Genomic DNA, 57,671 nt, shown 5'->3' with positions numbered 1-57,671 from the left:
CAGGGATTTCGTATTGGTCGTAAGTTTCTGTATTCATGAAGTAAGCTGTGTCATCCATTTTGTACAAGTATTGAGCTGGGACAGTCTCGATGATGGCTTGTTCAAATTTTTCCTCTGGACGGTAGCTTGTGTCAAATGTAGAACCAGTACGGACATCACGCAATTTCATACGCATGATGGTGTTTCCTTTACCTGGTTTGTGGTGGCTAGCTTCCAAAACGCGGATCAATTTTCCGTCAGCTGTTTCAAAGGTCATACCAGCTTTTAATTTACTTGCTTCAATCATGTTTTTACCTCTTTAATAAAATAATTTACTCTTTATTGTACCATAAAAGACAACATTACTCAAATGTCAGAAGGAGCTTAATTAGTTGACTGGTACGATATTTCCATCTTCGTCCTTGGTGACGAGAACGTATTTTCCATCGACTTCGATATAAAAATTCTTGCTGGCAGTTTGCCCAGTGTTTTGAGCCGGTGTTTGATTTTGAACTTGTTGGCTTAGTTGACCACCGAGAGTTTGGCCAAGATTCATACCCATAAACATGTTCATCCCATTGCCATTTCCTTCATTGGCAGCTGCAGCGATGAGAGCTTCGTTACGAGCACGGCGTTCTTCGATTTCAATCGTGTTGTACTTCATTGCCACGAGCTCACTATCAAGCTTGCGAACGATATCAAGACTTTCTTGATCGTAGCTGAGGTCTTCAAGCAAGATATTAGTCGCTTCAATCCCGTAGAGACCTGTCCAAACCTTGTTAACCTCTTGTTTAGCGAGTTCGTTAAAGGTGTCTTGATTGGCATTGAGGCTATAGATATCAACCTTGTTCTCATTGGTATATTTGGCGATGGCAATCGCGATTTTCGGTGCGATATTTTGACGGAGCGTTCCTTGAGCTACATCTTGGAGAGTAAATGGCTGTCTGTCAGTAATTTGACGGCTAACAGAACTCACGTAGAAGAGGACGGGATCTGCGATTTTTACATCAAACAAGCCATAGAAACGGATGTTGAGCAGTTGTTGGTAACGTTCACTGAAGTATTCGACCGCATTTTGTGTGCCGAACTTATTGCCCGCGATGGGTTGCATGCGGATAAAGATGATTTCCTGTTGGGTGATGACTTGTCCACCAAAAGAGAAACGGTTTTTAAAGTTTTCCCAAGTGCCTTTTAAACCACCTTTTTCAAGGAGCCAGGCGTTATCACCAGCTTGCCATTCGTGGCTACCAGCTTCGAGGACTTCACCAAGGAAGGTACCGTTGTTTACCAAAACAGCGGTATAACCTTGAGGAACGATAACCACACTGCCATCTGACAAGAGACCTGTATTTTGATTGCTGTGACGAGAACGTCCATCTGGGTCTTTTGTGAGTAATTGACCCTTGATGGCCAAGGCGTCGCCAGAGACATTATCTGGAAGGACAATGGCTTCCTTGAATTTACTATCATTAAAACTATTTAAGCCTGCTGATAAGGCTGCACGTATAAATCCCATAATTCCTCCTAATTATAAAGCTCGTCTTCATCCACAACATCATAGGTATCGAGTACCCATTGGTTTGGACTGCGAGAGAGATTGGCACCACAGTAGTCGCACTCGCTAACTGCAGAGATTTTCAATGGGGCGCCACAGTTTGGACAGTGGTCGCTCACAACTTCGTCTGGATTGACTGCTTGCGTTTGGCTACCGTGTTGACGGATAAAGTTCAATTGATACACGGTGAAGAGATCTTTTTTAGGGTCTCCTTCAATGACACGGCGAGTCTCATCGTCAATGACATAGTCACGCAAGGTAGATGATAGAATCACCACTAAGGTATCGTTTCCGTCAGGATTTTCAATGAACTCCTTGATGCGAACATTTTCGATACAAACTTTCTCTAAAACATTGGTTGTTTTAGCTCGAATATGGTCCTCAAGTTGGGCACTGTGTTGGGAGTAGAGACTGGTACTTTCTAAAGCGCGGACAGAGTTCCAATTTTTTTCAGTCCAGGCAACCTGCAATTTAAGGTAGACTTCCTTAACCCAAGATGTGAAAGCTTCCGCGTCAAAGTTCGGATCTCCGTATTTCACACGGCTAATGGCCAGTGTGTTGTGTTCAACTCGACGATGGAGCGTTTGATAATCATTACTAGTGTAGGTTGAACTCGAATCTCCAGACTTATTCTGCAAGGATTTGACGATAACAACTAGTATGATTCCTCCGACTAATATGAACATAAAACCTAGATAGGGAGAGCTAGTAGAACTGTCAGAGGATGATCCGTATCCAGAGCGGTAGTAGTGGTAGGATGAGCCGCCAGAACGACTTCCACCTCCACTTGAGCGGCTACTACTTCTGGAGCTACTGCGGCTGCTTCCTCCACTTCTGGAATGTCCGACACCCGCATCAACGATTTGAGGCACGGATAGAAAAACAAGTAATAAACAGGTCATTAAAAGAGCGTAAATCTTTTTCATGTGTCTCCTAACTATATGATTGAAAAGGTAGCTGGCTAGACTACTGGGTGACTACTAGCGAATTACTCACTCTCTTTCAACTTCGCCAATTCTTGTGCAAGCAGTTTAAGGGCGACTTGTGGGTTAGCTTGTCCTTTGGTTGCCTTCATAAGGAATCCTGTGAAGGCCTTGTCTGCGTTGCGTTTGCCTGACTTGAAGTCGGCAACGGCAACTTCGTTATCCGCAAAGACTTGGTGAATGATCGGAATCAGAACATCTGGATCAGAGATTTGCACTAAGCCTGCTTTTTCCACGTATTCACGCGCACCACCGCCATTTTTAGCTAGGTGGACAAAGACTTTTTTAGCAATCTTAGATGAGATAGTGCCGTCTTCGATGATGGCAATCATTTCTACCAAGTTTTCTGGAGTCAATTCGATTTGTTCGAGTGTTTTTCCTTCAGCGTTCAAGAATTGAGCGACTTCCCCTTGGAGCCAATTTGAGACTTGCTTAGCATCGCCACCGAGGGCAACAGCTTTTTCAAAGAAGTCAGAAGTAACTTTGTTGGCAGTCAACTGGCTAGCATCGTAGTCTGACAAGCCAAGGTCAGCCACGTAACGGGCACGGCGCTCTTTTGGAAACTCTGGCAACTCTGTACGCATTTCTTCGATCCACTCATCTGAGATTTCAAAGAGGGGTAGGTCTGGTTCTGGGAAGTAGCGGTAGTCTGCAGCACCTTCTTTGACACGCATGAGGATGGTTGCCTTGTTAGCTTCATCGTAACGGCGTGTTTCTTGGCGGATTTGACCACCTGAGCGAAGGATTTCAGCTTGACGTTGGACTTCGTATTCAAGACCCTTACGAACATTGGAGAAGGAGTTGAGATTTTTCAACTCAGTCTTGGTACCGAATTTCTCTTGACCATAAGGACGAAGCGAGATGTTGGCATCCACACGCATAGAACCTTCTTCCATCTTAACGTCAGAAATGCCAGCGTATTGGATAACTTCCTTGAGGGCTGTCAGATAAGCGTAGGCTTCCTCTGGAGAACGCATGTCCGCTTCAGATACAATCTCAATCAAAGGCACCCCTTGGCGGTTGAGGTCAACATAGGAGTAGCCATCTGTACCGTGGGTGTTTTTACCAGCATCTTCCTCTAGGTGAGCGCGTTCGATACCGATTTTCTTAGTTGTACCATCTTCTAGTTCCACTTCAATCCATCCATTGTAGCCGATTGGCTCATCAAACTGAGAAATTTGGTAGGCTTTTGGATTATCAGGATAGAAGTAGTTCTTGCGGTCAAAGTGCATCTTTTTATGGATGTCCATGTTAAGAGCAAGAGCTGCCTTGATACCAGCATCGACAACACCTTTATTGAGAACCGGAAGCACTCCTGGGAAAGACCAGTCAATCACGTTGGTGTTGGCATTTTGGTCATTTCCAAAGTGGGCAGATGTAGGTGAGAAGATTTTTGAATTGGTGTTGAGCTCTACGTGGACTTCAAGTCCAATGACTGTTTCAAAGTTCATTAGTTGTCACCTCCAAAAATCACAGGTTGTTGTTTGTGGTAGTCTGTTGTTGCTTCAAAGGCAGCAGCAGCTTGGTAAATGGTCTCTTCTGAGTATTTAGGACCGATCAATTGCAGACCGACAGGTAGACCTTGAGAGAATCCAGCAGGAATTGAAATTCCTGGGAGACCCGCTAAGTTGACAGGAATGGTCAAAAGGTCAGCCAAGTACATGGCAACGGGGTCGTGGTTGAGTGAGTTCAAATCATAGGCAACGCTTGGTGCAGTTGGTCCCAAAATCAAGTCGTAATCCTCAAAGACGTTTTCGAAATCTTGGATAATGAGGGTACGGACCTGACCAGCTTTCTTGTAGTAGGCATCGTAGTAACCTGATGAAAGGCTGAAAGTACCTAGCATGATACGGCGTTTCACTTCTTCACCGAAACCTTGGCTACGGCTGTTTACATAGATTTCATCAAGATTAGTTGCATCTTCTGCACGGTAGCCATAACGGATACCATCAAAGCGTTGCAAGTTTGATGAAGCTTCTGAAGAAGCGATGATGTAGTAAACGGCAACTCCGTATTTAGAGTGAGGGAGGCTGACTTCTTCAACGATAGCACCAAGTTTTTCAAAGTGTTTGGCTGCGTTGAGGATGGTTTCTTTAACTTCTGGGTCAATTCCTTCACCGAGGTATTCCTTAGGCAAAGCGATTTTCATTCCCTTGATATCTTGCCCGATTTTTGAAGTAAAGTCAGCAATGCGGACAGGAGCAGAAGTCGAGTCTTTGGCATCTTCGCTGGCAATCGCGTTGAGCAAGAGGGCATTTTCCTTAACAGTTGGTGCGAAAGGTCCGATTTGGTCTAGTGAACTACCAAAGGCAATGAGACCGAAACGTGAAACCGTTCCGTAGGTTGGTTTGAGACCAACGATCCCGTTGAAGGCAGCTGGTTGGCGGATGGAACCACCAGTATCAGAACCAAGTGACAAGCGGACTTGCCCAGAAGCTACAGCTGCAGCAGAACCACTTGATGAACCACCAGGAACCTTGGTCTGGTCCCAAGCGTTTTTAGTGGCACCGTAGTAAGAAGTCTCACCTGATCCACCCATGGCAAATTCGTCCATGTTGGTTTTCCCAACGACAATCATGCCCTTGGCTTTAGCGTTAGTAACAGCAGTCGCATCAAAAATAGGCTCGTAGTTGTAGAGCATTTTTGAGGCTGTAGTTGTGAGGATACCGTCGGTAGAGATATTATCTTTGACAGCAAGCGGAATTCCTGAAAGGACATTATCCGCGTCAATTCCTGCTTGGTCAATGGCTTTGGCTTGGGCAAGAGCTTGCTCCTCAGCGATGGTGACAAAAGCGTTGATAGATGTCTCGCGAGACTTAATATCTTCAAGTGTAGCTTGGGTCAATTCAGTTGCTGAAATCTCCTTAGAGACAAGGAGATTGTGCAACTCTTCAATAGTTTTATGATTAAAAGTCATTAGGCATTCCCTCCATCGTCTAGGATAGCTGGTACCTTGATATAGTAGTTTTCTTTTTCAGGTACGTTTTTAAACAAGCGATCACGGTCTGTTCCTTCTTCGGCCACATCAGGGCGGAGTACAGTCTTGCGGTCAGCCATGGTCGTAGTAGGTGCGACACCAGTTGTGTCGACTTCGCCTAGCAACTCAACCATATCTACAATCTTAGACAAGGTGGTCGCAAAGGCAGCAGTTTCTTCTTCAGAGAATCTTAATTTTGAAAGATTGGCAACGTGTGTTACCTCTTCTTGCGTAATTTTCATCTTGCATCCTTTCGTGAAATGATGATTTTTAGTCTGTTCTATTTTACCATATTTTCCTATAAATAAGGGAGCCAAACTGAAAAGAAATAGAAATTGAAAAATCGCTTTTAATTCGCTATAATGGTAAAACTAGAGAATAAAAAAAATAAGAGTTAGGATAGAAACATGTTCCATCAATTTATCACCAGAACTCAGACGGTCCCTCCTCCCATTCCGCTTTTTTGGTATGGGGTTATGATGCTTCTTTTAGTGCTTTGTATTTATGGGGCGTTTGCTTATCACAAGAATCCACGCTTTGTCTACTTGTTTAAGGGGATTCAGATCCTCCAGTTATTAGTACTTTATAGTTGGTATGTTGGTTTTGGCATTCCCTTTTCTAATAGCCTTCCATTTTACCATTGCCGTTTGGCGATGTTTGCGGTGGTTTTCTTGCCAGATAAATGGCGGAGCAAGCAATATTTTGCCCTCTTAGGAGCTAGTGGAGCGGTCTTTGCACTGGTTTACCCTGTTTTTGACCCCTATGACTTCCCCCATATCACCAGTTTTTCATTTTTGATTGGGCACTATGCTCTTTTGGTCAACTCCTTGGTCTACTTGATGAATCACTATGACAAGAACTTGCTCAAGAAATATATGATTGTAGCCTATACCTTTATCCTCAATCTCTTTCTAGTTGGGGTTAATCAGGTGACGGGTGGAAATTATGGCCTCTTAAGAGATACACCATTTATCTCGAATGCTCCTCTATGGATAAAGTACCTCCTTGTGTCGGTTATTCTTTCTCTTGCCTTGCTTCTCTTTGATGAAGTATTTAAGAAACGGTGGAAAAAGAGAAATCAGGTGAAATCTATGCTCTAACTTGCCTTTTCATCGAATGAGCAATTGAAAAACTCCCTAAAATCCGCTATAATAGGTAGGTTGAAAGGGTTAGAATATTCCAATGTAAAAATATAAAATAAAATATAGCATTCACCATTATCCAAAAAGAAAAGAAAGAGAAGAAGATGACTTTACAAGAAGAAATTAAGAAACGCCGTACCTTTGCCATCATCTCCCACCCGGACGCGGGGAAAACAACCATCACTGAGCAGTTGCTCTACTTTGGGGGCGAGATTCGTGAGGCTGGTACTGTAAAAGGGAAGAAAACAGGGACTTTTGCCAAGTCTGACTGGATGGATATCGAGAAACAACGTGGGATTTCGGTTACTTCATCTGTTATGCAGTTTGACTATGATGGCAAGCGCGTGAATATCCTCGATACACCAGGGCATGAGGACTTCTCAGAAGATACTTATCGGACCTTGATGGCGGTGGATGCTGCGGTTATGGTCGTGGACTCTGCCAAGGGTATCGAGGCCCAAACCAAGAAATTGTTTGAGGTTGTCAAGCACCGTGGCATTCCAGTCTTTACCTTTATGAACAAGCTGGACCGTGACGGTCGTGAGCCACTGGACCTCTTGCAAGAATTGGAAGAAGTCTTGGGCATAGCTAGCTATCCAATGAACTGGCCAATCGGGATGGGGAAAGCCTTTGAAGGGCTCTATGACCTCTATAACCAACGCTTGGAACTCTATAAAGGAGATGAGCGTTTTGCCAGTCTAGAAGATGGTGATAAACTCTTTGCTAGCAATCCATTCTACGAGCAAGTCAAAGATGATATTGAACTTCTAAATGAAGCTGGAAATGAGTTTTCAGAGGAAGCTATTTTAGCTGGCGAGCTAACTCCTGTCTTCTTTGGTTCAGCCTTGACAAACTTTGGTGTGCAGACCTTCCTCGAAACTTTCCTCAAGTTTGCTCCAGAACCACACGGGCACAAAAAAACAGATGGCGAAATTGTCGATCCTTATGACAAGGATTTCTCAGGATTTGTCTTTAAAATTCAAGCCAACATGGACCCGCGCCACCGTGACCGTATTGCCTTTGTTCGTATCGTTTCGGGTGAATTCGAGCGTGGGATGAGTGTTAACCTGACTCGTACTGGAAAGAGTGCCAAACTATCTAATGTGACTCAGTTTATGGCGGAAAGTCGTGAAAATGTAACCAATGCTGTGGCAGGTGATATTATCGGAGTTTACGATACAGGTACTTATCAAGTTGGTGATACCTTGACAGTTGGAAAAAACAAGTTTGAGTTTGAACCTCTGCCAACCTTTACTCCTGAAATTTTCATGAAAGTTTCTGCCAAGAATGTCATGAAGCAAAAATCTTTCCACAAGGGGATTGAACAACTAGTGCAAGAAGGAGCCATTCAGCTTTATAAGAACTACCAAACAGGCGAGTACATGCTGGGCGCTGTCGGCCAACTCCAGTTTGAAGTCTTCAAGCACCGGATGGAAGGTGAGTATAACGCTGAAGTTGTCATGACTCCAATGGGCAAAAAGACCGTTCGTTGGATCAAGCCAGAGGACCTAGACGAACGCATGTCTTCAAGTCGAAACATCTTGGCCAAAGATCGTTTCGACCAACCTGTTTTCCTCTTTGAAAACGAATTTGCCCTGCGCTGGTTTGCGGACAAGTATCCAGATGTGAAGTTAGAAGAGAAGATGTAACTCAGTACCAACAATTGGAACTAAAGTTCCTAATTGTTGGACGCTAGTCGCTATTTGGCGAACTAGCTAACTGCCTTACTAACTACGTTTGGCAAATATAATCGATTTGCCAAACTCCGTGTCGTAGTGTAAAATCGGCTTACTTAAACGGCTTCACTAGGAAAAGTCCACGAATGATTTCGATTCGTGGATTTTTTCATTGTAACGGCAAGGAAGCTAACTAGCTAACTGCCTTACTAACTACGTTTGGTAAATGAAATCGATTTGCCAAACTCCGTGTTGTAGTATAATAATCGTTCTAGCAAGAAAATCCTACGGATCTAAGCCATTCGTGGGATTTTTTGTTGTAACGAAGATAAATTAGTGAAAACAATTTAATTCAATAGGCTCTGCGGTCACTTCTTCTGGGATGATTTCGTTGTTCTATTGTCCCAAAATGATATTTCTCCTCAGTTTGGAGTTGGAATTTCCTATCTTCTAGAAAATGTCGTTTAGGTTATGTTGTCAGAGGGAAAGCTACTTGCTTCTTAATTTTTCTATTTGTCTCAATCATAAATATTGAATTGTGGGTATGTTTAGGATATAATAAGGAGATAAAATTTTTTAGAAAGAAGAATTTCTTTTTTAGGTTAGGAGAGTGGACATGTTTTTTAGACGTCAACGAGGTGAATATAGAGAGACCGACCGCGTTACAAGGTATAAATTAATCAAGTCAGGGAAACATTGGTTGCGGGCCTCAACTTCCCTATTTGGTCTGTTTAAAGTTATGCGTGGGGGTGTTGATGCTACGCAGGTAAAAACAGAATTAGTAGAAGATCAGGCAAGTCAAAAATTGACTGCCTTAGATTTGTTGAAAGGTGTAGCAGCAACTGGAACCATTTTGGGAGGTTTTGCGGCCACTCAGACAAGAGTCTACGCTAATGATACTGTTGCAGTTGAAAAGACGGTGGAATCAAAGGATATCTTGGCTACAAGAAATACAGTGGTTCTAGGTGAGACATCAATGAGTGACTCAGAAACTTCTGCTAGCTTGTCAACTTCTGTAAGTGAAAGCACTTCGCTGTCAGAATCTGTGTCTAATAGTTCGTCAGCCAGTGCCTCGGTTAGCACTTCTACTAGTCTTTCGGCCAGCATTTCTAATAGTACGTCATTCAGCGAGTCTGTCAGTGCTTCTGCTAGTGCCAGTCAATCAACAAGTGGATCGAATGTTTCTGTAGTGTCAAGTCTGTCTGTTGAACAGAGCACATCGACAACAGCAATTGACCAGCAACCTTCTACTTCAAAAGAAGCAAAGAACCTTGAAATTGACTCAGCTGAATTAAAAACAACTGAAATTACTGGTAAGAATGGTGTCAGTGCAGTTCAATCAACTTCTGTAACAACTAGCTTGGTTGCGGCTGCAGCCGCTGCAATAGCATCATCAGAAGTTACAGCTAAACAGCAAGATGAAAACCGTAAGAAGTTGACCAATCTTTCAGCTGAAATAGGTGAGTATCTAGCAAAAGCAGTTGGTTTGCCAAATACGGATTCAGCTCTTGTTAAGGCCAATGCGACGTTAGCAGAAATTGAAAAGGCCTTAGCTGATCCAACTAGCGATTTAACAACAGTAGTGCAAAAAGCTACTTTAGCACGTAATTCGATTATTAATGCTGTTTTGGCGACTAATTCTGGTGTACGCGATGTACGAAATGGGACAGTGATTACTAGAGGGGCACACCTACGTGCAGCTTCTAATCCACCTACAATCTCTATGCCATCTAATATCACAATTTATAATGATGAATCAGTTAATTACCAGATAAGGCTGAATGATGATAAAGGGATGGATAAAATCACGGCTTCCCCATCCAATGCTATTATTACAGGCTTAAATGCACCGGACTATCCAGCTACTAAGAAAAGGGGATATGGGGATCTATATACCTATGATAGATGGGGAAATCAAACAGGTGCTCAAAGAACATACACTATTAACGTAATAGGGACAGTGGGTCGTGAAAACGGAACTTGGAAACCCTATAAACCTGGTACCTATGTTCTGGAGTACACAGTAAGAGATATTCATGGCCTGACTGCGACAGCACGTACGAATGTCCATATCAAGGGCTTCAACGAACGCCACAACCCAGTTAGTGGGGATACTGTTATTGTTAAGAATCCCTCTTCTTTGACTCTAAGTGAACGCAATCAGGTACTTGAAAAATTTAAAGAAAAAAACCAGTCGCTTTTATCTGGTAGTGATTTTACGAAAGATGGCGTAACCGGAACGATTTCGGTAGCTGAAAATGGGAATATTACCATTACCTACCGTGATAATACTACAGCTGTTATCCCAGCTAATGTGGATGCTGTTCCAGTTCCAAGTGCGACGGTGACTCGTAACGGTCAAACTCTAACACCTGTAAACGGCAACTATGTTGTGTACGCAGGAGATGATATTCAAATTAATTTCACTGCTACAGATAATAGCGGGCAATTATCAGAATTTAAGATCGTTTCAAATGAAGATGCAAATGGTTCAGCCCTTAAAAATAATTTCTTTGAAGATAATAAATATGGGACGGGAACAGTAGATCATTTAACGGGGAATATCACAGCAACTACTGCTAGTCCAGCTCGCATTACAGTAAGAGCTCATTTGAATGATAATCTAGAGTACGATAAAAATGGTAGAAATAGTTGGCAACGTAATGCAGTAGCAACGGATAAGGCTGGGAATAAAAATAGTGCAGGAAATGCTTCGCCAGGTAATGTCCGTATTGTGCAAGGTAGACTGACAGATATTATGGAGGGGGTAGCACCGACTGAAACCTTCCAAGTAGAGAATGTTTCTGAATTAAAACCTCAAGAAAAAACTCGTATATTGGCGGCTGTTGAGAAACTAAACAATAAGCAGGAAAAACGTATTGATTCCTTTACTATTAGTAACAATGGAACAGTTACCATTATCTATAAAGATAAGACTACGGATACGTTCACTGTAAAACTTTCTGATAGTGAGTATAAGAGTAGCAGTGCTTCAACTAGTCTAAGTCAAAGACAGTCAACAAGCGCAAGTACGTCGGCAAGTGTGTCTGCCTCAACGAGTGCCTCAGTAAGTGCTTCAACAAGCGCGTCCAAGTCAGCCTCAACCAGTGCTTCAGTTTCTGCAAGTACGTCAGCGAGCGCGTCTGCTTCAACGAGCGCTTCAGTTTCAGCCAGCACATCAGCGAGCGTATCTGCTTCAACGAGTGCTTCAGTAAGCGCAAGTACATCGGCAAGTGCATCCGCCTCAACAAGCGCTTCAGTTTCAGCTAGCACGTCAGCGAGCGTATCTGCTTCAACAAGCGCTTCAGTAAGTGCCAGCACGTCAGCGAGCGTATCCGCTTCAACGAGCGCTTCAGTTTCTGCAAGCACATCAGCGAGTGCATCTGCTTCAACGAGTGCTTCAGTAAGTGCCAGCACGTCAGCGAGCGTATCCGCTTCAACGAGTGCCTCAGTTTCAGCAAGTACGTCAGCAAGTGCCTCTGCTTCAACAAGCGCTTCAGTAAGTGCCAGCACGTCAGCGAGCGTATCCGCTTCAACTAGTGCCTCAGTTTCAGCAAGTACGTCAGCGAGCGTATCTGCCTCAACAAGTGCCTCAGTAAGTGCTAGCACGTCAGCGAGTGCGTCTGCTTCAACGAGTGCCTCAGTAAGTGCTAGCACGTCAGCGAGCGTATCTGCTTCAACGAGTGCATCAGCATCAGCAAGTACATCAGCGAGCGTATCTGCTTCAACGAGTGCATCAGTTTCTGCAAGTACATCAGCGAGTGCGTCTGCTTCAACAAGTGCCTCAGTATCAGCAAGCACATCAGCGAGCGTATCTGCTTCAACGAGTGCATCAGCATCAGCAAGCACTTCAGCGAGCGCATCTGCCTCAACAAGTGCCTCAGTAAGTGCTAGCACGTCAGCGAGTGCGTCTGCTTCAACGAGTGCCTCAGTAAGTGCTAGCACGTCAGCGAGCGTCTCCGCTTCGACCAGCGCTTCAGTAAGCGCAAGTACATCGGCGAGCGTATCTGCTTCAACGAGTGCCTCAGCATCAGCAAGTACTTCAGCAAGCGCATCTGCCTCAACAAGTGCCTCAGTAAGTGCTAGCACGTCAGCGAGTGCGTCTGCCTCAACGAGTGCTTCAGTAAGCGCCAGCACATCAGCGAGCGCGTCTGCTTCAACAAGTGCATCAGTATCAGCAAGTACATCAGCGAGCGTATCTGCTTCAACAAGTGCCTCAGCATCAGCAAGCACTTCAGCAAGCGCGTCTGCTTCAACAAGTGCCTCAGTAAGTGCAAGCACGTCAGCGAGTGCGTCTGCTTCAACGAGTGCATCAGCATCAGCAAGTACATCAGCGAGCGTATCTGCTTCAACGAGTGCCTCAGCATCAGCAAGCACATCAGCGAGCGCATCTGCCTCAACAAGTGCCTCAGTAAGTGCAAGCACGTCAGCGAGTGCGTCTGCTTCAACGAGTGCATCAGCATCAGCAAGTACATCAGCGAGCGCATCTGCCTCAACAAGTGCCTCAGCATCAGCAAGCACTTCAGCAAGCGCGTCGGCTTCAACAAGTGCCTCAGTAAGTGCAAGTACATCAGCGAGCGCATCTGCCTCAGTAAGTGCAAGCACGTCAGCGAGTGCGTCTGCTTCAACGAGTGCCTCAGTAAGTGCTAGCACATCAGCGAGTGCATCTGCTTCAACGAGTGCCTCAGTATGTGCAAGTACATCAGCGAGCGCTTCTGCTTCAACGAGTGCCTCAGTAAGTGCAAGCACGTCAGCGAGTGCGTCTGCTTCAACGAGTGCCTCAGTAAGTGCAAGCACATCAGCGAGTGCGTCCGCTTCAACGAGTGCTTCAGTATCAGCAAGTACATCAGCGAGCGCCTCTGCTTCAACGAGTGCCTCAGTAAGTGCAAGCACATCAGCGAGTGCGTCTGCTTCAACGAGTGCCTCAGTAAGTGCAAGTACATCAGCGAGCGCGTCGGCTTCAACGAGTGCCTCAGTAAGTGCAAGCACATCAGCGAGCGCGTCTGCTTCAACGAGTGCCTCAGTAAGTGCAAGCACATCAGCGAGTGCGTCCGCTTCAACCAGTGCCTCAGTATCAGCAAGTACATCAGCGAGCGTATCTGCTTCAACGAGTGCATCAGCATCAGCAAGTACATCGGCAAGTGCTTCAGCTTCAACGAGTGCTTCAGTAAGTGCAAGCACATCAGCAAGCGCATCTGCTTCAACGAGTGCCTCAGTATCAGCAAGTACATCAGCAAGCGTATCTGCCTCAACGAGTGCCTCAGCATCAGCAAGTACATCAGCAAGCGTATCTGCTTCGACAAGTGCCTCAGTAAGTGCAAGCACATCAGCGAGTGCGTCCGCTTCAACGAGTGCCTCAGTTTCTGCAAGCACATCAGCAAGCGCGTCGGCTTCAACAAGTGCCTCAGTATCAGCAAGTACATCAGCGAGCGCATCTGCCTCAACCAGTGCCTCAGTAAGTGCTAGCACGTCAGCGAGTGCGTCTGCTTCAACGAGTGCCTCAGTAAGTGCAAGTACATCAGCGAGCGCATCTGCCTCAACAAGTGCCTCAGTATCAGCAAGTACATCAGCGAGCGCATCTGCCTCAACCAGTGCCTCAGTAAGTGCTAGCACGTCAGCGAGTGCGTCTGCTTCAACGAGTGCTTCAGTTTCAGCTAGCACGTCAGCGAGTGCGTCTGCTTCAACGAGTGCCTCAGTAAGTGCTAGCACGTCAGCGAGCGTCTCCGCTTCGACCAGCGCTTCAGTAAGCGCAAGTACATCGGCGAGCGTATCTGCTTCAACGAGTGCCTCAGCATCAGCAAGCACATCAGCGAGCGCGTCGGCTTCAACAAGTGCCTCAGTATCAGCAAGTACATCAGCGAGTGCGTCTGCCTCAACGAGTGCTTCAGTAAGCGCCAGCACATCAGCGAGCGCGTCTGCTTCAACGAGTGCTTCAGTATCAGCAAGTACATCAGCGAGCGCGTCTGCTTCGACAAGTGCCTCAGCATCAGCAAGTACCTCAGCAAGCGCGTCGGCTTCAACAAGTGCCTCAGTAAGTGCAAGCACGTCAGCGAGTGCGTCTGCTTCAACGAGTGCATCAGCATCAGCAAGTACATCAGCGAGCGTATCTGCTTCAACGAGTGCCTCAGCATCAGCAAGCACATCAGCGAGCGCATCTGCCTCAACAAGTGCCTCAGTAAGTGCAAGCACATCAGCGAGTGCGTCTGCTTCAACGAGTGCATCAGCATCAGCAAGTACATCAGCGAGCGCATCTGCTTCAACAAGTGCCTCAGCATCAGCAAGCACTTCAGCAAGCGCGTCGGCTTCAACAAGTGCCTCAGTAAGTGCAAGTACATCAGCGAGCGCATCTGCCTCAGTAAGTGCAAGCACGTCAGCGAGCGCGTCTGCTTCAACTAGTGCCTCAGTAAGTGCTAGCACGTCAGCGAGTGCGTCTGCTTCAACGAGTGCCTCAGTAAGTGCAAGTACATCAGCGAGCGCGTCTGCTTCAACAAGTGCCTCAGTAAGTGCTAGCACGTCAGCGAGTGCGTCTGCTTCAACGAGTGCCTCAGTAAGTGCAAGCACATCAGCGAGTGCGTCCGCTTCAACGAGTGCCTCAGCATCAGCAAGTACATCGGCGAGTGCCTCGGCTTCAACGAGTGCCTCAGTAAGTGCTAGCACGTCAGCGAGTGCGTCTGCTTCAACGAGTGCCTCAGTAAGTGCAAGTACATCAGCGAGCGCGTCGGCTTCAACGAGTGCCTCAGTAAGTGCAAGCACATCAGCGAGCGCGTCTGCTTCAACGAGTGCCTCAGTAAGTGCAAGCACATCAGCGAGTGCGTCCGCTTCAACCAGTGCCTCAGTATCAGCAAGTACATCAGCGAGCGTATCTGCTTCAACGAGTGCATCAGCATCAGCAAGTACATCAGCGAGCGTATCTGCTTCAACGAGTGCATCAGCATCAGCAAGTACATCAGCGAGCGTATCTGCTTCAACGAGTGCATCAGTTTCTGCAAGTACATCAGCGAGTGCGTCTGCTTCGACAAGTGCCTCAGTATCAGCAAGCACATCAGCGAGCGTATCTGCTTCAACGAGTGCATCAGCATCAGCAAGCACTTCAGCGAGCGCATCTGCCTCAACAAGTGCCTCAGTAAGTGCTAGCACGTCAGCGAGTGCGTCTGCTTCAACGAGTGCCTCAGTAAGTGCTAGCACGTCAGCGAGCGTATCTGCTTCAACGAGTGCCTCAGCATCAGCAAGTACATCAGCGAGTGCGTCAGCTTCAACGAGTGCCTCAGTTTCTGCAAGCACATCAGCGAGCGTCTCCGCTTCAACGAGTGCTTCAGTTTCTGCAAGTACATCGGCAAGTGCTTCAGCTTCAACAAGTGCTTCAGCAAGCGCAAGTACGTCAGCGAGCGTATCTGCTTCAACGAGTGCTTCAGTAAGTGCAAGCACATCAGCTAGCGTCTCTGCCTCAACAAGTGCCTCAGTAAGTGCAAGTACATCTGCAAGTGCGTCTGCTTCAACGAGCGCGTCAGTAAGTGCTAGCACGTCAGCGAGCGCATCGGCTTCAACGAGCGCTTCAGCATCAGCAAGTACATCAGCGAGCGCATCCGCTTCAACAAGTGCCTCAGTTTCTGCAAGTACAAGCGCATCTGAATCCGCTTCAACAAGTGCATCAGAGTCATCAGGTAAGACTAGACAGCAATTGCCGAATACAGGTACAGAAGCTTCCAAATCATCCGTGCTTTTAGGAGCTTTAGCAGCAGTTACAGGTATTGGATTGGTTGCGAAACGCCGTAAACGTGATGAAGAAGAGTAAGATGACCTATAAATTTAGGCTAAACTAACTCGTGCACGTAAATCATAGAAACCCCTTGAAAAATTAGAATTTTCAAGGGGTTTTTACTATTATATAGCTGAAATTTTGACTAAAAAATTGTATAATAAATATAAGGAGAAAATCGCTAGTGGATGATAAAATAACGGTCATTGTACCGGTTTACAATGTGGAAAGCTATCTAAGAAAATGCCTAGATAGTATTATTGCTCAAACATATAAAAATATTGAGATTGTTGTCGTTAATGATGGTTCTACGGATGCTTCAGGTGAGATTTGTAAAGAATTTTCAGAAATGGATCACCGAATTATCTATATAGAACAAGAAAATGCTGGTATTTCTGCCGCACGAAACACCGGTCTGAATAATATGTCCGGAAATTACGTAACTTTTGTTGACTCGGATGATTGGATTGAGTCAGATTATGTAGAAACCCTATACAAAAAAATAACAGAGTATCAGGCTGATATTGCAGTTGGGAATTACTATTCTTTCAACGAAAGTGAAGGAATGTTCTACTTTCATATATCAGGAGACTCCTATTACGAGAGGGTATATGATAATGTTTCCATATTTGAGAACTTATATGAATCCCAAGAAATGAAGAGTTTTGCTTTGATATCTGCTTGGGGTAAACTCTATAAGGCAGGATTATTCGAGCGGTTGCGCTTCGACATAGGTAAATTAGGAGAGGATGGTTACCTCAATCAAAAGATTTATCTGTTGGCAGAAAAGATTGTTTATATCCATAATGGAATCTATTCTTATCGCATCAGAAATAATAGTTTATCCAGATCTTGGACAGAAAAGTGGATGCATGCCTTGGTTGATGCTATGTCTGAACGTATCACTTTATTAGCTAGTCTAGGATATCCTTTAGAAAAACATTTAGCTATTTATCGTCAGATGTTAGAAGGGAGTCTTTCTAATGGGAAGGTCAGTGGCTTAGAAGAAACTCCCACCTATAAAGAGTTTGAGGCAAAAAAATATCTACTAGACAAGCTTGAAAAAACTAAGAAAATACAAAAGAAAGCCATTGTCCTAGCAGCAAACTATTCCTATGTAGACCAAGTAATGACTACTATCAAGTCTATCTGTTACCACAATCGCTCGATTCGTTTTTATCTGATTAATAGCGATTTTCCTAATGAATGGATTAAGCAATTAAATAAGCGCATAGAGAAGTTTGATTCAGAAATTATCAATTGTAGGGTGACATCCGAGCAGATTTCAAGGTATAAGACAGATATTAGTTACACTGTTTTTTTACGCTATTTTATAGCTGATTTCGTGCAAGAAGACAAGGCCCTCTACTTGGACTGTGATTTAGTTGTAACGAGAAATCTTGATGAATTGTTTGCAACAGACTTACAAGATTATCCTTTGGCTGCTGTTAGAGATTTTGGAGGTAGAGCCTATTTCGGTCGGGAAATCTTTAACGCAGGTGTTCTCTTAATTAATAATGATTTGTGGAAGCAAGAAAGTATGACTCAAAGGTTGATTGATTTGACCAATGAATGGCATGATAAGGTTGATCAGGCGGATCAGAGTATCTTAAATATGCTTTTTGAACATAAATGGTTGGAATTGGATTTTGATTATAATCATATTGTCATTCATAAGCAGTTCACTGATTATCAGTTGCCTGTAGGTCAGGATTATCCTACTATTATTCATTATCTTTCCCATAGGAAACCGTGGAAAGATTTGGCGGCACAAACCTATCGAGATGTTTGGTGGTACTACCATGGGTTTGAATGGACAGAATTGGGACAAAATCATCATTTACATCCATTACAAAAATCTCACCTTTATCCGATAAAGGAACCGTTCACTTGTCTCACCTATACAGCCTCAGACCATATTGAACAAATTGAAACATTGGTTCAATCCTTACCAGAGATTCAATTTAAAATTGCAGCACGAGTATTGGTCAGTGACTCCTTGGCGCAAATGGTTCGGTATCCGAATGTCATCCTCTATTCAGGAATCAACTATTTAGTTGATTTGGATAGAGAGCTAAAAGAGGACTGTCAAGTTCTTTTGGATATCAATCACGGGGAAAAGACGGAGGAATTTTTAGAATATTTTACAGAAAATGGAAAACCAGTCTTGGCTTTTGAAAATACTAAAACGATAGACATGGGACAGATAACGTATCAGACGGATCAAGTCGGAGATATGATTGAAAAACTGAAAGAGTTTGCGAAAGGATGGTTCTAAAGATGATTGGCGATGCTTTAATTTTAACTGTTAGTGACCAGATTGAACAATTGCCGTATCTTTTGGATCAGCTCCCACAAGTTTGCTTTCATATCGCAGCGCCCGTTGTATTTTCAGATAGAATGTTAGAATTACAATCAAAGGGAAATGTACGCTTACATACAGTAACTGATGAAGCTAGTATTTCTTTTTTGATGAGAGTTTGTGATGTGTTACTGGATATCAACCATTATGAAGAAGTAGATCAGGTGGTGGCACGGTTTTCTCAGTCGGGCAAGAAGGTCCTTGCTTTTGATAATACTATGCATGGTCAACAAGGACAAGAATGCTATTCTTCCTCTACTCCTCAAGCAATGGTTGAAGCGATTTTAGATTGTTTGAATCAGCCTCATATTACCGTAAATGACTTGGACCGTATTTATCAGGAAGGCGCATGGAATTCCTTTGAGATAGGCTCTTCAGCTAGTCTATGTGTCGCTCAGAGGGTTACTTGCCGTAATTTTGAGAGTTTTCAACTACCTGCTGGAAAGCTTATTCTTTATGAAGGAGTTTTTTTGAATAATTACTGTAGTATAAACTGTATTGACCGCATCGAAATCGGATCAGGAACCATGATTGGAGAAGGTGTCCGTTTTTATGACCATGATCATACTTATACAGCAGAGAGGATTGAAAAGTGGGAGTGGAAGATGGCTCCCATAATGGTGGGGAAGGATTGCTGGATTGGTAGCAATGTAACCATTTTGAAAGGTGTTCGAATTGGTGATAACACTGTAATTGGAGCCGGTTGTCTGATACGCCAAGACATTCCTGCAAACAGCATTGTCTACAATAACGGAGATATCCTGATCAAGCCAAGAAAATAGTTAAAGACTAGAAAGGTCAATATGAAACTACATCTAACGAATCTATATGGGATGGCAGGAGACAGTACAGTCATTTTAGCCCAGAATGCAGTCCAAAATATTGCCTCAACTTTAGGTTTTCGTGAATTAGGAGTTTATTTTTATCCTATCACAGCAGATAGCAAGTCTGAAATGAACAAACGCATAGATGGCATTATGTCGAGTGTTTCTATCGGGGATATTGTTGTTTTTCAGTCACCTACGTGGAATGGTGTTGAGTTTGATCGCTTATTTATTGATAAACTCAAAGACATGCAAGTTAAGTTGGTTCTTTTTATTCATGATGTTGTTCCCCTAATGTTTGATAGTAATTATTACCTTATGAAGGATTATCTTTATTTGTATCAGCAGGCAGATGTATTGATAGTGCCTTCGGAAAAAATGAAGAAACGATTGCTTGAGGAAGGGCTAGAAAATCCCAAAATACTGATTCAAGGGATGTGGGACCACCCTCATTCTTTAGCCCTCTATAAGCCAATCTTCAAAAGAGAAATTTTCTTTGCAGGTAGTTTGGAACGCTTTCCAGGATTGCTAAATTGGTCTCATCCAATCCCCTTGAGAGTCTTTTCAAATCAACCAATCGGAAAAAATCAAGCACCAACTTTTATAATAGAGGGCTGGAAGCGAGATGAGGAACTCCTTTTAGAACTTTCAAAGGGAGGATTTGGTTTGGTATGGGGGACTACTGAAAATCCAGGAGAAAATAGAGACTATTATGGAATGAATCTTTCTCATAAAGTTAGTACTTATTTAGCTGCTGGAATTCCTGTTATTGTTCCCAAAAATCTTTCAACGATGCAGTTTATTGTTGAACAGGGATTAGGCTTTGCGGTTGATACTCTAGAAGAAGCGAGTCAGCTTGTCTCATCTATAACTGAGGAAGAGTACCGTGATATGACAGCGCGTATCGAAATGTTTAGTTATCTATTAAAAGAGGGATATTTTACGAAAAAAATCTTGGTTGAGGCTATTTTTCAACTGGGAGTAAGGTAGGAAAAACAGATGAAGAAAACAATCGTAATGGCAGGAGACTGTCACTATCTATCTCAATTAGAGACGACATTAAAATCAATTTTCTATCATAATAAAAATATAAATGTCTATGTTCTAAATCAAGATATCATGCCAGACTGGTTTCGAAAACCAAGAAAAATAGCGCGTCTTTTAGGGGGCGATGTGATTGATGTAAAGTTACCTCAGGGCAATATTTTCCAAAATTGGGGGACTCAAAATCATATTAGTCAGATAGCCTATGCTCGTTATTTTATCCCTAGCCTCATTAGAGAAGACAAGGTGTTATACTTGGATAGTGACTTAATTGTCAATGCTCCTTTGGATGACTTGTGGGAAATAAATCTAGGAGATCAGTTATTGGCAGCTGTCATGGATACAGATGGTGTCACCTTTAATACGGGTGTTATGCTGATCAATAATGCCAAGTGGAGAGAGGAAAATCTAGAGGACAAACTGGTTCAGCAAAGTCAGTTTATGCAAAAAGAGATAGAAGAGGGACGCTTTTTAGATTTTAATGGAGATCAAACGATTATTAACCAGGTGTGTAAAGAAAAATGGCTAGAGTTGGATCGTTCCTTTAATCTTCAAGTGGGACATGATATTGTTGCCTTCTATAACAACTGGAAGGGGCATTTAGAAGAAGTTCAGTCTCCGGTGATTATCCATTATACGACCTATCGAAAACCATGGACAACTTTAATTGCAAATAGATATAGAGAGTTGTGGTGGCAGGTACATGACATGGAATGGACTCAAATGTTTCAACACCACTGGGGAGAATTTCAACTAAACTCATCCAAGAGAGAGACTTTCAGTTGTTTGATTGTGACAAATTCACAAGAATTAGAAGCCATTCACCAATTAGTTGTCAGTCTTCCAGAAATCACTTTTAATATTGCTGCTTGGACGGACATGGGAGAAAAATTACTAACTTTATCCGTTCATGAAAACGTCCGCCTATATCCTCAAGTAGTTCCGCCTGTTTTACATCAATTAGAAGAAAAAGCTAATCTATATTTAGATATCAATCATGGGCAAGAGGTTCAGTCAGTTTTAGAAAAAATGCAAAAAAATGATGTGCCTATTCTTTCTTTTTTGTCAACTAAACATGGAGAATACGGTCAAAGAGTAGTGGATTCTCTAGCTGGGATGATAGAATCGATTCAAGATTATCAGCAAAATGGTAGATTTACGAAAAATCTAGAACCTCAATTTCACGCTTTGACCTTTACAGCCTCTCAAGAACTGGAAGGTCTAGGAAATTTGGCAACCGAGTGCCCTGAAATCGCTTTTCACATTGCTGCTTGGACGGATATGGGCTCAAAACTATATGCATTATCTCAGAAACATGAGAATATTTATCTGTATCCTGCCATCTCTAGAGATGAGTTTGAGAGACTTAAAAACCAGATGGATGTCTACCTCGATATTAACTTGGAGAATTCGACAAGTGATATTGTGGCAGAAATTGCAAGTCTTTCCAAACCAATGTTAGCTTTTTATAAATCTCAAAACGGCTGTCATGGTCAACGATTATATTCTAGCGAACATCCAGAACAGATGCTGGCAGACCTTCGATTGATGCTGGCAGGAAATGCTTTAAAAGAACAGAGTAAGTTTCCCGAAGTTAAAGGGATTGATGCAACCCTTGACTATGTTATTAAAAATAATGCTTCTTTGATCCGTTTTGGGGATGGGGAAATCAATCTCCTTGCAGGGCATTCAATCCCTTATCAAGATTATGATGAAGAATTAGTAAGTACAATGAGAGAGATTATTTCTCTTCCCTCTAGCGAAGACACCGTAATATGTCTGCCAGATATCTTCCAGAATCGCTTTATTTTTACTTGGTGGGCTATTGATTTTTGGAAAATTCATTTGGATCACTATGCGGATTTTTATCAATCTTTGTCTAGTGATTCCTGGTATGGATCGACCTTTGTTTCACGCCCGTATATTGATTTTGAAGATAAAACGCAAGCAAACGAGCAATTTGCTAAGCTGAAGTCTATATGGAAGGGACGTGATCTTCTCTTGATAGAAGGTGCAACTTCACGTTCGGGTGTAGGGAATGATCTCTTTGCTGATGCTAAGTCGATTCAGCGAATCATTTGCCCGTCACATAGTGCTTATTCACGTGTTGATGAAATCGAAAAGGAAATTTATAAACACGCAAATGGACGCTTGATTCTCTGTATGCTGGGTCCTACTGCTAAAGTACTGGCCTATCGCCTAACGAAAAACGGCTATCAGGTACTTGATATTGGTCATATAGATTCTGAGTATGAGTGGATGAAGATGGGAGCAAAAACCAAAATCAAATTTAACCATAAGCATACTGCGGAGTATAATTTTGATCAAGATATTGAATTTATCAAAGATGAAACCTATACAAGCCAAATCGTGGCTGATTTATCAAAATAATGTTACATAAAGGAGAGAGAATGAAAGAACATTCTGTTATTTTCGCAGGAGATTATGCCTACATTCGCCAGATTGAAACGGCGCTCAAGTCTCTCTGCTACCATAACAGCCATGTCAAGGTCTATATCTTTAACCAAGATATTCCTAAAGAGTGGTTCAGTGCCCTCAGACCTAAATTACAGCAAATGGGTGGCGATCTGGTGGATGTCAAGATGCTTGGTCCCCAGTTTCAGATGAATTGGAGCAACAAATTGCCCCATATCAATCACATGACCTTTGCCCGTTATTTTATCCCTGATTTTGTCGAAGAGGACAAGGTTCTTTACTTGGACAGTGATCTGGTAGTGACGGCTGATTTGACACCTCTCTTTGAAATGGACTTGGGAGACAACTATCTGGCTGCAGCAGCATCTTGTTTTGGAGCTGGGATTGGCTTTAATGCAGGTGTTCTCTTGATCAATAACAAGAAATGGCGAGCAGAAGCTGTAAGACAAAAGCTAGTTGAGCTGACTGATCGAGAACACCAGCATGTGAGTGAGGGAGACCAGTCCATTCTCAATATGCTCTTTCAAGACAGCTACATTCCTTTAGACCATTGCTATAATTTCCAGATAGGCTTTGACAGTGGGGCTGCCTTACATGGACATGAATTTATCTTCGATATTCCTCTGGAGCCTCTGCCGGCAATCTTGCATTATCTATCTCCAGACAAGCCTTGGAACACTTATTCGGTTGGGCGTTTGCGTGAGATTTGGTGGCACTATCATCTGATGGAGTGGTCTACCATCACTGAGAAATGGCGTCAGGCTGGCCTTGCCTATCCAGTCGCAGTTTACCAGCCAGTGATGACTTGTGTCACCCTAACTAATTCTTGGTGTCTAGAGAAAATCGATTATCTCGTTCAAGCCCTGCCTAAGGTGCATTTCTACATTGCAGCCTATACGATGATGGCACCTGAACTCATGCTCTTATCGCGTTTTGAAAATGTTACCCTCTATCCCAACACCTTTCCCCTCTTGGTTGAGAGACTGATTCAGCAGGCAGATGTCTACCTCGATATTAACCATGATAAAAAACTAAGTGTCGTTTATGACTATGTTTCACGCTTTGATAAACCACTCTTGACTTTTGAGAATACCAAAGCTCAAGAACTGGCTGAGAGTGCCTATGCAGGTATTTTCTCAGCAGAAAGACCGGAAGAAATGGTAGTAGCTCTGAAGGCTTATCTGGAGGAGAAATCTCAGCAAGACTGAGATAAGGATTTAAAAGGGCTAAGAGAGAAGTGCTGGATTGGTTCCGTATAACATGATGATAGAAAGATAAAAAAGAACAAGGAGGAGTTAGTGAGAAAGTTAATTTCATCAATTGCAGTAAAAAAAGGGATAGGTACCCTGTTTTTGCTCTTTATTTATGTGCTCGGAAGTCGTATCGCTCTTCCCTTTGTTGACCTCAATAGTCGAAATTTTCTCGGAGGAAGTGCAGCCTATCTGGACTTTTCAGTAGCCCTGACTGGTGGAAATCTTCGCACACTCTCTCTCTTTTCCATCGGGCTTTCACCTTGGATGTCAGCTATGATCTTGTGGCAGGCCTTTTCCTTTTCAAAGAAACTGGGTCTAAACTCTGTTCCTTCAGAGGTTCAGGATAGAAGAAAAATGTACTTGACGCTAGGAATTGCCTTGATTCAGGCCTTGGCCTTGACTACAAACCTTCCTGTCCAAGCTCCCTACAATCCTTTCTTGGTCTTTCTCCTCAATACCAGTCTCTTGGTTGCGGGGACCTTCTTCTTAGTTTGGTTGTCGGACATTAATGCGACTATCGGAGTTGGAGGCCCTGTCGTTATTCTCCTTGCGAGTATGGTGGCTTCTCTCCCACAGGATATTATCCAGTCGATCCAAGTTTATAAAGTCTCCCCTTGGATACTTTTCCTTTTGCTGGTGCTTGGGCTGATTTTTACCTACCTAGTCGTTTTGTTTTATCGGGCAAGATACCGTGTCCCTATTAACAAAATTGGCCTCCATTCTCGCTTTAAACGCTATTCGTATTTGGAGATCATGCTCAATCCTGCGGGAGGCATGCCTTATATGTATGTTATGAGTCTCATGGGTTTACCTTCTTATCTCTTGATTTTACTTCAATATCTGGATAAGGGCAATCCTCTCTACTCTGCTATACTGGAGCAGTATGCTATGGGAAAACCCTTATGGATCTATGCCTATATCCTTATCCTCTTTGTCTTTAGCATTGCCTTTGCCTTTGTCAATGTGAGTGGTCAACAGATTGCAGATCGGATGAAGCAATCGGGAGATTACATTTACGGAGTCTATCCTGGTGAGGATACCAGTCGCTTTATCAATCGCTTGGTTCTACGATTTGCTCTGATAGGTGGCGTTTTTAATGTTACCTTGGCAGGGCTTCCAATGTTGTTTGTCTTGCAGGATGAGGGTTTGTTAAAAGTTAGTATGATTCCCGGGCTCTTTTTAATTTTGAGTGGTATGCTCTTTACGATTCACGACGAATTGCAGGCGCTCAGACTAAATGAAAGGTATCAGCCACTATTTTAGGAGGTTTTGATGTATTATTTTATCCCAGCTTGGTATGGCAAGGAGCGTCCCTGGCATGCCGATTTGACACCTTGGTATTTTTCTCATTTTAAGCTAGAATTTGATGATACCTTCAATCAGATTCGTCTGATGCAGCGCCAAGGAATTCCTGCTCAGGTCCTCCTCCTGTCCTATCAGCCTCATCTGCGCTATTTTCTCCATCGTCAAGGTATTTTAGAAGCACAGGTCGATTCCCTTTTTGATGAATTGCAGGATTTTCACGAGATTCGACCGCAGGTCTTGCAGGTCAGAGATATTGAGTGGGAAGAGGACTGCGAGTTTGTTTACAGTCCCTTTACCATTTTAGTTTTGAGGAATGGCAAGCCCTATGCTCAGGTGGAGCATGGGATTGAAGGCTTCATCAGTACGATTCAGTATTTCAAGGAAAATGGGTTTTTGTCTGCCAACTACCTGATGGATGATCGGGGGCTGGTCTCCAGTGTGATTTACTACGAAGATGGTCAGGCTATCTACCAAGACTACCTCAATCCCAAGGGACTGTGGCAGTTTAGAGAGCACTTGCACGATGGGGGGCGTATCGAGGTCAATCCTATCTTTGCTTTTCGCTTCCAAAAAGAGACTTACAGAGATATGGGAGAATTGATTGCTGAGTTTTTTGAGAAGAGATTGGCTCAACTCCCAGAGGAAGAAGCAGTCTATTTTCTGCCTGCTTGTGATCACCACAATGCTTTCCTTGTAGATCGATTGCCTCGCCAAACTACTAAGGTTCTCAGTCTTTTTATCGGACGAAATCCTCAAGAGCAACTACCTCAGTTGGCGGATTTGTTGCCTAAGGTGGACCTAGTTCTGGTTGATAGGGAGGACACCTTGCGCTTGGCTCAATCTGACTTTCCAGAACAAGCAGAGAAGTTCCATCATTTATCGCCTTTTGATACCCGCTTGGAGTTGGGAAAGAGCCAGACTCGAAAAGAGTCGCTCCTCTACTATCAACTTGACTTTGAGCAGGGGATAGATGACCAAGCTCTCTATCAGGTCTTGCATTTCCTTTCTGAAAATAAGGATACAGAGCTGGTCTTTGGAGCCTTTGCTACCGATCAAGAAGAAATGAAGCATTTGGAAACACGAGTTGCAGAGATGGTCGCAGAGCGGTTTAAAAATCAGGAACTGGAGAAGGAAGTAGATTACCAAGGAGCTGAAAATCCGCTTGAGGATAATCGCCATCAGGCCATGCGCTATTCGTTTGTCAATATGAAGGATGAGTCGGAGTTAATCAAGCAGTTGGAATTTGTTCGTTTGATTGTCGATCTGAACAGTCAGCCTCTCCTTTATACCCAGATAGCGGGAATCAGTGCTGGCATCCCTCAAATCAACAGGGTCAAAACAGAGTATGTCAGCCATAAGAAGAATGGTTATCTGTTGGAAAATATTGCGGACTTTGCGCAAGCTGCTCATTACTATCTCGACAGCCTGCAAGTATGGAACGACTCCCTGATTCATTCGATTGAAAAGATAAAGGAACACACTGGGGAGCAATTCCTGATCAAGCTAGAAAAGTGGTTGGAGGAGGTGACTTATGGAAAAGAAATATAATATTTTGCAAATCGGTCCAGAGGATTGGCGAGATACACTTGCCCTACCAGCCCAACTAGACTGGTATCATGTTCTTCCAAATACACCGTCTGCTATCCAGAAAATCATGGATGAGAATGACCTAGAGCACTTTCATGCTGTCATTCTTACGGATGGAGCTTATCTAGGAGATTTACTGCCTTTTTCATCTAGCTTGGAACCCTATACGGTTTTCTATCCAGAACAGTTTGTAAGTCAAGATAAAAACATTCAGGACCTCATAAAACAGCACTGCATGCAAGCGATGGACCTGTCAGACCGACAGGGCTTTGTTCGAGACCTTTCCACCTCCCTCTTTGAAGGTGGTTATGGGGACAAGCTGAGTCCGGCTGCGATACGGATTCATCCGAGTTTTCAAGGATCTGCCTCTTATCAAGGATTTGAGTATCTGGAGCTGGAAGGTGATTTTGGCAAGAACTATACCCAGCTAACCTCTTGGGCCTATAATCAGTTTGCCCAAGCCCACTCTCCAATCGAACTCTGGCTCGAATATGAAAAGACTGAGACGGTAGACTTGCGCCTGCGTTTGCGAAAATTCCCAGCAGGATCTATCTCAGAGATTAGCCAGGAAATCCTCCTAGAGGAAGCAGACTTTGCCCAAGCAGTCATTGTAGAACAAGACTATGACGCTTATCTGAGTATTTCTCTTGAAGCGCGTGGTCAGGGAAAAGTCAACATCGGCAATCTCCACCAACGCTGGAGCCGGAAACAGTTTGGAAAATTTGTTCTCGGAGGCAATATCCTGCATGACAAAAAACGTGAGGAAATTAACTATTTCTTTCACCCGGGGGATTTCAAACCTCCTCTAGCAGTCTATTTTTCAGGTTACCGTCCCGCGGAAGGCTTTGAGGGTTACTGGATGATGAAGAATCTCCAATGCCCTTTTCTCCTCTTTTCGGACCCCCGATTAGAAGGAGGAGCCTTTTACCTAGGAACTGAGGAATTGGAAGATAAGATTCAAGCAACCATCCAGTACTATTTAGACTATCTAGGTTTAGATAGAAGTGACTTGATCTTATCTGGACTATCCATGGGAACCTTCCCAGCGCTCTATTATGGATCCTACTTTGAACCCAAAGGAATCGTAGTAGGAAAACCTCTGACAAATCTAGGGACCATCGCAAAGAGGGGCCGACTAGAAGCGCCAGGAGTTTTCCCGACCAGCTTTGATGTCTTGCACCTTCAGACAGGAGGAGTGAGCCTAAAAGACATGAAGGAATTGGATCAGCGCTTTTGGACCCGATTTAAAAAAGCTGATTTTTCCCAGACGACCTTTGGTCTTTCTTACATGAAAGACGAGGATATGGATAGTGGTGCCTATGACCAGCTAGTGGAGACACTTTGTCAGACAGGAGCCAAGATCTTGTCCAAAGGAACCGCAGGTCGACACAATGATGACACAGGTACAAACGTTGCCTGGTTTATTCATTTTTACAAGATGATACTAGAAGAATACGGAAGAGGTGAGACATGATTATCATCAAGAGAGAAGATATTAGGTGGGGCGAGATGGGAGCCACTTATCTTTATGGTAGCCAGATTGTCTATCATAAAGATGGCCGTGTCACACTAAAAAACCCTTTACTAGCTTCAGGAGAAACCCTTAAAACCTGGTTTTCCAGTGTCAACTATCAGGCCACCAGAAGTCAGCCGAGTCTTCCTCTTCTCAAGAAAAATCACACCTACCGCCTATCTATGAAGATGCGAGTTCAACCAGCTAATGGCCTTTACATCAAACTGACCTTCTTAAACCGTTATGAGGAAATCGTCGAGGAGAAGATTGAAAGGCAATTTTCCTTTACTTTTACCTACCCTGAGACGGCCTATACGTATCGACTTTCCTTGATTAGTGCAGGATTTGAGGCTCTTGATTTTGCTTCGTTTTATATTGAGGAGGATGCTGGTGTTTAATCATTTTTATCAGGAAAGACAGCTGAGAAGGGTCAAGAAACTGTTAAGCCAAATCAATGACCTCAAAGAAGAGATGGCTGCTCTCAGTGATGGGGAAATGGCTGCCAAGACAGAGGAATTTCGCCAGCGTCTTGCCCAAGGAGAATCCTTGGATGAGCTGTTGGTAGAAGCCTATGCCCTTGTACGTGAGGCAGACAAACGTGTCTTAGGTCTCTTTCCTTATGATGTGCAGGTCATGGGTGCCATTGTGATCCACCAAGGAAATGTGGCTGAGATGAATACGGGTGAAGGCAAGACCCTGACTGCAACCATGCCCCTCTACCTCAATGCTCTAACGGGTAAAGGCAGTATGCTGATCACGACCAATGACTATCTAGCTAAACGAGATGCAGAAGAAATGGGACCGGTCTACCAATTTTTAGGTCTAACTGTCGGTCTGCCCTTTTCAGAGGATCCAAAAGAGGACTTGACTGCCGCAGAGAAAAGAAAAATCTACACCTCAGATATCGTCTACACGACTAATAGTGTACTGGGATTTGACTATCTCAATGACAATCTTGCTTCTACTAGTGAGGGGAAGTTCCTGCCTCCCTTTAACTATGTCATTATCGATGAGATCGATGACATTCTACTCGATAGTGCTCAAACCCCCTTGATCATCGCAGGGTCTCCCCGCGTCCAGTCTAACTATTATGGGATGATTGATACCCTAGTGACGACCTTGGTTCAGGGAGAAGACTACATCTACAAGGAAGAAAAAGACCAAGTTTGGTTGACCCGAAAGGGAGCTCATACGGTTGAAGGATTCCTAGGGATCGACCATCTCTACAAGGAAGAGTATGCAACTTATGTTCGGCATCTAGTCTATGCTCTCAGAGCCCACACGCTCTTTACCAAGGACAAGGACTATCTGATTCGAGGTCAGGAGATGATCTTGTTAGACAAGGGAACAGGGCGCTTGATGGAAATGACCAAACTTCAAGGTGGTCTCCATCAAGCCATCGAAGCTAAGGAACATGTGAAACTCTCTCCTGAAACCAGAGCCATGGCTTCTATCACCTATCAGAGTCTCTTTAAGATGTTTCGCAAAATCTCAGGCATGACAGGGACGGGAAAGGTGGCAGAAAAAGAATTTTTCGAAACCTACAACATGTCTGTCATTCGCATCCCGACCAATCGCCCGATAAGGCGGATTGACCATCCTGACAATCTCTATGTAACCCTTCCTGAGAAAGTGTATGCTTCTCTTGAAGCAATCAAGACCTATCACTCCAAAGGCAATCCACTCCTGGTCTTTGTAGGGTCTGTTGAAATGTCCCAGCTATACTCATCCTTGCTCTTGCGAGAAGGGATTTCCCACAATGTCCTCAATGCCAATCATGCAGCGCGTGAAGCCCAAATCATCGCAGAGTCTGGTCAGATGGGGGCAGTGACTGTTGCAACTTCTATGGCAGGTCGAGGCACAGATATCAAACTCGGTCCAGGCGTCGCAGAGTTGGGTGGTTTGATAGTGATTGGTACCGAGCGAATGGAGAGCCAACGGATTGACCTGCAAATCAGAGGGCGATCTGGCCGTCAGGGCGATCCAGGTATGTCTCAATTTTTCGTGTCGCTTGAAGATGATGTGATCAAAAAGTTTGGGCCGTCTTGGGTTCATGACCTGTATCAAGACTATCAAGTAGAGGACATCAGGAAACCCAACCTACTCAAGGCTAGTAAGTACCGCAATCTCGTCAGAAAAGCCCAAGAGGCTAGTGATAGTGCCAGTCGCTCTGCACGCAGACAAACTTTAGAGTATGCGGAAAGCGTCAATATTCAGCGCCAAATGGTCTATAAAGAAAGAGATCGCTTGCTAGATGGGAGCCGTGATCTAGAACATATCCTTGAGGACATACTGGCAGACTATATCAAACAAATCTCAGAAAAAACCTATAGCAGTCCCCAAGAGCTCTTTCACTTCATCGTGACCAATATTAGCTTTGGGATGAGAGAATTACCAGCTAATTTGAACCTGTCCGATGCGAATCAGATTCGGGGTTTACTAGAGGAAATAATAGCCAAAGAAATCACAGCTAAAAAGAAAGTCCTCCAACCTCACCAACTCTATGACTCTTTTCTGAGAATATCCATGCTCAAGGCGATTGATGACAATTGGGTTGAGCAAGTCGACTATCTGCACCAACTCAGTCTAGCGATTGGGAGCCAGTCGGCTTCTCAAAAGAACCCTATCGTGGAGTACTATCAGGAGGCCTATGCTGGATTTGAAACCATGAAGCAACAAATCCGTACAGATATGGTCCGAAATCTCCTCATGGGGATTGTGGAAGTAACGCCCAAAGGGAAGATTCTTACTCATTTTCCATAAAAAGAGAATCAGATGACAATTTACAATGTAAATCTAGGGCAGGATCGACGGAGTCACATAGGCAGTCCCAGAAGTAGACTAGTCTAATAAAATATGCCAACAGCTATGTGAGTTTCTAGTTTTAGCACTAGTCTAGCTGTTTGGCTGAAGTTGATGGAAGCACTTGACTCAGTTTTTTCCTTTCTCGATTTAGATATATTGAGTAGTACGTTTGTTATTAGGAGGAAGTATGACAAAAAAAGATCTATTTTACAAGGATGTCGAAGGACGCATGGAAGAGTTAAAGCAAGGAGCTCTTAAGAAAGAAAAGCCTAGCCAAGGAGAAAAGATCAGTAAAACTTTCTCTATTTTACTTGGCTTGCTCATCCTTATTAGCCTGATCTTTACATTATTAGGAATCTTGAGGTGAGACATGATGGAAGTTTTGATGATTGTAGGAATAATCCTAGCCGTCGCCTTGATTGTCCTGATTCTCATCCAACCTCGCCAAAGCCAACTCTTTTCCATGGATGCGACCAGCAATATCGGAAAACCAGGCTACTGGCAGAGCAATCGCTTGGTAAAAGTTTTAACTCTCTTGATTAGCATAGCCTTGTTTGTATTGCTCCTCGTTTTTATGGTGGTGACCTATCAGTAAAGAACCTCAGAGGAAGGCCTCTGAGGTTCTTTGCATTCTAGTTCCCATATTTCTGGTAAAAATCGACCTTGACCTGGATAAAGGTTTCGGCTTCGCGTAGTAGCTGCAGGAGAGTGGCGCGGGTCTCAAACTCCTCGCGTGTTTTAGGGAGACTCCGATTGCGGAAGACTTGCAGATAGCGTTCGATGTCATCGAGTAAGTCATGAGCAGGATTGGTCTGGCTTAGCTGGGCAGCAATCTTAGCAAAGAGCTGGGCCAAAATCAAGCTCTCACTAGCGGCTAGGTGACAGGTATTGATCTGCTGGGCCATATTTCGCAGGATACGACTTTGTCGCTGTCTCATCTCAAAGTAGTGGATGTGGTAGTCCGTTTGGTGAAAGAGCTGGTCCGAGTGATCCAGATAGACTAGCTTGAGGGCTTCTTCAAGAAGCTCATCCAATTCGTCAACGAGTTGGGCTTGATTGCGTCCGTCTCCTCTTGACAGATAGTATTTAAAGCGAAGCAGGATGTCTTTTAACTTTTCTTCGACCTGAAGGTGGTAGCTTTGGATGGCTTTCTCGCGAGAGGGCATGTAAAGGTTGATCAATAGAGCAAAGCTTGTCCCGATGAGAAAGAGGAGCACTTCATTGAGCAGGAGTTCTGGAGAAGTAGACTCCTGTACCAAGAGATGACCGACCAAGACACTGCTAGGTGTGATGCCGATTTCCCAGCCCATTTTATAAGCTAGAGGCACATAGAGGGCCAGATAGAGGCCTAGGCTCCAGATGTGAAAGCCGGTCAGCTGAAAGACTAGAACACCGATAGCGAGCGCAAGGAGCATGGAAAAGAGGCGGTTACGTGCTAATTTCAGTGTGCTTCGACGCGTGTCGGAAAGGCTTAAGAGGGCGATAATGCCAGCTGAAACAGCCGAAGATAAATCTAAAAAATAAGCGAGAAAACAAGCGAGGCAGGTCGCCAAGATCAGTTTTGTCGTACGTTGAGTGATAGACATGAGAATTTCCTATAATAGTAAAATAGAGAGTCCGACGAGGAATCAGGTACTAGGGCCGAGGTTTTCGGTTTGTAGCATACTCGGCAACCGCTGTAAAGAGAACGTCTGTAGAAGAGTTTAGAGCTGTTTCACAAGAGTCTTGCACGACACCAATCACAAAACCGACTCCGACAACTTGCATAGCCAAGTCGTTGGAAATCCCAAAGAGGCTACAAGCGACAGGAATAAGGAGAAGCGAACCCCCAGCGATCCCAGAGGCACCGCAGGCAGAAATGGCGGCTACTACGCTGAGGACAAAAGCTGTTCCAAAGTCTACAGAGATCCCTAGCGTATTAACAGCAGCCAGGGTCAGGATGTTAATGGTAACGGCAGCGCCAGCCATATTGATAGTCGACCCAAGTGGGATGGAAACAGAGTAGGTGTCAGGATTCAGTCCTAGGTCTTGGCAGAGTTTCATATTGACTGGGATATTGGCAGCAGAGCTACGAGTGAAAAAGGCTGTAATACCACTGACACGTAGACATTTCAAAACAAGGGGATAGGGATTTTTCCTCATAAAGAGAAAGGCGATGAGCGGGTTGATGATGAGAGCGACAAAGGCCATGGTGGCGATCAAGAGTCCTAGGAGGACACCATAGTTAGCCAGACTGGCAATGCCCTTGTCTGAGATGGTCTTAAACACCAAGCCTAAAATCCCAAAAGGAGCTAGATTGATAATCCATTCCACGATTTTAGAGGTGACATCTGCCATGGTTTTCAGTAATTCTTTACTGTGTTTACTTGCCTCTCTCATAGCCAAGCCAAAGATGACTGCCCAAGAGAGAATCCCGATATAGTTGGCTTCAACAATAGCATTTAGAGGATTGTCCACCAGTTTGAGCAAGAGGTTGCTGAGGACTTGATCGATACCGTCAGGAGCAGTAACTTCTGTATTTGCACTGGTCAGGGTGATTTGTACAGGTAGTAAGAAACTCGCTAGAACGGCTACCAATGCAGCAGCAAAGGTTCCAAGTAAGTATAGAAAGATGACCGTTTTCATATTGGTGTTTTGTCCCTTTTGGTGCTGGGAAAGGGCATTGGCAACAAGGGCAAAAACCAAAATAGGAGCAATAGCTTTCAGTCCGCCTACAAAGAGGTCTCCAAGCAGACCAATTCCTGCAAGGCTTGGAAAGAGCATCCCTAATGTAGCTCCCAAGATCATTCCAATGAGGATTCGTTTGATGAGGCTTGCCTTAGTCCAGGCTCTAATGATTCGTTTCATAGCAGTCTCCTTCAAATGTATTGTTTATAATTATAGTATAAATATGCTATAGAGGCAAGTGATATTTTGAAAATAGGTCCGATAATTGAATAATTATGAAAGAAATGAGACGGGTTATTTTATGGTATAATAGGAAAAAGGAGTTTTATATGCAAGATTTTTTTCAACGCTATTTTGATAAACTTGATTTAACAACCATATTAGAGAATCTCTTGACCAAGGTGATTTCTCTTTTGATTTTGTTTTTGCTATTTTATATAGCTAAAAAGATGCTTCACGCAACTGTACGAAAGATTGTCAAGCCCTCGCTTAAATTTTCAAATCGAGATGCAGGAAGACAAAAGACTATCTCCCGTTTGCTGGAGAATGTCTTTAACTACATTCTTTATTTCTTCTTGCTCTATTGCATCCTGTCTATTTTAGGTTTGCCAGTTTCTAGCCTCCTTGCCGGTGCGGGGATTGCCGGAGTGGCCATTGGTATGGGGGCGCAAGGCTTTCTATCCGATGTCATCAATGGCTTTTTCATCCTCTTTGAACGCCAGCTCGATGTGGGCGACGAAGTTGTTCTCACAAATGGACCGATTACCGTATCTGGCAAGGTTGTCAGTGTAGGAATCCGTACGACCCAACTTCGAAGTGATGACCAAGCCCTTCACTTTGTTCCTAACCGAAATATCACTGTTGTCAGCAACTTTTCCCGCACAGAGTAGGTCTGCTATTTTGGCAGATTTGTGGTACAATAGAAAGAGTTTGGTAAAGGAGAAAATATGTTTGTAGAAAAGCAGTTGGGCAATGGATGCACTTGGATTAACCTAGATGTGGGAAAATTGAAAAAACTAGAAGATCTCTCTGAAATCTATGGATTGGACAAGGAAACCATCGAATACGCACTGGATAGAAATGAGCGTGCCCACATGGACTATCACCGCGAAAGTGGAACCGTCACCTTTATCTACAATGTATTGGATTTGAAGAAGGACAAGGAATACTATGAAGCCTTTCCTATGACCTTTATCGTGGAACATCATCGCTTGATTACGATTAGCAATAAGAAAAATGCCTATGTGATTGATCAGATGACTCGTTATTTAGAGAGTCATAACATGCTTTCTATCTACAAATTTCTCTTTGCCAGTCTGGAAATCATCAGCAATGCCTACTATCCTGTCATCGAGCAGATGGATAAGAGTAAGGATGAGGTCAATGGCCTCTTGCGTCAGCGAACGACCAAGAAAAACCTCTTTGCTCTTTCTGACTTGGAGACTGGTATGGTCTATCTGACAGCGGCTGCCAAGCAGAATCGCATGTTGCTAGAACATATCCAAGGACATGCCCTTTATCGCAGTTTTAACGAGGTTGAGAGAGAACAGTTTGATGATGCCATGATTGAGGCTCATCAGCTGGTATCCATGACAGACTTGATTTCTCAAGTTCTGCAACAACTATCAGCCTCTTACAACAACATTCTGAATAATAACCTGAATGATAACTTGACAACCTTGACCATCATTTCAGTCTTGCTAGCTGTTTTGGCAGTAGTGACGGGCTTTTTCGGGATGAATGTTCCCCTCCCCTTCACAGACGAGCCCTATGCTTGGGTCTACATCAGCTTGGCTAGTGTGATCTTATGGCTGGTTTTGTCATTGATTTTAAGAAAAATTGCGAAAAATAGTTAAGAAAAGGAGTCAGAATGGCGATTGAAAACTATATGCCAGATTTTGCTGTGGAAGCAGTCTATGATCTGACAGTCCCAAGTCTGCAGGCACACGGAATCAAGGCTGTTTTGGTCGATTTGGACAATACGCTCATTGCTTGGAACAATCCTGATGGGACGCCAGAGATGAAGCAATGGCTACATGACCTTCGGGATGCAGGTATTCGCATCATCGTGGTCTCAAATAATACCAAAAAACGGGTCCAACGTGCAGTTGAGAAATTTGGAATTGATTACGTTTATTGGGCCTTGAAACCTTTCACATTTGGAATAGACCGTGCCATGAAGGAATTTCACTATGAGAAAAATGAAGTGGTCATGGTCGGCGATCAGCTTATGACAGATATACGAGCAGCCCACCGTGCAGGCATTCGATCGATCTTAGTCAAACCCTTGGTCCAACACGACTCTATTAAGACACAGATTAACCGAGCTCGCGAGCGTCGTGTCATGAAGCAAATTACTGAAAAGTATGGACCGATTACATATAAAAAAGGAATTTAACTATGGAAGAAATTCTCTGTATTGGTTGTGGAGCAACCATTCAGACGACAGACAAGGCTGGTCTTGGATTTACTCCCCAGTCGGCACTTGAAAAAGGGTTGGAGACTGGCGAAGTCTATTGCCAACGCTGTTTCCGTCTCCGTCACTACAATGAAATCACAGATGTCCAGTTGACGGATGATGATTTCCTCAAGCTCTTGCACGAGGTAGGAGACAGTGACGCCTTGGTAGTCAATGTCATTGATATCTTTGACTTTAATGGTTCTGTCATCCCAGGCTTGCCACGCTTTGTATCGGGCAATGATGTTCTCTTGGTCGGAAATAAAAAAGATATTCTGCCTAAGTCTGTTAAACCGAGCAAGATTAGCCAGTGGCTTATGGAACGTGCCCACGAAGAAGGACTTCGTCCAGTAGATGTCGTCCTAACTTCGGCGCAAAATAAACATGCCATCAAGGAAGTCATTGATAAAATCGAACATTACCGTAAGGGACGCGATGTCTATGTCGTTGGGGTAACCAATGTTGGAAAATCAACCCTTATCAATGCCATTATCCAAGAAATCACGGGTGACCAGAATGTCATTACGACTTCGCGCTTCCCAGGGACAACCTTGGACAAGATTGAGATTCCGCTTGACGACGGATCTTATATCTATGATACACCGGGGATTATCCACCGTCACCAGATGGCCCACTACTTGACGGCCAAAAACCTCAAGTATGTCAGTCCTAAAAAGGAAATCAAGCCCAAAACCTATCAGCTCAATCCTGAACAAACCCTGTTTTTAGGAGGTCTCGGACGATTTGACTTTATATCAGGAGAAAAGCAAGGATTTACTGCTTTCTTTGACAATGAACTCAAACTCCACCGTACCAAGCTTGAAGGCGCTAGTGCCTTTTATGACAAGCATCTCGGAACTCTTCTAACACCACCAAATAGTAAAGAAAAAGAAGATTTTCCCAAACTAGTCCAGCATGTATTTACCATCAAGGACAAGACTGACCTAGTCATCTCAGGACTCGGCTGGATCCGTGTAACAGGAAGCGCTAAAGTCGCCGTCTGGGCACCAGAAGGCGTCGCCGTCGTCACACGAAAAGCCATTATTTAAAATAAAATCACTGAGCGAACAAAGTGAGCTCATACAGAGATAGTTATTGCCGTGGTGTGATTGCCAATCTTTAGATTGGCAAAGGGCACAATTGAGACCTAGGCTCAATTGTGAGGTTAGGAAATCCATTTTTCAAAGATGAAATCTTTGGAAAATTAGTTCCGACCGTCCCTCCCCACCTAAAATAACTATCAAAAAACAAGGAAGAAAGATTATGTCATTAACATCAAAACAACGTGCCTTCCTCAACAGCCAGGCACACACCCTCAAACCCATCATCCAAATCGGAAAAAATGGTCTCAACGACCAAATCAAAACTAGCGTCCGTCAGGCTCTTGACGCCCGCGAATTGATCAAGGTTACTCTCTTACAAAACACAGATGAGAACATCCACGAAGTAGCTGAAATTTTGGAAGAAGAAATTGGTGTGGATACTGTCCAAAAAATCGGACGCATCTTGATCTTGTTTAAACAATCCAGCAAGAAAGAAAATCGCAAGATTTCCAAGAAAGTCAAAGAAATCTAAAACCCTACTCCAAACAACTGTTTTTACAGAGAATTAAAGGAAGACGAGCCTATGGCAATCGAATTATTGACTCCCTTTACCAAGGTAGAGTTGGAGCCAGAAATCAAGGAGAAAAAACGCAAACAAGTTGGGATTTTAGGGGGGAATTTTAACCCCGTTCACCATGCCCATCTTGTTGTGGCGGACCAAGTACGGCAACAGTTAGGACTGGACCAAGTCTTGCTCATGCCTGAATATCAGCCACCTCATGTAGATAAAAAAGAAACCATCCCTGAACACCACCGTCTCAAGATGCTTGAATTGGCGATTGGGGGAATCGAAGGCCTAGCTATTGAAACCATTGAGCTAGAGCGCAAGGGCATTTCTTACACCTACGACACCATGAAGATTTTGACAGAGCAACATCCTGATACGGATTATTACTTCATTATCGGAGCTGATATGGTGGATTATCTGCCCAAGTGGTACCGAATTGATGAGCTGGTTGACATGGTTCAGTTTGTGGGGGTTCAGCGCCCACGCTACAAGGCAGGGACTTCCTATCCAGTCATCTGGGTGGATGTACCACTCATGGATATCTCATCCAGCATGGTGCGTGATTTCCTTGCCCAAGGTCGGAAACCCAACTTTCTCCTACCTCAGCCAGTGCTAGACTACATCGAGAAGGAGGGACTCTACTGATGGCCTATCAAGACTATATCAACTGCTCCCGTGAGGCTTTGTTGGAAAAAATGGCAGAGCTTCTACCTGAGAAACGCTTAACCCATTGCTTGAGTGTAGAGTGTGCAGCCATAGAACTAGCGGAGAGATTTGGAGTTGATGTCGAGAAAGCAGGTCTTGCAGGTCTTCTCCATGATTATGCCAAGAAACTGTCAGATCAGGAATTTTTGGACTTGATTGACCGTTATCAGCTAGACCCTGACCTCAAAAACTGGGGTAATAATGTCTGGCATGGCATGGTCGGCATTTATAAAATCAAAGAAGATTTGAACTTGCAAGATCCGGAAATTTTGCGAGCCATTGAAATCCATACAGTCGGGGCTGGTCAGATGACCAACTTAGATAAGGTCATCTATGTAGCAGACTACATCGAGCACAATCGTGCCTTCCCTGGAGTGGACCAGGCGCGTGAGATTGCAAGTCTATCGCTCAATAAGGCAGTGGCCTATGAAACAGCTCACACTGTCGAGCATTTGGCTCGCCAAGGATTGCCTATCTATCCCCAAACCCTTGAAACCTATAACGCCTATGTCCACTATTTGAAAGAGGACTAAATGAACGAAAAAGAATTACTAGAACTAGTCGTGAAAGCGGCTGATGAGAAACGTGCGGAGGATATCCTTGCACTTGATGTACAAGATTTGACCAGTGTGACAGACTACTTTGTTATCACTAGCTCGATGAATAGCCGTCAGTTGGACGCAATCGCTGATAACATTCGTGAAAAAGTAGCAGAAGCTGGTGTTAAAGGCAGCCATGTCGAAGGCGATGCAGCGGGAGGCTGGGTCTTGCTAGACCTCGGTGGGGTCGTTGTGCATATCTTCTCAGAAGAAATGCGCGCCCACTATAACCTTGAAAAACTATGGCATGAGGCGGATTCTGTAGACATTTCAGAAGCCTTGGCATAGGAGATGAACTCAGTTGCAGTCAACTGGGTTTCTTTGCTTATTTTAAAAGAAATTGATGGAAAGGTGAAGGGCGCCGTGTTTGGTTGATGTTGAAACTGAACACGAGCTAAGAGCTGTGAGAAAAAGAGTAACTTCCCTTGTATCTGATGATATGACAGAAAGTTTTCTATTTTCTCTTTGCTTTTAACGCTCTTTATATTTTAGAAAGGATTAGAACCCGTCCTGTAATTCTCGGAAAATAGACAGCCTTCCTTGGAGCTCGGCTCCATCGTTAGGCTCCTAATTTTCTATCGAATTACGGGCGGAATTGGTATCATGAATATGGCAACTTATGAAACCTTTGCGGCTGTTTACGATGCTGTGATGGATGATAGTTTATACGACAAATGGACGGATTTTTCGCTGCGACATTTGCCTAAGACTAAGGAGAGAAAGAAACTCTTAGAATTGGCTTGTGGAACAGGTATCCAGTCTGTCCGCTTTTCTCAAGCTGGCTTTGATGTGACGGGGCTTGACTTGAGCGCAGATATGCTGAAGATTGCGGAGAAGAGAGCTGCTTCAGCCAAGCAAAAGATTGATTTTATTGAAGGCAATATGCTGGATTTATCCAAGGCGGGTAAGTACGACTTTGTTACGTGTTACTCGGACTCTATCTGCTACATGCAGGATGAGGTGGAAGTAGGAGACGTCTTTAAGGAAGTACACAATGCGCTTAATGAAGAAGGAGTTTTCATCTTTGATGTGCATTCGACCTATCAGACAGATGAAGTTTTTCCAGGCTATTCCTACCATGAAAATGCGGAAGATTTTGCTATGCTCTGGGACACCTATGAGGACGAAGCTCCTCACTCCATCGTACATGAGTTGACCTTCTTTATCAAGGAGGCTGATGGGTCCTTTAGTCGCCACGATGAAGTGCATGAGGAGCGGACTTATGAGGTTTTGACCTATGATATTTTGCTGGAACAAGCTGGCTTCAAGTCTTTCAAACTCTATGCGGATTTTGAGGACAAGGAACCGACAGAAAACAGTAGACGTTGGTTTTTTGTCGCACAGAAGTAGGAGATTTCTATGAGCATCATAGGTATTATCGCGGAGTTCAATCCTTTTCATAATGGGCACAAATACCTGCTGGATCAGGCAGAGGGGCTGAAAATTGTTGCCATGTCTGGAAATTTCATGCAACGAGGAGAGCCGGCTATCGTGGACAAGTGGACACGGACTCAGATGGCACTGGAAAATGGCGCAGACTTGGTCGTGGAATTGCCTTTTTTAGTCAGTGTTCAGGCAGCGGATTTCTTTGGACAAGGAGCAGTAGATATCTTGGCTCGGTTGGGCATTGATAGCCTCGCTTTTGGGACAGAAGAAGTTCTGGATTACCAGAAAATCGCTGACTTATACACAGAGCAAGGTAGAGAGATGGAGAATTTTGTGGAAAATTTGCCTGATTCTCTCTCCTATCCTCAGAAAACCCAAGCCATGTGGAAGGAATTTGCGGGTCTTGATTTTTCAGGCAATACGCCCAATCATGTCCTTGCTCTGGCCTATGCAAAGGCAGTTGCAGGACGCAACATCAAGCTTGAGCCCATTCAGCGTCAGGGAGCTGGTTACCATTCTGTGGACAAGAATGTAGACTTTGCCTCGGCGACAGCCCTCCGTCAGCACCAAATAGACCAAGATTTCTTAGAACGCTTTATGCCTTCTGTTGCTCTCTTTGAGCAAGCCAGTAAGGTGAGCTGGGATGACTATTTTCCCTTGCTCCGCTATCAAATCTTGTCAAATCCAGACCTAACCACCATCTATCAGGTCAATCAAGAAATGGCTGTGCGCATCAAGGATTCTATCAAAACAGCCCAGTCTGTTGACGAATTGGTCGAGGCGGTTGCCACCAAGCGTTACACCAAGGCGCGTGTCAGACGCCTCTTGACCTATATCCTAGTGCAGGCCAGAGAAAGCGACTTGCCAGAAGCCATCCATGTTCTTGGATTTACAGAAAAAGGCAGACAACACCTCAAGTCTCTGAAAGAGCAGGTCCATCTACTTAGCCGAATTGGGAAAGAACCTTGGGATGCCATGACCCAAAAGGCAGACCAGATTTACCGACTGGGAACTCCCAATCTCTCAGAGCAGAATTTCGGCAGAGTGCCTATCAAAATCGAATCAAACTAAGTCTACTGAAAGGTAGGCTTTTTGAAATTTTCCGAATAAATAGATAGAAAAGAAAAATCTTGTACGAGTTCCTGACAATTTTTTTCTTTTCGTGTATAATAGTGGAAAAGAGGTAAAACGAGGTATGGTTATGGAAGCAGTTCTTTACTCAACATTCCGAAATCATTTAAAGGACTACATGAAGAAGGTAAACGATGAGTTTGAGCCTTTGACGGTGGTCAATAAAAATCCAGACGAGGACATTGTAGTTCTTTCAAAGAGCGAATGGGACAGTATTCAGGAAACCCTGAGAATCGCTCAAAATAAGGAGCTATCTGACAAAGTTTTGCGAGGAATGGCTCAAGTCCGAGCTGGAAGTACTCAGGTCCATGTTATTGAGGAGTGAGGAATGCTGCTCAAGTTTACAGAAGATGCCTGGGCAGATTATTGCTACTGGCAAACTCAGGACAAGAAAACGCTAAAAAGAATCAATAAACTAATCAAGGATATTCAACGCGATCCTTTTGTAGGAATGGGGAAACCAGAACCGCTCAAGTATGACTATCAAGGAGCTTGGTCACGGCGTATTGATGCAGAAAATCGCTTGATTTATATGATAGATGGGGACAGCGTGGCTTTCTTGTCCTTCAAAGATCATTACTAAGTCTACTGAAAGGTAGGCTTTTTTATTTTAGAAATTTTAGCTAGCAAATTGAAGATAAAATATTTTGGAAAATGACAGACTTCCTAAGTTAAAAAATCAGTGAAAAATTTTAGTATAATAACTAGATTCTTGTCCCTTGAATCCGCTTTATAACTCTTATTTTGTGGTATAATCATGATAACATAGATTAAAAGGGAGATATATGAAAAATACAATGACGAGGATTCTTAATTTTCTTCTGAATTTCAAACTATTGAAATATTTATTGAAAAGACCATCATGGAGTAGTAATGTTAGAATTGTTGAATGGTACAAAATATTTATAGCCAGTATATGGGTACTGTATCTTGCGCTGGAGATTGAACAATTTAAACGCTTTGCTTTACCTATATATAAATTTATATCTAATTATAATTTTTTAAAAGATATTATTTCGATTTTGTATGTGAATCGTGTAATACTATTGTTAGCACTGACTATACCAACAATACTGTTCTGGTTTTTAGACATAATTTTTAAAAAAGTTAGTTATAAGAAACTGGACCCAGGGCTATTTCCGGAATATGACTTGGATGACTATCCTTATCAAACTCATCTGGTGGAATTTTTAAATAGTCCAGACTCTATTCATAATGTCTTCTGGCTAGATGGTTCTTGGGGGAGTGGGAAAACATTTTTTGTAAAGACGTTTTTTGAAAATCAAATTTACAAAAAGAAAGAAATCTACTATATTTCCTGCTTTGGGATTAAAACAAGAGAGCAAGCCGAGAAAATATTGATCAATGAAATAGAAAAACAATCCATACTCGGAAATTTGGACTTTATTCCACTTGTTGGAGGAGTTTTTAAATGGTTCTTTAAAACAGTTGGAACGGATTTGATGAAGCGAGATTCTATCATTATTTTTGATGATTTCGAACGGGTCTCATATGCAGCAAAATCAGATAACACTTCAGATTACAATGATTTATTGGGTTATATTGACTATCTTTCTGAGAATAAAAAATTTAAAATTATTGTAATTTTAAACATTGAGGAAATTGGGTCAGCAAAGAAGATTATTTATAATAAATTTAAGCTAAATCATAATCGAATGGTATCTACAGAAGAAGTCATAGATAACATTTTGAAAAAGAGTAAATTGAGAGATGATGACTTTGGAAAAATGTTATCATTGATTTTTAAAATTTATTATGTAGATAAAAATTATAGAGAGGTACAGGAAAAAAACCAACAAATGAAAGAAGAAAAATTGAGCTTGAGAGAATTTCAAAAGTCATTAGAAGAACTTTCAAATAAAACTGATGAAAGCGAGAAAGCAGACTATGTTATCAATTGGATGAATGGTCGTATGGGAATCGAGAGTATACTTATGTCGCTTGTGAAGTATTTTAAATATAAACCGATATTAGATATGGAATATCTGTATAACATCTTGGAGAGTGATCTTTATCAGTTTACGATTGATAAAGAGATTCTAGAAGAGGAATATTCTAGTATTGCTTCGGAAAATATTATCGAAGTTATTAATAAGAAAAAATCATATTTTGAACATTTGTTATATTATTTGTGGAAGAAAGGTTCGGAAATAAATGAGTTAAGAACCTTGGGGTATAAATACAATCGAAATGGCGTTTTTGAATTTAAAATTTCCAAAGAATATCCTTACGAAGAATTAGAATATGATAAAGCAAAACGATATTTCGAAAAAAAGAGAAGATTTGGAGAACAATTTAAAACTAAATATCTTTTTATTTAGGTTCTTTAAAGGCTGTGGATTTCAATTTTTTCTGATTTGTATCTGATTTTTAAAAAGAAGTAAGGGAGTTATAAGTTGTGATAGCCAAATACGAGTAATTTAGAAAGAAAGAGGGACATCTTGGAAGATTCGTTGTCTAAAATTCGTTCGAAATAACCAAAACAACTTCAATTTGGGTTTGTGAAAATCAGTTTTTTATGATAGAATATTAAGGAATGTATGTCATTCGATAAACAAATTTAATGAGGTAAAAACATGGAAATCATGACCATTGCGATTGTTGTTTTTGCCGTCATCATTGGTTTAGTCATTGGATATGTCAGCATCTCAGCTAAGATGAAATCATCTCAAGAGGCTGCAGAGTTGATGCTTCTAAATGCTGAACAAGAAGCAACTAATTTACGAGGACAAGCTGAGCGCGAAGCGGATTTATTGCTAAATGAAGCCAAGAGCGAAAGCAAGTCTCTTAAAAAAGAAGCACTATTGGAGGCCAAAGAGGAAGCCAGAAAATACCGTGAAGAAGTGGACGCTGAATTTAAGTCAGAACGTCAGGAGCTCAAGCAAATTGAAAGTCGTTTGACGGAGAGAGCTACGAGCCTTGACCGTAAGGACGACAATTTGACGAACAAAGAAAAGACACTTGAACAAAAAGAACAAAGTATTTCTGATAGAGCAAAAAACCTTGATGCACGTGAAGAGCAATTAGAGGAAGTCGAAAGACAAAAAGAAGCTGAACTTGAACGTATCGGTTCCCTTTCCCAAACTGAGGCTCGAGATATTATCTTGGCTCAGACAGAGGAAAATTTGAGCAAGGAAATTGCTAGTCGCATTCGTGAGGCTGAGCAAGAGGTGAAGGAACGTTCAGACAAGATTGCGAAAGATATCTTGGTGCAGGCTATGCAGCGTATCGCTGGTGACTATGTAGCAGAGTCAACAAACTCGACAGTTCACCTGCCAGATGATACTATGAAGGGTCGCATTATCGGACGCGAAGGTCGAAATATTCGTACCTTTGAAGGTTTGACAGGGGTCGATGTGATTATCGACGATACACCGGAAGTGGTGACCTTGTCAGGATTTGATCCGATTCGTCGTGAGATTGCGCGCATGACCATGGAAATGTTGCTCAAGGATGGCCGTATCCACCCAGCTCGTATCGAGGAGTTGGTGGAGAAAAACCGTCAAGAGATTGATAATAAGATCCGTGAATACGGTGAGGCTGCTGCCTATGAGATTGGTGCGCCAAACCTTCATCCAGACTTAATGAAGATCATGGGACGCTTGCAGTTCCGTACATCATATGGACAAAATGTCTTGCGTCATTCGATTGAGGTTGCTAAGCTATCTGGTATCATCGCCAGTGAACTTGGTGAAAATGCAGCTCTTGCCCGTCGTGCTGGATTCCTTCACGATATTGGGAAAGCTATTGACCGCGAGGTTGAAGGTAGCCACGTTGAGATTGGTACGGAATTGGCTCGTAAGTATAAGGAACACCCAGTTGTGGTGAATACTATTGCTAGCCACCACGGCGATGTCGAAGCTGAAAGCGTCATTGCAGTGATCGTTGCTGCAGCAGATGCCTTGAGTGCAGCACGTCCAGGTGCTCGTAGCGAGTCTCTTGAAAGCTACATCAAGCGTCTCCATGATTTGGAAGAAATTGCCAATGGCTTTGAAGGAGTGCAAAATAGCTTTGCCCTTCAAGCAGGTCGTGAAATCCGTATCATGGTTAATCCAGGACAAATCAAGGACGACAAAGTCACAATCTTGGCTCACAAAGTTCGTGAGAAAATTGAAAACAATCTCGATTACCCAGGAAATATCAAGGTAACCGTGATCCGCGAACTTCGTGCAGTAGATTATGCAAAATAAATAAGAAAGAGCAGTTGAAATATTACTGCTTTTTTGTTACACTAGATAGAAAGACTGTAGAAGGATAACTGACATTATCATCAGTATCCGAGAGAAATTTCACTTTATTTCACAGACTAACTAAAGGAGACATAATGGCAGACCGAGGCTTGCTAATCGTTTTTTCTGGTCCTTCAGGAGTTGGGAAAGGAACGGTTAGAAGAGAGATTTTTGAGAGTTCTGAGAATCAATTTCAATACTCTGTATCGATGACGACGCGTGCGCAACGTCCTGGTGAAGTGGACGGGGTGGACTATTTCTTCCGTACTCGTGAAGAGTTTGAAGAGCTGATCCGTCAAGGTCAGATGTTGGAATATGCAGAATATGTCGGTAACTACTATGGAACTCCTCTGACCTATGTCAATGAAACTCTGGATAAGGGAATCGATGTCTTTCTTGAGATTGAAGTCCAAGGAGCCCTTCAGGTTAAGAAAAAGGTTCCAGATGCTGTCTTTATCTTTCTAACGCCACCAGATTTAGATGAATTGCAAGATCGTTTGGTAGGTCGTGGTACTGATAGCGCTGAAGTGATTGCCCAACGAATCGAAAAAGCCAAGGAAGAAATTGCTCTCATGCGTGAGTATGATTATGCCATTGTCAACGATCAGGTGCCCCTAGCTGCTGAGCGTGTCAAGCGTGTGATCGAAGCAGAACACTTCCGTGTGGACCGTGTCATTGGTCACTACCAGGAGATGTTGCCAAAATCTCCAACTACTCGATAAATTATAGGAAACAGGTACAAGCAAATGATGTTAAAACCCTCTATCGATACCTTGCTTGACAAGGTACCATCAAAATATTCACTCGTAATCTTGGAAGCAAAACGTGCCCATGAACTAGAAGCAGGTGCGCCAGCAACTCAAGAGTTTAAGTCTGAAAAATCAACTCTTCGCGCTTTAGAAGAAATCGAGTCTGGAAATGTAACCATTCACCCAGATCCAGAAGGAAAACGTGAAGCGGTTCGTCTCCGTATCGAAGAAGAAAAACGCCGCAGAGAAGAAGAAGAAAAGAAAATCAAAGAGCAAATCGCTAAAGAAAAAGAAGATGGTGAAAAAATTTAAGGTTGGGGGGACTCAATCTTATTTTTTCTATTACAAGAATGTAGTGACAAGAAGGAGGTGAGAAGATGGCGATCGCAAAAATTATAGTGGATGTTCCCCTGATGCAGACGGACCAGCCCTACAGCTACAAGGTCCCTGAGGAATTTGTAGAGATGCTAGAAGTCGGTATGCGGGTTCATGTCCCCTTCGGCAAAGGCAATCGTTTGATACAAGGGATTGTGTTGGGTTTGGAGTCCCAGTCGGATGAAGAAGTGGCTGATCAGGACTTGAAAGAGATTGCAGAGGTGCTAGACTTTTCTCCTGTCTTGACTCAAGAGCAACTCTGGCTAGCTGAGGAGCTACGAAAGTCCGTCTTTTCTTACAAAATCTCCATCCTAAAAGCCATGCTACCGGGATTTTTAAATTCCAGTTATGATAAGATTCTCTATCCTCTGGAAGGTTTGAGTCGGCAAGACAAAGAGCGCTTGTTTGGTTCAGAAGATTCGCTAGCCTTTTCTTCTCTAGATTTAGCCAAACAGGCAGAAATGATGCGCTTGACCAGAAAAGGGTTGCTCCGCTTAGAATACCAGGCAGTCGATCAGAAGAAGGTCAAGACCCAGTCTTGGTATGAGGTCCATGTCGAGCGATTAGAAGGAATTGAGATTTCTGCGCGTGCTAAGAAAAAGGCAGAGCTAAGAGACTATTTGCTTGCTCATGCGGAAAGTGCTCCTCTTGCTAGTTTGTTAGAGTCCTATTCGAGAGACCAAGTCAACTTTTTTGTGGAACAAGGAGCTCTAACCCTAGTTCAAAAGGAAGTGCAACGTTCATCTGCTTATTTCGAAGGCATTGAAGCAAGCACACCTTTGGAGCTGAACCCAGAGCAAAGACAGGCGCGTGATGCGGTTATCAGTGCTATTGGCAGTCAGCAACCTCCCTTCCTCCTTCAAGGGATTACAGGAAGTGGGAAGACCGAGGTTTACTTGCAGATTATCCAAGGAGCCTTGGACAAGGGCAAGACAGCCATTTTGCTGGTACCTGAGATTTCTCTGACACCTCAGATGACAGAGCGTTTTATTGCTCGTTTCGGCGAGAAAGTAGCCATCCTTCACTCTGGTTTATCTAATGGTGAAAAGTACGATGAATGGCGCAAGGTCGAGCGTGGAGATGCTCAAGTTGTGGTTGGCGCCAGATCAGCCATCTTTGCTCCGTTGAAGAATCTAGGTGTCATGATTATCGATGAAGAACATGAAGCTAGTTACAAGCAAGACAGCAATCCACGTTACCATGCTAGAGAGGTCGCTATTCTACGGGCCCAGTACAATCAAGCGGCCCTAGTCCTTGGCTCGGCGACACCGAGCTTAGAAAGCCGTGCGCGTGCTGGAAAAGGAGTCTATCAACATTTGATCTTGACACAGAGGGCGAATCCCTTAGCAAGGATACCTGAGGTTCAAGTGATTGACTTTCGGGACTTTATCGGACAAAATGACACATCAAACTTTACCCCTCCTTTGCTAGAAGCTATCCAAGACCGCCTAGATAAAAAAGAACAGGTAGTCCTCATGCTCAATCGCCGTGGCTATTCTAGCTTTGTTATGTGTCGGGAGTGTGGGACGGTGGATACTTGTCCCAACTGTGATATTTCTTTGACTCTCCACATGGATACTAAGACCATGAACTGCCATTACTGTGGCTTTTCTAAGGGAATTCCTCATGTCTGTCCCAACTGTCAGAGTCGCAGTATTCGTTACTATGGGACGGGGACTCAGAAAGCCTACGATGAGCTAGCAGAGCTCTTTCCTCAGGCCCGCATTCTGCGGATGGATGTGGATACGACCCGTAGAAAAGGTAGTCATCAAGTTCTTCTTGACCAGTTTGGGCGAGGGGAAGCGGATATCTTGCTGGGAACTCAGATGATTGCTAAGGGCTTGGATTTTCCCAATGTGACCCTAGTCGGAGTGCTCAATGCGGATACGGCCTTGAATTTACCTGATTTCCGTTCTTCTGAGAGAACCTTCCAACTCTTAACTCAGGTGGCTGGTCGGGCAGGTCGTGCGGAAAAGTCTGGGCAGGTCTTGATTCAGTCTTACAATCCGGAACACTATGCCATTCGTTTTGCAAAAGATCAGGACTATGAAGGTTTTTATGCCTATGAAATGAGTATCAGGCGCCAACTCGGCTATCCACCTTATTATTTCACGATTGGGATTACCCTCTCTCATAAGAAAGAAGAAGAGGTTGTCAAACGTGCCTATGAAGTCATGGGAATTTTGCGCTCAGGTTTATCGGAAACTAGTAAAATCCTTGGACCGACACCAAAACCCATTGCCCGCACCCACAACCTTTATCATTACCAGATTTTGATTAAATACCGTTTAGAAGATGAGCTGGGTCCAACCCTCAATCAGGTCTTGGCCTTGACTCAAGAACGGGAAAAGAGCGAGCTTCGTCTTAGTATTGACCATGAACCGCAACAATTTTTATAAGAAGGAGAAGAAATGACAAAACTAATCTTTATGGGGACACCTGATTTTTCAGCGACAGTTTTGAAGGGTTTGTTATCAGACGACCGTTACGAGATCCTAGCTGTTGTGACCCAGCCAGACCGCGCTGTCGGCCGAAAAAAAGTGATCCAAGAAACCCCAGTCAAGCAAGCAGCCAAAGAAGCAGGCCTTCCTATCTACCAGCCTGAAAAATTATCTGGAAGTCCAGAGATGGAAGCTATTATGAATCTAGGGGCGGATGCGATTGTGACCGCTGCTTTTGGACAATTTCTCCCAAGTAAACTCCTTGATAGCATGGATTTTGCGGTCAACGTTCACGCTTCCCTTCTTCCAAAACACCGTGGTGGCGCCCCCATTCATTATGCCTTGATTCAAGGGGATGAGGAAGCTGGTGTGACCATTATGGAGATGGTTAAGGAAATGGATGCAGGAGATATGATTTCTCGTCGCAGTATTCCTATCACAGATGAGGACAACGTTGGAACCTTGTTTGAGAAATTGGCGATTGTTGGTCGTGACTTGCTTTTGGATACGCTACCTGGCTACCTAGCAGGAGAAATCCAACCTGAACCACAAGATCCTAGTCAGGTCACTTTCTCGCCAAATATCAAGCCAGAGGAAGAGAAACTGGATTGGACTAAAACCAATCGTCAACTCTTCAACCAAATCCGTGGGATGAATCCTTGGCCTGTTGCCCATACTTTTCTCAAAGGCGACCGCTTTAAGATCTATGAAGCCCTACCAGTAGAAGGTCAGGGAAATCCAGGTGAGATCCTCTCTATTGGTAAGAAGGAATTGATCGTTGCAACGGCCGAAGGGGCTCTATCTCTCAAGCATGTGCAGCCAGCAGGTAAGCCTAAGATGGACATTGCTTCCTTCCTCAACGGAGTTGGACGGACATTGACTGTAGGAGAACGATTTGGTGACTAAAGTAGAAACAGCTAGAAGTCTAGCTCTAGCAGTGCTAGAGGATGTTTTGGTTAACCAAGCATACTCAAATATCGCTTTAAACAGACACCTCAAGGGGAGTCAACTCTCAGCAGCAGACAAGGGTTTGGTGACAGAGATTGTCTACGGAACGGTAGCCCGCAAACTCACCTTAGAATGGTATCTGTCCCACTTTATCGAAGACCGAGATAAGCTAGATAATTGGCTCTATATCCTGCTCCTTCTGAGCACCTACCAACTTCGGTATCTGGATAAGATTCCTAATCACGCTGTAGTCAATGAAGCGGTGGAAATAGCTAAATTCCGTAAAAAAGGCAGTGAAAAATTGGTCAACGCCGTCCTGCGCCGTATTTTGCGAGAAGGCTGGCCAGACATTGCAACTATCAAACGCAAAAATAAGCGTGATTCCATTGCCTATTCTCTCCCAGTTTGGCTAGTGTCTAAGCTCAAGGAAGAATACGGTGAAGAGCGAGCGCAAGCCATCTTTGAAAGTCTCTTGGTGCGAAACAAGGCCAGTATTCGGGTGACCGACTTGAGCCGAAAAGAGGAAATCAAAGCTTTGTTAGAGGCGGCTGATTCCCCTTTGGCAGCCACTGGTCTGGTCAAGGAGCAAGGCCACTTTGCAGGACATGATTTGTTCGCAGAAGGGGCCATTACCATCCAAGATGAGTCTAGTCAATTGGTTGCTCCAACCCTTCGTCTAAAAGGTGATGAGCAGGTGCTTGATGCCTGTGCCGCTCCTGGTGGGAAAACAGCCCATATGGCTTCTTACCTCACATCCGGTAAGGTTACAGCTTTAGACCTTTACGATCACAAGTTGGACTTGATCCAAGAAAATGCCCAACGTCTGGGTGTGGCAGATCGAGTACAAACGCAAAAATTGGACGCCAGAAAAGTTTATGAGTTCTTCGGTCGGGACTCCTTTGACAAGATTTTAGTAGATGCTCCTTGTTCTGGAATTGGTCTTTTGCGCCGCAAACCAGATATCAAATACAATAAAGAAACGGCGGATTTCGCATCATTACAGCAAATTCAGCTAGAAATACTAGGTAGTGTTTGTCAAACCTTACGAAAAGGTGGTATAATAACGTATAGTACCTGCACTATCGTCTCAGAGGAGAACTTTCACGTCGTTGAGGCATTTTTAGAAAGTCATCCTGAGTTCGAGCAGGTTAAACTAGAACATGAATGCAAGGATATTTTGAAGGACGGCTGTATCTTGATCACTCCTGAACTATACGGAAGTGATGGATTCTTTATCAGCCAACTCCGCAAGATATCAGATTAGGAAGGAACTGACACAATGGAAATAGCATTATTAACAGATGTTGGTCAGAAACGAACAAATAACCAAGACTATGTCAATCACTTTGTCAACCGAGCAGGACGCACCATGATCATCTTGGCTGACGGGATGGGAGGGCACCGGGCAGGAAATATCGCTAGTGAGATGGCGGTAACAGACCTAGGCGTGGCTTGGGTTGATACCCAAATTGACACGGTCAATGAAGTTCGTGAATGGTTTGCCCACTACCTAGAAACTGAAAATCAAAAAATTCATCAACTTGGTCGCGATGAGGCTTATAAAGGAATGGGGACAACCCTTGAAGCAGTAGCCATTATTGGAAATCAGGCCATCTATGCTCACATCGGAGATTCTCGTATTGGTTTGATTCGTGGTGAAGAGTATCATCAGTTGACGAGTGATCATTCCTTGGTTAATGCTTTGTTGAAAGCTGGCCAATTGACCCCAGAAGAAGCTGAAACACACCCACAGAAAAATATCATTACTCAATCTATCGGACAAAAAGATGAAATTCAACCAGATTTTGGTATGGTTAGCCTAGAGCCGGGAGACTATCTCTTGCTCAATAGTGATGGTTTGACCAATATGATTTCAGGTAGTGAGATTTACGATATTGTAACCAGTGATATTTCCTTGGAAGACAAGGTGGCAACCTTAATTCGTTTTGCCAACAATGCAGGTGGTTTAGACAATATTACAGTTGCCCTTGTTTACATGAACGAGGAGGCTATAGAATGATCCAAATCGGCAAAATTTTTGCCGGACGGTATCGGATTCTAAAACAGATTGGTCGAGGAGGCATGGCAGATGTCTATTTGGCCAAGGATTTGATCTTGGATGGGGAAGAGGTAGCTGTCAAGGTCCTGAGGACCAACTACCAAACTGACCCAATAGCTGTAGCGCGCTTTCAGAGAGAAGCGAGAGCTATGGCAGATCTAGACCATCCTCATATCGTTCGGATAACAGATATCGGTGAAGAAGACGGTCAACAATACCTAGCGATGGAGTATGTGGCTGGCCTTGACCTTAAACGATATATCAAAGAAAATTACCCTCTTTCAAATGAGGAAGCAGTTCGTATTATGGGACAGATTCTCTTGGCTATGCGTTTAGCACATGCTCGCGGAATCGTTCACAGAGATTTGAAACCTCAAAATATCCTTTTGACCCCAGATGGTACTGCCAAGGTCACGGACTTTGGGATTGCAGTAGCCTTTGCAGAGACCAGTCTGACTCAGACCAATTCTATGCTAGGATCTGTTCATTACCTGTCACCTGAGCAAGCGCGTGGCTCAAAAGCGACTTTCCAGAGTGATATCTATGCCATGGGGATTATTTTCTATGAAATGCTGACTGGTCATATCCCTTACGATGGGGATAGTGCGGTTACGATTGCTCTCCAGCATTTTCAAAAACCACTACCATCAGTCATTGCTGAAAATCCATCTGTACCTCAGGCTTTAGAAAATGTCGTTATCAAGGCAACCGCTAAGAAGCTATCGGATCGCTATCAGTCGGTTTCAGAAATGTATGTGGACTTGTCAACTAGCTTGTCCTATAATCGTCGAAATGAACCTAAACTGGTCTTTGATGATGCCAATAAGGCGGATACCAAAACCTTGCCAAAGGTTTCGCAAAGCACTCTAACTTCTATCCCTAAAACTCAGGTGCAAGAAGAACGCCCATCAGTAAGAAAACCAACTCAAGAAATTTCAAATCAGGCGTCTGTACAAAAGCCAGCTAAAAAACGGAAGTTTAAGGCTCGCTATATGATTATACTAGCTAGTCTATTGTTAGTTGCAGCTTCTCTCATTTGGATTTTTTCTAAAACTCCGGCAACGATTGCCATTCCTGACGTGGCTGGACAAACCGTTGCAGAGGCCAAAGAAACCCTTAAAAAGTCCAATTTTGAAGTAGGCGAGGAAAAATCAGAGGCCAGTGAGACGGTGGCTGAAGGCCGAGTCATTCGAACAGATCCAGAAGCTGGAAGTGGCCGAAAAGAGGGAAGCAAGGTAAATCTAATCGTTTCATCAGGCAAGCAATCCTTCCAGCTGAGTAACTATGTGGGACGTAAGTCCTCGGATGTTATTGCAGAACTCAAAGAGAAAAAGGTTCCGGAAAATCTCATCAAGATTGAGGAAGAGGAATCTAGCGAGGGCGAAGAGGGAACTGTTTTAAGGCAAACACCAGCTGCAGGAAGTACTTATGATTTGACCAAGGCAACCAGTATTGTTTTGACGGTTGCTAAGAAAGTGACCAGCGTTTCGATGCCAAGTTATATTGGATCAAGTCTCGAATTTACTAAGAACAATTTGATTCAAATTGTTGGTGTAAAAGAAGCTAATATCGAAGTTGTGGAAGTATCGACTGCTCCTGAAGGAACTACTGCAGGAACAGTTGTTAGTCAGGATCCTAAACCTGGTGAAAAGGTGGATCTTAATAAAACACGTATTAAGATTTCGATTTATAAACCGAAACCAGCTCCTTCATCATCCTCATCATCAAGTTCATCCCAACGTGAGAATCAAGGAACAGATACAACACCAACACAGGGAAACCATCAAGGTAATAACCCGTCCACTAATCCATCAAGTGGAGAGAGAACACAAGTTCCAACACAAGACTAGATGAATCTTTGTCATGATTTCATGACAAAGATTTTTTTATCACAAGATTTTGTGATAAAATATAGGGAGTAGAAAAAAGGAGGAGAAAATGGACGAATCGAGAGAGTTAAATGCCATCATTGATGTGATTATGTTAGCTGGAACCATTCTTTTGAAAAGTGGCTCAGAGATTCATCGGGTTGAGGATACCATGATCCGTATTGCCCATTCACAAGGAATTATGGATTGCAATGTACTTGCCATGCCCGCGGCTATTTTCTTTTCGATTGAAAACACCAATATTTCTCGGATGAAACGAGTGACGTCATCCTCCTATAACATCGAAAAAGTTTGTGATGTCAACCAAGTATCACGGGAGCTTGTGGGTGGCCAGATTGATCTCTCGACAGCCTTTAAAAAGCTCAAAGAAATCGGCAATCAAGCCCTTCCTTATACCAAGTTCCAAGTGACTGTAGCAGCGACTCTCAGTGCCCCTTTCTTCTCGATTATGTTTGGGGGCAATGTCTATGACGCTTTTGGCGCAGCTATTGCGACCTTATTTGGATTTGCCTTCTCTCTTTATGTAGAGAAGTTTGTCCGCATTCCTTTTGTAACGGCCTTTGCGGGTGCCTTTGTTTTCGGATTGATCGCCCAGTTCTGGGCCCGCTATACAGGCTTTCCTTCGACAGCAGACCTGATCATAGCAGGAGCGGTCATGCCCTTTGTTCCAGGGATTGCTCTGACAAATGCGGTACGGGATATCATGACCAACCATATCAACTCTGGTATGAGCAAGATGTTTGAATCTTTGCTCATTACCCTCGCTTTAGGGGCTGGCACCTCTGTCGCCCTGGTTTTGATGACATAAGATGACTCTAACAAGTATTTTACTCCAAGCAGTTGCGAGTTTGCTCGCCATTATCACCTTTTTAATTGTACTGAATGTTCAACGCTCCATGCTCCTACCTGGTGGTATTTTGGGAATGGGCGTTTGGCTCCTCTATCTCGTGCTCAAAGAACCAACCAATGTTATTATCGCGACCTTTATCGCAGCAGTAATTGGCTCTTGCATCAGCCAGATTTTAAGTATTGTCTATAAGACACCAGCGGTGGTCTTTGTCTTGGCCATTCTTGCCCCCTTGGTGCCGGGTTATCTATCCTATCGAACGACTGCTTTCTTTGTGACAGGCGATTACAGTCATGCCCTTGCCAGTGCGACTTTGGTGGTTATGTTGGCTCTGGTCATTTCTATCGGGATGGCTAGTGGAACTGTGATTTTAAAGATTTATTACTACATTCGAAAACAGAGAGGAATCTCCTCCTAAGGCTGTCAAAGAAAAGGCTTGATTTGGTGAATCAAGTCTTTTTTCTCTCTTTTACCCTTATTTGTGATAAAATAGAATGAAACGATTTTTTACAATGAATGAAAATACAGAGGTAAATATGACAATCGGTATTGATAAGATTGGTTTTGCAACCAGTCAATATGTCTTGAAATTACAAGACCTAGCAGAAGCAAGGGGAGTTGACCCCGAAAAATTTAGCAAGGGACTCTTGTTAAATGAAATTAGCATTGCACCACTGACTGAGGATATTGTTACCTTGGCTGCTAGTGCCAGCAACTCTATCCTCACAGATAAAGAAAAAGAAGAAATCGACATGGTCATTGTTGCGACTGAGTCAGGAATTGACCAGAGTAAGGCGGCAGCGGTCTTTGTTCATGGTCTATTAGGTATCCAGCCTTTCGCCCGTAGCTTTGAAATCAAGGAAGCCTGCTATGGAGCAACAGCTGCCCTCCATTATGCCAAGTTACATGTGGAAAATTCTCCAGAATCAAAAGTCCTAGTCATTGCCAGTGATATTGCCAAGTATGGTGTGGGGACTCCGGGTGAGCCCACCCAGGGAGTTGGAAGTGTAGCGATGCTAATCACAAAAAATCCGCGCATTATGGCCTTTAACAATGATAATGTTGCTCAAACTCGTGACATCATGGATTTCTGGCGACCAAACTACTCAACGACTCCTTATGTCAATGGTGTTTATTCAACCCAGCAGTATCTGGATAGTCTCACGACGACTTGGGATGAATACAAGAAGCGCTACGATTGGACCATAGGTGATTTTGCAGCCATCTGTTTCCACTTACCTTATCCTAAGCTGGCCCTAAAAGGCTTGCGCAAGATGATGGACAAGACTCTATCTCAAGAAAAACAGGATAGTTTGCAAGAAAACTTTGACAAATCAATTCTCTACAGTCAGATGATTGGGAATATCTATACAGGTTCCCTCTTCCTCGGACTCCTCTCCCTTTTGGAAAATGCAGATAATTTGAAGGCTGGCGATAAAATTGCCCTCTACAGTTACGGAAGTGGAGCTGTTTCAGAGTTCTTTAGTGGTGAATTGGTCGAAGGCTATGAGGCTTACCTTGATAAGGATCGCTTGAGCAAACTCAAACAACGTACAGCATTGTCTGTTGCAGACTATGAAAAAGTCTTCTTCGAAGAGGTGCAGTTGGATGAATCTGGTTCAGCCCAATTTGCAGCTTATGAACATCAAGACTATGCCTTGGTTGAAATTGTCGACCACCAACGCCGTTATAGCAAGGTTGAAAAATAATGAAGATAAGTTGGAATGGATTTTCTAAAAAATCATACCAAGAGCGCCTGGAGTTGTTGCGAGCTCAGGCGCTCCTTAGTCCTGAAAAGCAAACCAGTCTGGAGCAGGATGAACAGGTCAGTTTGGCAGTTGCAGACCAGCTGAGTGAGAATGTAGTGGGAACTTTTTCTCTGCCTTATTCGATCATTCCAGAGCTTGTGGTGAATGGTCAGGGCTACACAGTTCCCTATGTGACAGAAGAACCGTCTGTGGTTGCTGCGGCTAGCTATGCTAGTAAAATCATCAAGCGAGCAGGTGGCTTTACTGCTCAAGTACATGAGCGCCAGATGATTGGTCAGGTAGCCCTTTATCAAGTTGCTGAACCTGAAAAAGCGCAAGAGAAGATTGCCAACAAGAAAGCGGAGCTCTTGGAACTTGCCAATCAAGCCTATCCTTCTATCGTCAAACGTGGTGGCGGGGCGCGTGATTTGCATGTAGAGCAGATCAAAGGTGAAACAGACTTTCTCGTTGTCTATCTCCATGTCGATACCCAGGAAGCTATGGGAGCCAATATGCTCAACACCATGCTGGAAGCCTTGAAGGCAGTCTTAGAAGAACTCAGTCAAGGACAGAGTCTCATGGGAATTTTGTCCAACTACGCAACCGATTCT

49 protein-coding genes and 4 pseudogenes (2 of these 53 cut by a window edge) are annotated in these 57,671 nt (G+C 43.6%); 43 read left to right on the top strand and 10 right to left on the bottom strand.

What is annotated here, in order from left to right; all coding sequences use genetic code 11:
- The 6 genes from efp to gatC all read right to left on the bottom strand — a co-directional run.
- On the bottom strand, positions 1-286 hold the 5' portion of the coding sequence (gene efp / locus DF216_RS05400; RefSeq protein ID WP_000568642.1) for an elongation factor P. 275 nt of this gene lie to the left of the window's left edge; 286 of the gene's 561 nt are visible here — the first part of the coding sequence; it begins with the start codon at positions 284-286; its stop codon lies beyond the left edge, outside the window.
- An 81-nt stretch (positions 287-367) separates the two neighbouring features.
- Positions 368-1,495, bottom strand: a complete 1,128-nt coding sequence (locus DF216_RS05395) for an SPFH domain-containing protein (RefSeq protein WP_129326202.1) — start codon at positions 1,493-1,495, stop codon at positions 368-370.
- An 8-nt stretch (positions 1,496-1,503) separates the two neighbouring features.
- The gene (locus tag DF216_RS05390) at positions 1,504-2,460 is read right to left on the bottom strand and encodes a zinc-ribbon domain-containing transport protein (protein ID WP_129326201.1); all 957 of its coding nucleotides are present in this window, start codon (positions 2,458-2,460) and stop codon (positions 1,504-1,506) included.
- Positions 2,461-2,522: 62 nt separating this feature from the next.
- Positions 2,523-3,968 (bottom strand): Asp-tRNA(Asn)/Glu-tRNA(Gln) amidotransferase subunit GatB, encoded by a 1,446-nt coding sequence (gatB, locus tag DF216_RS05385; RefSeq protein WP_001008642.1) that lies wholly within the window; start codon positions 3,966-3,968, stop codon positions 2,523-2,525.
- Positions 3,968-5,434, bottom strand: coding sequence for an Asp-tRNA(Asn)/Glu-tRNA(Gln) amidotransferase subunit GatA (gene gatA / locus DF216_RS05380; RefSeq protein ID WP_129326200.1), 1,467 nt, complete (start codon positions 5,432-5,434; stop codon positions 3,968-3,970). The genes gatB and gatA overlap by 1 nt, the downstream gene beginning before the upstream one ends.
- A complete protein-coding gene (gene gatC / locus DF216_RS05375; protein ID WP_129326199.1) occupies positions 5,434-5,736 on the bottom strand; it encodes an Asp-tRNA(Asn)/Glu-tRNA(Gln) amidotransferase subunit GatC in 303 nt (100 codons plus the stop codon). Before gatC ends, gatA begins: the two co-directional genes overlap by 1 nt.
- A 165-nt stretch (positions 5,737-5,901) precedes the next feature.
- Between gatC and DF216_RS05370 the strand changes: the two genes are divergently transcribed.
- The 3 genes and pseudogenes from DF216_RS05370 to DF216_RS11175 form a co-directional block, all read left to right on the top strand.
- Positions 5,902-6,594 (top strand): YwaF family protein, encoded by a 693-nt coding sequence (locus tag DF216_RS05370; protein WP_129326198.1) that lies wholly within the window; start codon positions 5,902-5,904, stop codon positions 6,592-6,594.
- A 146-nt stretch (positions 6,595-6,740) separates the two neighbouring features.
- Entirely contained in the window at positions 6,741-8,285 is a 1,545-nt protein-coding gene (locus DF216_RS05365) for a peptide chain release factor 3 (protein ID WP_129326197.1), read from the top strand.
- A 643-nt stretch (positions 8,286-8,928) separates the two neighbouring features.
- A pseudogene (locus tag DF216_RS11175) lies at positions 8,929-9,114 on the top strand (accessory Sec-dependent serine-rich glycoprotein adhesin); the annotation flags it as partial.
- Between the two features lie 83 nt (positions 9,115-9,197).
- On the opposite strand, the gene DF216_RS11170 reads toward DF216_RS11175, so the two are convergent.
- Together DF216_RS11170 and DF216_RS11165 are read right to left on the bottom strand one after the other, a co-directional pair.
- Positions 9,198-9,419, bottom strand: a complete 222-nt coding sequence (locus DF216_RS11170) for a hypothetical protein (protein WP_440862131.1) — start codon at positions 9,417-9,419, stop codon at positions 9,198-9,200.
- A gap of 228 nt (positions 9,420-9,647) precedes the next feature.
- Positions 9,648-9,833 (bottom strand): hypothetical protein, encoded by a 186-nt coding sequence (locus DF216_RS11165; RefSeq protein WP_440862130.1) that lies wholly within the window; start codon positions 9,831-9,833, stop codon positions 9,648-9,650.
- Positions 9,834-10,035: 202 nt separating this feature from the next.
- Between DF216_RS11165 and DF216_RS11160 the strand changes: the two are divergent.
- The 15 genes and pseudogenes from DF216_RS11160 to asp5 form a co-directional block, all read left to right on the top strand.
- Positions 10,036-10,614 (top strand): annotated as a pseudogene (locus tag DF216_RS11160) (hypothetical protein); the annotation flags it as partial.
- A 489-nt stretch (positions 10,615-11,103) separates the two neighbouring features.
- Positions 11,104-12,405, top strand: a pseudogene (locus DF216_RS11155) (accessory Sec-dependent LPXTG-anchored adhesin); the annotation flags it as partial.
- Positions 12,406-14,868: 2,463 nt separating this feature from the next.
- Positions 14,869-16,104: pseudogene (locus DF216_RS11150) on the top strand (LPXTG cell wall anchor domain-containing protein); the annotation flags it as partial.
- A 148-nt stretch (positions 16,105-16,252) separates the two neighbouring features.
- Entirely contained in the window at positions 16,253-18,346 is a 2,094-nt protein-coding gene (locus DF216_RS05355) for a glycosyltransferase (RefSeq protein WP_129326196.1), read from the top strand.
- Positions 18,347-18,348: 2 nt separating this feature from the next.
- Positions 18,349-19,212: an acyltransferase gene (locus DF216_RS05350; protein ID WP_240659319.1), complete on the top strand. Its 864-nt coding sequence runs from the start codon at positions 18,349-18,351 to the stop codon at positions 19,210-19,212.
- Between the two features lie 21 nt (positions 19,213-19,233).
- Positions 19,234-20,244: a sugar transferase gene (locus DF216_RS05345; protein WP_125827601.1), complete on the top strand. Its 1,011-nt coding sequence runs from the start codon at positions 19,234-19,236 to the stop codon at positions 20,242-20,244.
- A 9-nt stretch (positions 20,245-20,253) separates the two neighbouring features.
- On the top strand, positions 20,254-22,689 hold the full coding sequence (locus tag DF216_RS05340; RefSeq protein ID WP_125827600.1) for an SP_1767 family glycosyltransferase: 2,436 nt from the start codon (positions 20,254-20,256) through the stop codon (positions 22,687-22,689).
- 20 nt (positions 22,690-22,709) lie between these two features.
- Positions 22,710-23,942, top strand: coding sequence for a glycosyltransferase (locus DF216_RS05335; protein WP_125827599.1), 1,233 nt, complete (start codon positions 22,710-22,712; stop codon positions 23,940-23,942).
- Positions 23,943-24,032: 90 nt separating this feature from the next.
- Positions 24,033-25,250 carry an accessory Sec system protein translocase subunit SecY2 gene (gene secY2 / locus DF216_RS05330; protein WP_129326195.1) on the top strand — a complete coding sequence of 406 codons (1,218 nt, stop codon included), beginning with the start codon at positions 24,033-24,035 and terminating at the stop codon, positions 25,248-25,250.
- Positions 25,251-25,259: 9 nt separating this feature from the next.
- Positions 25,260-26,840 carry an accessory Sec system protein Asp1 gene (gene asp1 / locus DF216_RS05325; RefSeq protein ID WP_129326194.1) on the top strand — a complete coding sequence of 527 codons (1,581 nt, stop codon included), beginning with the start codon at positions 25,260-25,262 and terminating at the stop codon, positions 26,838-26,840.
- Positions 26,824-28,353 (top strand): accessory Sec system protein Asp2, encoded by a 1,530-nt coding sequence (gene asp2 / locus DF216_RS05320; RefSeq protein WP_129326193.1) that lies wholly within the window; start codon positions 26,824-26,826, stop codon positions 28,351-28,353. The genes asp1 and asp2 overlap by 17 nt, the downstream gene beginning before the upstream one ends.
- The gene (gene asp3 / locus DF216_RS05315) at positions 28,350-28,790 is read left to right on the top strand and encodes an accessory Sec system protein Asp3 (RefSeq protein WP_129326192.1); all 441 of its coding nucleotides are present in this window, start codon (positions 28,350-28,352) and stop codon (positions 28,788-28,790) included. The genes asp2 and asp3 overlap by 4 nt, the downstream gene beginning before the upstream one ends.
- Entirely contained in the window at positions 28,777-31,155 is a 2,379-nt protein-coding gene (gene secA2 / locus DF216_RS05310) for an accessory Sec system translocase SecA2 (protein ID WP_129326191.1), read from the top strand. The genes asp3 and secA2 overlap by 14 nt, the downstream gene beginning before the upstream one ends.
- A gap of 229 nt (positions 31,156-31,384) precedes the next feature.
- Positions 31,385-31,564: an accessory Sec system protein Asp4 gene (gene asp4 / locus DF216_RS05305; protein ID WP_061454277.1), complete on the top strand. Its 180-nt coding sequence runs from the start codon at positions 31,385-31,387 to the stop codon at positions 31,562-31,564.
- 3 nt (positions 31,565-31,567) lie between these two features.
- Positions 31,568-31,792 carry an accessory Sec system protein Asp5 gene (asp5, locus tag DF216_RS05300; RefSeq protein ID WP_084971385.1) on the top strand — a complete coding sequence of 75 codons (225 nt, stop codon included), beginning with the start codon at positions 31,568-31,570 and terminating at the stop codon, positions 31,790-31,792.
- A 37-nt stretch (positions 31,793-31,829) separates the two neighbouring features.
- Here the strand turns inward: asp5 and DF216_RS05295 are convergent, their stop codons facing one another.
- Both DF216_RS05295 and sstT read right to left on the bottom strand, forming a co-directional pair.
- Positions 31,830-32,783, bottom strand: a complete 954-nt coding sequence (locus tag DF216_RS05295) for an aromatic acid exporter family protein (protein WP_129326190.1) — start codon at positions 32,781-32,783, stop codon at positions 31,830-31,832.
- A gap of 49 nt (positions 32,784-32,832) precedes the next feature.
- Positions 32,833-34,044, bottom strand: coding sequence for a serine/threonine transporter SstT (gene sstT / locus DF216_RS05290; RefSeq protein WP_125827592.1), 1,212 nt, complete (start codon positions 34,042-34,044; stop codon positions 32,833-32,835).
- A gap of 149 nt (positions 34,045-34,193) precedes the next feature.
- Between sstT and DF216_RS05285 the strand changes: the two genes are divergently transcribed.
- The 25 genes from DF216_RS05285 to DF216_RS05160 all read left to right on the top strand — a co-directional run.
- Positions 34,194-34,754 carry a mechanosensitive ion channel family protein gene (locus DF216_RS05285; RefSeq protein ID WP_164979007.1) on the top strand — a complete coding sequence of 187 codons (561 nt, stop codon included), beginning with the start codon at positions 34,194-34,196 and terminating at the stop codon, positions 34,752-34,754.
- Between the two features lie 57 nt (positions 34,755-34,811).
- Entirely contained in the window at positions 34,812-35,720 is a 909-nt protein-coding gene (locus DF216_RS05280) for a magnesium transporter CorA family protein (protein ID WP_125827591.1), read from the top strand.
- A gap of 14 nt (positions 35,721-35,734) precedes the next feature.
- The gene (locus DF216_RS05275) at positions 35,735-36,262 is read left to right on the top strand and encodes a YqeG family HAD IIIA-type phosphatase (protein ID WP_000963731.1); all 528 of its coding nucleotides are present in this window, start codon (positions 35,735-35,737) and stop codon (positions 36,260-36,262) included.
- 2 nt (positions 36,263-36,264) lie between these two features.
- Positions 36,265-37,371 carry a ribosome biogenesis GTPase YqeH gene (gene yqeH / locus DF216_RS05270; RefSeq protein ID WP_129326189.1) on the top strand — a complete coding sequence of 369 codons (1,107 nt, stop codon included), beginning with the start codon at positions 36,265-36,267 and terminating at the stop codon, positions 37,369-37,371.
- A gap of 214 nt (positions 37,372-37,585) precedes the next feature.
- Complete coding sequence (gene yhbY, locus DF216_RS05265; protein WP_000060169.1) at positions 37,586-37,897, top strand: ribosome assembly RNA-binding protein YhbY; 312 nt, start codon at positions 37,586-37,588, stop codon at positions 37,895-37,897.
- Between the two features lie 51 nt (positions 37,898-37,948).
- Positions 37,949-38,578, top strand: coding sequence for a nicotinate-nucleotide adenylyltransferase (locus tag DF216_RS05260; RefSeq protein WP_125827589.1), 630 nt, complete (start codon positions 37,949-37,951; stop codon positions 38,576-38,578).
- Positions 38,578-39,171 (top strand): bis(5'-nucleosyl)-tetraphosphatase (symmetrical) YqeK, encoded by a 594-nt coding sequence (yqeK, locus tag DF216_RS05255; RefSeq protein ID WP_129326188.1) that lies wholly within the window; start codon positions 38,578-38,580, stop codon positions 39,169-39,171. The genes DF216_RS05260 and yqeK overlap by 1 nt, the downstream gene beginning before the upstream one ends.
- Positions 39,172-39,525 (top strand): ribosome silencing factor, encoded by a 354-nt coding sequence (rsfS, locus tag DF216_RS05250; protein ID WP_001003009.1) that lies wholly within the window; start codon positions 39,172-39,174, stop codon positions 39,523-39,525.
- A 321-nt stretch (positions 39,526-39,846) separates the two neighbouring features.
- On the top strand, positions 39,847-40,587 hold the full coding sequence (locus DF216_RS05240) for a class I SAM-dependent DNA methyltransferase (RefSeq protein WP_164979006.1): 741 nt from the start codon (positions 39,847-39,849) through the stop codon (positions 40,585-40,587).
- Between the two features lie 9 nt (positions 40,588-40,596).
- On the top strand, positions 40,597-41,694 hold the full coding sequence (locus tag DF216_RS05235) for a nucleotidyltransferase (RefSeq protein ID WP_125827586.1): 1,098 nt from the start codon (positions 40,597-40,599) through the stop codon (positions 41,692-41,694).
- Positions 41,695-41,824: 130 nt separating this feature from the next.
- Positions 41,825-42,079, top strand: a complete 255-nt coding sequence (locus DF216_RS05230; protein WP_000388572.1) for a type II toxin-antitoxin system Phd/YefM family antitoxin — start codon at positions 41,825-41,827, stop codon at positions 42,077-42,079.
- Positions 42,080-42,082: 3 nt separating this feature from the next.
- Positions 42,083-42,337 carry a Txe/YoeB family addiction module toxin gene (locus DF216_RS05225; RefSeq protein ID WP_125827585.1) on the top strand — a complete coding sequence of 85 codons (255 nt, stop codon included), beginning with the start codon at positions 42,083-42,085 and terminating at the stop codon, positions 42,335-42,337.
- A 202-nt stretch (positions 42,338-42,539) separates the two neighbouring features.
- On the top strand, positions 42,540-44,096 hold the full coding sequence (locus tag DF216_RS05220) for a P-loop NTPase fold protein (RefSeq protein ID WP_125827584.1): 1,557 nt from the start codon (positions 42,540-42,542) through the stop codon (positions 44,094-44,096).
- Positions 44,097-44,351: 255 nt separating this feature from the next.
- Positions 44,352-45,965 carry a ribonuclease Y gene (locus DF216_RS05215; RefSeq protein WP_125827583.1) on the top strand — a complete coding sequence of 538 codons (1,614 nt, stop codon included), beginning with the start codon at positions 44,352-44,354 and terminating at the stop codon, positions 45,963-45,965.
- A 134-nt stretch (positions 45,966-46,099) separates the two neighbouring features.
- On the top strand, positions 46,100-46,726 hold the full coding sequence (gene gmk, locus DF216_RS05210; protein WP_000775041.1) for a guanylate kinase: 627 nt from the start codon (positions 46,100-46,102) through the stop codon (positions 46,724-46,726).
- A gap of 24 nt (positions 46,727-46,750) precedes the next feature.
- Positions 46,751-47,065: a DNA-directed RNA polymerase subunit omega gene (gene rpoZ / locus DF216_RS05205; protein WP_002875802.1), complete on the top strand. Its 315-nt coding sequence runs from the start codon at positions 46,751-46,753 to the stop codon at positions 47,063-47,065.
- A gap of 65 nt (positions 47,066-47,130) precedes the next feature.
- Positions 47,131-49,527 carry a primosomal protein N' gene (locus tag DF216_RS05200; RefSeq protein WP_129326187.1) on the top strand — a complete coding sequence of 799 codons (2,397 nt, stop codon included), beginning with the start codon at positions 47,131-47,133 and terminating at the stop codon, positions 49,525-49,527.
- A 12-nt stretch (positions 49,528-49,539) separates the two neighbouring features.
- Entirely contained in the window at positions 49,540-50,475 is a 936-nt protein-coding gene (gene fmt, locus DF216_RS05195) for a methionyl-tRNA formyltransferase (RefSeq protein ID WP_129326186.1), read from the top strand.
- A complete protein-coding gene (gene rsmB, locus DF216_RS05190; protein ID WP_164979005.1) occupies positions 50,468-51,781 on the top strand; it encodes a 16S rRNA (cytosine(967)-C(5))-methyltransferase RsmB in 1,314 nt (437 codons plus the stop codon). The genes fmt and rsmB overlap by 8 nt, the downstream gene beginning before the upstream one ends.
- Positions 51,782-51,796: 15 nt before the next feature.
- Positions 51,797-52,537, top strand: coding sequence for a Stp1/IreP family PP2C-type Ser/Thr phosphatase (locus DF216_RS05185; RefSeq protein WP_125827579.1), 741 nt, complete (start codon positions 51,797-51,799; stop codon positions 52,535-52,537).
- Complete coding sequence (gene pknB / locus DF216_RS05180) at positions 52,534-54,426, top strand: Stk1 family PASTA domain-containing Ser/Thr kinase (RefSeq protein WP_129326184.1); 1,893 nt, start codon at positions 52,534-52,536, stop codon at positions 54,424-54,426. The genes DF216_RS05185 and pknB overlap by 4 nt, the downstream gene beginning before the upstream one ends.
- An 88-nt stretch (positions 54,427-54,514) precedes the next feature.
- The gene (locus DF216_RS05175; protein ID WP_125827577.1) at positions 54,515-55,273 is read left to right on the top strand and encodes a threonine/serine exporter family protein; all 759 of its coding nucleotides are present in this window, start codon (positions 54,515-54,517) and stop codon (positions 55,271-55,273) included.
- A 1-nt stretch (position 55,274) separates the two neighbouring features.
- Positions 55,275-55,730 (top strand): threonine/serine exporter family protein, encoded by a 456-nt coding sequence (locus DF216_RS05170; protein ID WP_125827576.1) that lies wholly within the window; start codon positions 55,275-55,277, stop codon positions 55,728-55,730.
- Between the two features lie 118 nt (positions 55,731-55,848).
- Positions 55,849-57,021: a hydroxymethylglutaryl-CoA synthase gene (locus DF216_RS05165; protein WP_129326183.1), complete on the top strand. Its 1,173-nt coding sequence runs from the start codon at positions 55,849-55,851 to the stop codon at positions 57,019-57,021.
- Positions 57,021-57,671, top strand: partial view of a hydroxymethylglutaryl-CoA reductase, degradative gene (locus DF216_RS05160; RefSeq protein WP_129326182.1) — the 5' portion only. The gene runs 624 nt beyond the window's last position; only the first 651 of its 1,275 coding nucleotides appear in the window; its start codon is at positions 57,021-57,023; its stop codon lies off the right edge, out of view. The genes DF216_RS05165 and DF216_RS05160 overlap by 1 nt, the downstream gene beginning before the upstream one ends.

It is taken from the genome of Streptococcus oralis (genome assembly GCF_004127215.1).
Lineage (GTDB): Bacteria > Bacillota > Bacilli > Lactobacillales > Streptococcaceae > Streptococcus > Streptococcus oralis_BD.
Note: the sequence above shows the minus strand (reverse complement) of the source record. Positions and strands in the feature narration are given on the sequence as shown.

Bases quoted from the DNA above. Each gene is read 5' to 3' on its own strand.
- DF216_RS05395 (WP_129326202.1), bottom strand. From the start codon at position 1,495: ATGGGATTTATACGTGCAGCCTTATCAGCAGGCTTAAATAGTTTTAAT.
- DF216_RS05390 (WP_129326201.1), bottom strand. From the start codon at position 2,460: ATGAAAAAGATTTACGCTCTTTTAATGACCTGTTTATTACTTGTTTTT.
- gatB (WP_001008642.1), bottom strand. From the start codon at position 3,968: ATGAACTTTGAAACAGTCATTGGACTTGAAGTCCACGTAGAGCTCAAC.
- gatA (WP_129326200.1), bottom strand. From the start codon at position 5,434: ATGACTTTTAATCATAAAACTATTGAAGAGTTGCACAATCTCCTTGTC.
- gatC (WP_129326199.1), bottom strand. From the start codon at position 5,736: ATGAAAATTACGCAAGAAGAGGTAACACACGTTGCCAATCTTTCAAAA.
- DF216_RS05370 (WP_129326198.1), top strand. From the start codon at position 5,902: ATGTTCCATCAATTTATCACCAGAACTCAGACGGTCCCTCCTCCCATT.
- DF216_RS05365 (WP_129326197.1), top strand. From the start codon at position 6,741: ATGACTTTACAAGAAGAAATTAAGAAACGCCGTACCTTTGCCATCATC.
- DF216_RS11170 (WP_440862131.1), bottom strand. From the start codon at position 9,419: ATGCTGGCCGAAAGACTAGTAGAAGTGCTAACCGAGGCACTGGCTGAC.
- DF216_RS05350 (WP_240659319.1), top strand. From the start codon at position 18,349: ATGATTGGCGATGCTTTAATTTTAACTGTTAGTGACCAGATTGAACAA.
- DF216_RS05345 (WP_125827601.1), top strand. From the start codon at position 19,234: ATGAAACTACATCTAACGAATCTATATGGGATGGCAGGAGACAGTACA.
- DF216_RS05340 (WP_125827600.1), top strand. From the start codon at position 20,254: ATGAAGAAAACAATCGTAATGGCAGGAGACTGTCACTATCTATCTCAA.
- DF216_RS05335 (WP_125827599.1), top strand. From the start codon at position 22,710: ATGAAAGAACATTCTGTTATTTTCGCAGGAGATTATGCCTACATTCGC.
- asp1 (WP_129326194.1), top strand. From the start codon at position 25,260: ATGTATTATTTTATCCCAGCTTGGTATGGCAAGGAGCGTCCCTGGCAT.
- asp2 (WP_129326193.1), top strand. From the start codon at position 26,824: ATGGAAAAGAAATATAATATTTTGCAAATCGGTCCAGAGGATTGGCGA.
- asp3 (WP_129326192.1), top strand. From the start codon at position 28,350: ATGATTATCATCAAGAGAGAAGATATTAGGTGGGGCGAGATGGGAGCC.
- secA2 (WP_129326191.1), top strand. From the start codon at position 28,777: ATGCTGGTGTTTAATCATTTTTATCAGGAAAGACAGCTGAGAAGGGTC.
- asp4 (WP_061454277.1), top strand. From the start codon at position 31,385: ATGACAAAAAAAGATCTATTTTACAAGGATGTCGAAGGACGCATGGAA.
- asp5 (WP_084971385.1), top strand. From the start codon at position 31,568: ATGATGGAAGTTTTGATGATTGTAGGAATAATCCTAGCCGTCGCCTTG.
- DF216_RS05295 (WP_129326190.1), bottom strand. From the start codon at position 32,783: ATGTCTATCACTCAACGTACGACAAAACTGATCTTGGCGACCTGCCTC.
- sstT (WP_125827592.1), bottom strand. From the start codon at position 34,044: ATGAAACGAATCATTAGAGCCTGGACTAAGGCAAGCCTCATCAAACGA.
- DF216_RS05285 (WP_164979007.1), top strand. From the start codon at position 34,194: ATGCAAGATTTTTTTCAACGCTATTTTGATAAACTTGATTTAACAACC.
- DF216_RS05280 (WP_125827591.1), top strand. From the start codon at position 34,812: ATGTTTGTAGAAAAGCAGTTGGGCAATGGATGCACTTGGATTAACCTA.
- DF216_RS05275 (WP_000963731.1), top strand. From the start codon at position 35,735: ATGGCGATTGAAAACTATATGCCAGATTTTGCTGTGGAAGCAGTCTAT.
- yqeH (WP_129326189.1), top strand. From the start codon at position 36,265: ATGGAAGAAATTCTCTGTATTGGTTGTGGAGCAACCATTCAGACGACA.
- yhbY (WP_000060169.1), top strand. From the start codon at position 37,586: ATGTCATTAACATCAAAACAACGTGCCTTCCTCAACAGCCAGGCACAC.
- DF216_RS05260 (WP_125827589.1), top strand. From the start codon at position 37,949: ATGGCAATCGAATTATTGACTCCCTTTACCAAGGTAGAGTTGGAGCCA.
- yqeK (WP_129326188.1), top strand. From the start codon at position 38,578: ATGGCCTATCAAGACTATATCAACTGCTCCCGTGAGGCTTTGTTGGAA.
- rsfS (WP_001003009.1), top strand. From the start codon at position 39,172: ATGAACGAAAAAGAATTACTAGAACTAGTCGTGAAAGCGGCTGATGAG.
- DF216_RS05240 (WP_164979006.1), top strand. From the start codon at position 39,847: ATGGCAACTTATGAAACCTTTGCGGCTGTTTACGATGCTGTGATGGAT.
- DF216_RS05235 (WP_125827586.1), top strand. From the start codon at position 40,597: ATGAGCATCATAGGTATTATCGCGGAGTTCAATCCTTTTCATAATGGG.
- DF216_RS05230 (WP_000388572.1), top strand. From the start codon at position 41,825: ATGGAAGCAGTTCTTTACTCAACATTCCGAAATCATTTAAAGGACTAC.
- DF216_RS05225 (WP_125827585.1), top strand. From the start codon at position 42,083: ATGCTGCTCAAGTTTACAGAAGATGCCTGGGCAGATTATTGCTACTGG.
- DF216_RS05220 (WP_125827584.1), top strand. From the start codon at position 42,540: ATGAAAAATACAATGACGAGGATTCTTAATTTTCTTCTGAATTTCAAA.
- DF216_RS05215 (WP_125827583.1), top strand. From the start codon at position 44,352: ATGGAAATCATGACCATTGCGATTGTTGTTTTTGCCGTCATCATTGGT.
- gmk (WP_000775041.1), top strand. From the start codon at position 46,100: ATGGCAGACCGAGGCTTGCTAATCGTTTTTTCTGGTCCTTCAGGAGTT.
- rpoZ (WP_002875802.1), top strand. From the start codon at position 46,751: ATGATGTTAAAACCCTCTATCGATACCTTGCTTGACAAGGTACCATCA.
- DF216_RS05200 (WP_129326187.1), top strand. From the start codon at position 47,131: ATGGCGATCGCAAAAATTATAGTGGATGTTCCCCTGATGCAGACGGAC.
- fmt (WP_129326186.1), top strand. From the start codon at position 49,540: ATGACAAAACTAATCTTTATGGGGACACCTGATTTTTCAGCGACAGTT.
- DF216_RS05185 (WP_125827579.1), top strand. From the start codon at position 51,797: ATGGAAATAGCATTATTAACAGATGTTGGTCAGAAACGAACAAATAAC.
- pknB (WP_129326184.1), top strand. From the start codon at position 52,534: ATGATCCAAATCGGCAAAATTTTTGCCGGACGGTATCGGATTCTAAAA.
- DF216_RS05175 (WP_125827577.1), top strand. From the start codon at position 54,515: ATGGACGAATCGAGAGAGTTAAATGCCATCATTGATGTGATTATGTTA.
- DF216_RS05170 (WP_125827576.1), top strand. From the start codon at position 55,275: ATGACTCTAACAAGTATTTTACTCCAAGCAGTTGCGAGTTTGCTCGCC.
- DF216_RS05165 (WP_129326183.1), top strand. From the start codon at position 55,849: ATGACAATCGGTATTGATAAGATTGGTTTTGCAACCAGTCAATATGTC.